The organism is Bacillus sp. UNC322MFChir4.1 (assembly GCF_000746135.1).
GTDB lineage: Bacteria > Bacillota > Bacilli > Bacillales > Bacillaceae_G > Bacillus_A.
The window spans coordinates 82,417-140,087 of sequence record NZ_KN050813.1 but is presented as its reverse complement, the minus strand read 5'-3'; the positions used below and the strand labels follow the sequence as shown (position 1 = coordinate 140,087).

The 57,671-nt window shown below is 37.6% G+C and carries 48 protein-coding genes, 2 pseudogenes and 1 riboswitch (1 of these 51 running past the window's edge); of the genes and pseudogenes, 31 read left to right on the top strand and 19 right to left on the bottom strand.

The window, feature by feature from the left end; all coding sequences use genetic code 11:
- From purF to BR72_RS23645, 6 genes and pseudogenes are all read left to right on the top strand, one after another.
- Nucleotides 1–1,184, top strand: the 3' portion of a protein-coding gene (gene purF / locus BR72_RS23670) for an amidophosphoribosyltransferase (RefSeq protein WP_035437776.1). Its footprint begins 232 nt before the window's first position; 1,184 of the gene's 1,416 nt are visible here — the last part of the coding sequence; its start codon lies off the left edge, out of view; it ends in the stop codon at nt 1,182–1,184.
- 116 nt (nt 1,185–1,300) lie between these two features.
- Nucleotides 1,301–2,341, top strand: a complete 1,041-nt coding sequence (purM, locus tag BR72_RS23665; RefSeq protein ID WP_035437775.1) for a phosphoribosylformylglycinamidine cyclo-ligase — start codon at nt 1,301–1,303, stop codon at nt 2,339–2,341.
- Complete coding sequence (purN, locus tag BR72_RS23660; RefSeq protein ID WP_035437774.1) at nt 2,338–2,916, top strand: phosphoribosylglycinamide formyltransferase; 579 nt, start codon at nt 2,338–2,340, stop codon at nt 2,914–2,916. Before purM ends, purN begins: the two co-directional genes overlap by 4 nt.
- Nucleotides 2,917–2,952: 36 nt before the next feature.
- Entirely contained in the window at nt 2,953–4,488 is a 1,536-nt protein-coding gene (gene purH / locus BR72_RS23655) for a bifunctional phosphoribosylaminoimidazolecarboxamide formyltransferase/IMP cyclohydrolase (RefSeq protein WP_035437773.1), read from the top strand.
- Between the two features lie 198 nt (nt 4,489–4,686).
- Nucleotides 4,687–5,952 carry a phosphoribosylamine--glycine ligase gene (gene purD, locus BR72_RS23650; protein ID WP_035437772.1) on the top strand — a complete coding sequence of 422 codons (1,266 nt, stop codon included), beginning with the start codon at nt 4,687–4,689 and terminating at the stop codon, nt 5,950–5,952.
- Nucleotides 5,953–6,142: 190 nt separating this feature from the next.
- Nucleotides 6,143–6,472 (top strand): annotated as a pseudogene (locus BR72_RS23645) (amino acid permease); the annotation flags it as partial.
- 41 nt (nt 6,473–6,513) lie between these two features.
- Here the strand turns inward: BR72_RS23645 and BR72_RS26080 are convergent.
- From BR72_RS26080 to BR72_RS23630, 3 genes are all read right to left on the bottom strand, one after another.
- A complete protein-coding gene (locus BR72_RS26080; RefSeq protein ID WP_035437770.1) occupies nt 6,514–6,678 on the bottom strand; it encodes a type II toxin-antitoxin system antitoxin in 165 nt (54 codons plus the stop codon).
- Nucleotides 6,679–6,692: 14 nt separating this feature from the next.
- Nucleotides 6,693–7,538, bottom strand: coding sequence for an SPFH domain-containing protein (locus BR72_RS23635; RefSeq protein WP_035437769.1), 846 nt, complete (start codon nt 7,536–7,538; stop codon nt 6,693–6,695).
- 199 nt (nt 7,539–7,737) lie between these two features.
- Nucleotides 7,738–8,121: a YgaP family membrane protein gene (locus BR72_RS23630; protein WP_035437768.1), complete on the bottom strand. Its 384-nt coding sequence runs from the start codon at nt 8,119–8,121 to the stop codon at nt 7,738–7,740.
- A 193-nt stretch (nt 8,122–8,314) separates the two neighbouring features.
- On the opposite strand from BR72_RS23630, the gene BR72_RS23625 reads away from it, so the two are divergent.
- The 6 genes from BR72_RS23625 (at nt 8,315) to pruA (ending at nt 17,200) form a co-directional block, all read left to right on the top strand.
- Complete coding sequence (locus BR72_RS23625; RefSeq protein WP_035437767.1) at nt 8,315–9,004, top strand: heptaprenylglyceryl phosphate synthase; 690 nt, start codon at nt 8,315–8,317, stop codon at nt 9,002–9,004.
- Between the two features lie 12 nt (nt 9,005–9,016).
- Complete coding sequence (gene pcrA, locus BR72_RS23620; protein ID WP_035437766.1) at nt 9,017–11,245, top strand: DNA helicase PcrA; 2,229 nt, start codon at nt 9,017–9,019, stop codon at nt 11,243–11,245.
- A gap of 15 nt (nt 11,246–11,260) precedes the next feature.
- A complete protein-coding gene (ligA, locus tag BR72_RS23615; RefSeq protein WP_035437765.1) occupies nt 11,261–13,270 on the top strand; it encodes an NAD-dependent DNA ligase LigA in 2,010 nt (669 codons plus the stop codon).
- A gap of 16 nt (nt 13,271–13,286) precedes the next feature.
- Nucleotides 13,287–14,462 carry a CamS family sex pheromone protein gene (locus BR72_RS23610; protein ID WP_035437764.1) on the top strand — a complete coding sequence of 392 codons (1,176 nt, stop codon included), beginning with the start codon at nt 13,287–13,289 and terminating at the stop codon, nt 14,460–14,462.
- Between the two features lie 259 nt (nt 14,463–14,721).
- Nucleotides 14,722–15,492 carry a TSUP family transporter gene (locus BR72_RS23605; RefSeq protein WP_035437763.1) on the top strand — a complete coding sequence of 257 codons (771 nt, stop codon included), beginning with the start codon at nt 14,722–14,724 and terminating at the stop codon, nt 15,490–15,492.
- Nucleotides 15,493–15,652: 160 nt separating this feature from the next.
- A complete protein-coding gene (gene pruA / locus BR72_RS23600; RefSeq protein ID WP_035437762.1) occupies nt 15,653–17,200 on the top strand; it encodes an L-glutamate gamma-semialdehyde dehydrogenase in 1,548 nt (515 codons plus the stop codon).
- Nucleotides 17,201–17,834: 634 nt separating this feature from the next.
- Here pruA and BR72_RS23595 read toward each other — a convergent pair.
- The 6 genes from BR72_RS23595 to BR72_RS23570 form a co-directional block, all read right to left on the bottom strand.
- Nucleotides 17,835–18,251 carry a PH domain-containing protein gene (locus BR72_RS23595; protein ID WP_035437761.1) on the bottom strand — a complete coding sequence of 139 codons (417 nt, stop codon included), beginning with the start codon at nt 18,249–18,251 and terminating at the stop codon, nt 17,835–17,837.
- A gap of 235 nt (nt 18,252–18,486) precedes the next feature.
- Nucleotides 18,487–19,050: a cysteine hydrolase family protein gene (locus tag BR72_RS23590; RefSeq protein WP_035437760.1), complete on the bottom strand. Its 564-nt coding sequence runs from the start codon at nt 19,048–19,050 to the stop codon at nt 18,487–18,489.
- Between the two features lie 120 nt (nt 19,051–19,170).
- Nucleotides 19,171–19,656: an HXXEE domain-containing protein gene (locus BR72_RS23585; protein ID WP_035437759.1), complete on the bottom strand. Its 486-nt coding sequence runs from the start codon at nt 19,654–19,656 to the stop codon at nt 19,171–19,173.
- A 177-nt stretch (nt 19,657–19,833) separates the two neighbouring features.
- Nucleotides 19,834–20,028, bottom strand: a complete 195-nt coding sequence (locus BR72_RS23580) for a DUF3926 domain-containing protein (protein WP_035437758.1) — start codon at nt 20,026–20,028, stop codon at nt 19,834–19,836.
- Nucleotides 20,021–21,202, bottom strand: a complete 1,182-nt coding sequence (locus tag BR72_RS23575; protein WP_090998615.1) for an ArsA family ATPase — start codon at nt 21,200–21,202, stop codon at nt 20,021–20,023. Before BR72_RS23575 ends, BR72_RS23580 begins: the two co-directional genes overlap by 8 nt.
- A 76-nt stretch (nt 21,203–21,278) precedes the next feature.
- Entirely contained in the window at nt 21,279–21,761 is a 483-nt protein-coding gene (locus BR72_RS23570) for a MarR family winged helix-turn-helix transcriptional regulator (RefSeq protein WP_035437756.1), read from the bottom strand.
- 232 nt (nt 21,762–21,993) lie between these two features.
- Between BR72_RS23570 and BR72_RS23565 the strand changes: the two genes are divergently transcribed.
- The 11 genes and pseudogenes from BR72_RS23565 (at nt 21,994) to BR72_RS23515 (ending at nt 35,573) form a co-directional block, all read left to right on the top strand.
- Nucleotides 21,994–22,227 (top strand): YiaA/YiaB family inner membrane protein, encoded by a 234-nt coding sequence (locus BR72_RS23565; protein WP_035437755.1) that lies wholly within the window; start codon nt 21,994–21,996, stop codon nt 22,225–22,227.
- A gap of 144 nt (nt 22,228–22,371) precedes the next feature.
- Entirely contained in the window at nt 22,372–22,662 is a 291-nt protein-coding gene (gene gatC / locus BR72_RS23560) for an Asp-tRNA(Asn)/Glu-tRNA(Gln) amidotransferase subunit GatC (protein ID WP_035437754.1), read from the top strand.
- A gap of 15 nt (nt 22,663–22,677) precedes the next feature.
- Nucleotides 22,678–24,135 (top strand): Asp-tRNA(Asn)/Glu-tRNA(Gln) amidotransferase subunit GatA, encoded by a 1,458-nt coding sequence (gene gatA / locus BR72_RS23555; protein WP_035437753.1) that lies wholly within the window; start codon nt 22,678–22,680, stop codon nt 24,133–24,135.
- A 14-nt stretch (nt 24,136–24,149) separates the two neighbouring features.
- Nucleotides 24,150–25,580, top strand: coding sequence for an Asp-tRNA(Asn)/Glu-tRNA(Gln) amidotransferase subunit GatB (gatB, locus tag BR72_RS23550; protein ID WP_035437752.1), 1,431 nt, complete (start codon nt 24,150–24,152; stop codon nt 25,578–25,580).
- Between the two features lie 409 nt (nt 25,581–25,989).
- A complete protein-coding gene (locus tag BR72_RS23545) occupies nt 25,990–26,892 on the top strand; it encodes a diacylglycerol kinase (RefSeq protein WP_035437751.1) in 903 nt (300 codons plus the stop codon).
- A 490-nt stretch (nt 26,893–27,382) separates the two neighbouring features.
- Complete coding sequence (locus BR72_RS23540) at nt 27,383–28,663, top strand: L-cysteine desulfidase family protein (protein ID WP_035437750.1); 1,281 nt, start codon at nt 27,383–27,385, stop codon at nt 28,661–28,663.
- 339 nt (nt 28,664–29,002) lie between these two features.
- Nucleotides 29,003–29,092, top strand: a pseudogene (locus BR72_RS27700) (ArsR family transcriptional regulator); the annotation flags it as partial.
- Nucleotides 29,093–29,162: 70 nt separating this feature from the next.
- Nucleotides 29,163–30,437, top strand: a complete 1,275-nt coding sequence (locus BR72_RS23535) for an MFS transporter (protein WP_035437749.1) — start codon at nt 29,163–29,165, stop codon at nt 30,435–30,437.
- Between the two features lie 488 nt (nt 30,438–30,925).
- A complete protein-coding gene (gabT, locus tag BR72_RS23525) occupies nt 30,926–32,287 on the top strand; it encodes a 4-aminobutyrate--2-oxoglutarate transaminase (protein WP_035437747.1) in 1,362 nt (453 codons plus the stop codon).
- A gap of 327 nt (nt 32,288–32,614) precedes the next feature.
- Nucleotides 32,615–33,991 carry a sigma-54 interaction domain-containing protein gene (locus BR72_RS23520; protein WP_035437746.1) on the top strand — a complete coding sequence of 459 codons (1,377 nt, stop codon included), beginning with the start codon at nt 32,615–32,617 and terminating at the stop codon, nt 33,989–33,991.
- A gap of 172 nt (nt 33,992–34,163) precedes the next feature.
- On the top strand, nt 34,164–35,573 hold the full coding sequence (locus BR72_RS23515; RefSeq protein ID WP_371261888.1) for an NAD-dependent succinate-semialdehyde dehydrogenase: 1,410 nt from the start codon (nt 34,164–34,166) through the stop codon (nt 35,571–35,573).
- 45 nt (nt 35,574–35,618) lie between these two features.
- Here BR72_RS23515 and BR72_RS23510 read toward each other — a convergent pair whose 3' ends face one another.
- The 6 genes from BR72_RS23510 to BR72_RS23485 form a co-directional block, all read right to left on the bottom strand.
- Entirely contained in the window at nt 35,619–36,848 is a 1,230-nt protein-coding gene (locus BR72_RS23510; RefSeq protein WP_035437744.1) for an aminopeptidase, read from the bottom strand.
- Nucleotides 36,849–36,943: 95 nt separating this feature from the next.
- Complete coding sequence (locus BR72_RS23505; RefSeq protein WP_035437743.1) at nt 36,944–38,035, bottom strand: polysaccharide deacetylase family protein; 1,092 nt, start codon at nt 38,033–38,035, stop codon at nt 36,944–36,946.
- A 129-nt stretch (nt 38,036–38,164) separates the two neighbouring features.
- Nucleotides 38,165–39,283 carry a polysaccharide deacetylase family protein gene (locus BR72_RS23500; RefSeq protein WP_035437795.1) on the bottom strand — a complete coding sequence of 373 codons (1,119 nt, stop codon included), beginning with the start codon at nt 39,281–39,283 and terminating at the stop codon, nt 38,165–38,167.
- Nucleotides 39,284–39,705: 422 nt separating this feature from the next.
- Entirely contained in the window at nt 39,706–40,605 is a 900-nt protein-coding gene (locus BR72_RS23495) for a sigma factor regulator N-terminal domain-containing protein (protein ID WP_035437741.1), read from the bottom strand.
- A complete protein-coding gene (locus BR72_RS23490; protein ID WP_035437739.1) occupies nt 40,605–41,096 on the bottom strand; it encodes an RNA polymerase sigma factor in 492 nt (163 codons plus the stop codon). Before BR72_RS23490 ends, BR72_RS23495 begins: the two co-directional genes overlap by 1 nt.
- 126 nt (nt 41,097–41,222) lie before the next feature.
- Nucleotides 41,223–42,419, bottom strand: a complete 1,197-nt coding sequence (locus tag BR72_RS23485; RefSeq protein WP_035437737.1) for a NupC/NupG family nucleoside CNT transporter — start codon at nt 42,417–42,419, stop codon at nt 41,223–41,225.
- A gap of 175 nt (nt 42,420–42,594) precedes the next feature.
- A riboswitch (purine riboswitch) is annotated at nt 42,595–42,696 on the bottom strand.
- A 122-nt stretch (nt 42,697–42,818) separates the two neighbouring features.
- On the opposite strand from BR72_RS23485, the gene rlmD reads away from it, so the two are divergent.
- From rlmD to BR72_RS23460, 5 genes are all read left to right on the top strand, one after another.
- Nucleotides 42,819–44,195 (top strand): 23S rRNA (uracil(1939)-C(5))-methyltransferase RlmD, encoded by a 1,377-nt coding sequence (gene rlmD, locus BR72_RS23480; protein ID WP_035437735.1) that lies wholly within the window; start codon nt 42,819–42,821, stop codon nt 44,193–44,195.
- Nucleotides 44,196–44,442: 247 nt separating this feature from the next.
- The gene (locus tag BR72_RS23475) at nt 44,443–45,432 is read left to right on the top strand and encodes a tRNA dihydrouridine synthase (RefSeq protein WP_035437733.1); all 990 of its coding nucleotides are present in this window, start codon (nt 44,443–44,445) and stop codon (nt 45,430–45,432) included.
- Nucleotides 45,433–45,935: 503 nt separating this feature from the next.
- Complete coding sequence (locus BR72_RS23470) at nt 45,936–46,466, top strand: YehS family protein (RefSeq protein WP_035437731.1); 531 nt, start codon at nt 45,936–45,938, stop codon at nt 46,464–46,466.
- A gap of 121 nt (nt 46,467–46,587) precedes the next feature.
- Nucleotides 46,588–47,295: a M48 family metallopeptidase gene (locus BR72_RS23465; protein ID WP_035437730.1), complete on the top strand. Its 708-nt coding sequence runs from the start codon at nt 46,588–46,590 to the stop codon at nt 47,293–47,295.
- Between the two features lie 401 nt (nt 47,296–47,696).
- Entirely contained in the window at nt 47,697–49,241 is a 1,545-nt protein-coding gene (locus tag BR72_RS23460) for a DHA2 family efflux MFS transporter permease subunit (protein ID WP_035437729.1), read from the top strand.
- A 76-nt stretch (nt 49,242–49,317) separates the two neighbouring features.
- Here BR72_RS23460 and BR72_RS23455 read toward each other — a convergent pair whose 3' ends face one another.
- Both BR72_RS23455 and BR72_RS23450 read right to left on the bottom strand, forming a co-directional pair.
- Nucleotides 49,318–51,063: a sensor histidine kinase gene (locus BR72_RS23455; RefSeq protein WP_035437728.1), complete on the bottom strand. Its 1,746-nt coding sequence runs from the start codon at nt 51,061–51,063 to the stop codon at nt 49,318–49,320.
- Nucleotide 51,064: 1 nt separating this feature from the next.
- Nucleotides 51,065–51,772 (bottom strand): response regulator transcription factor, encoded by a 708-nt coding sequence (locus BR72_RS23450; protein WP_035437726.1) that lies wholly within the window; start codon nt 51,770–51,772, stop codon nt 51,065–51,067.
- A 153-nt stretch (nt 51,773–51,925) separates the two neighbouring features.
- Between BR72_RS23450 and BR72_RS23445 the strand changes: the two genes are divergently transcribed.
- Together BR72_RS23445 and BR72_RS23440 are read left to right on the top strand one after the other, a co-directional pair.
- Nucleotides 51,926–53,128 carry a DUF418 domain-containing protein gene (locus BR72_RS23445; protein ID WP_035437724.1) on the top strand — a complete coding sequence of 401 codons (1,203 nt, stop codon included), beginning with the start codon at nt 51,926–51,928 and terminating at the stop codon, nt 53,126–53,128.
- A gap of 146 nt (nt 53,129–53,274) precedes the next feature.
- Entirely contained in the window at nt 53,275–53,496 is a 222-nt protein-coding gene (locus BR72_RS23440; protein WP_035437722.1) for a hypothetical protein, read from the top strand.
- 446 nt (nt 53,497–53,942) lie between these two features.
- Here the strand turns inward: BR72_RS23440 and BR72_RS23435 are convergent, their stop codons facing one another.
- Nucleotides 53,943–54,698, bottom strand: a complete 756-nt coding sequence (locus tag BR72_RS23435; protein ID WP_231559760.1) for an N-acetyltransferase — start codon at nt 54,696–54,698, stop codon at nt 53,943–53,945.
- 12 nt (nt 54,699–54,710) lie between these two features.
- Complete coding sequence (locus BR72_RS23430; protein ID WP_035437720.1) at nt 54,711–55,820, bottom strand: mandelate racemase/muconate lactonizing enzyme family protein; 1,110 nt, start codon at nt 55,818–55,820, stop codon at nt 54,711–54,713.
- 256 nt (nt 55,821–56,076) lie between these two features.
- On the opposite strand from BR72_RS23430, the gene BR72_RS23425 reads away from it, so the two are divergent.
- Nucleotides 56,077–57,183, top strand: coding sequence for a M20 peptidase aminoacylase family protein (locus BR72_RS23425; protein WP_035437719.1), 1,107 nt, complete (start codon nt 56,077–56,079; stop codon nt 57,181–57,183).
- The last annotated feature ends 488 nt before the right edge of the window (nt 57,184–57,671 follow it).

Sequence of the window (57,671 nt, the reverse complement as noted above, 5' to 3'; positions counted from 1 at the left end):
CGATTGGACACGTTCGTTATGCGACAGCAGGCGGAGCTGAAGTTGCGAATGTTCAACCATTGTTGTTCCGCTTTTCGGATCATAGTATGGCATTAGCGCATAATGGTAATTTAATTAATGCGAAAATGCTTCGCCGTGAATTAGAGGCAGAGGGAAGTATTTTTCAAACAAGTTCGGATACAGAAGTATTACTTCATTTAATTAAACGCAATACAAAAGGTACATTAATTGAAAGTGTAAAAGATGCATTAAATAAAGTAAAAGGTGCGTTTGCCTATTTATTATTAACAGGAAACGAAATGATTGTTGCATTGGATCCAAATGGATTCCGTCCGCTTTCGATTGGAAAGATGGGAGATGCATACGTTGTCGCATCTGAAACATGTGCCTTTGATGTTGTTGGAGCAACATACATCCGTGATGTAGAGCCGGGAGAATTACTTATCATTAATGATGAAGGAATTCAGGTAGATCGTTTTACAAATGATGTAGAACATGCCATTTGCAGCATGGAGTACATTTACTTTGCTCGCCCTGATTCAAACATTGCTGGCGTTAACGTCCATGCAGCACGTAAAAATATGGGGAAATTGTTAGCAAAGGAAGCACCGGTTGAAGCAGATGTCGTAACAGGTGTACCTGATTCTAGTATTTCAGCGGCTATCGGTTATGCAGAAGCAACTGGAATTCCTTATGAGTTAGGGTTAATTAAAAATCGTTACGTTGGACGTACGTTTATTCAACCTTCTCAAGAACTGCGTGAACAAGGGGTAAAAATGAAACTTTCAGCAGTACGCGGTGTTGTTGAAGGAAAACGTGTTGTTATGATTGACGACTCGATTGTGCGTGGTACAACAAGCAAGCGAATTGTTCGTATGCTGCGCGAGGCTGGGGCAACAGAAGTGCACGTAAGAATTGCTTCGCCGCCTCTTAAGTATCCGTGCTTCTATGGAATTGACATTCAAACAAGAAAAGAATTAATCGCAGCAAATCATTCAATAGAAGAAATCCGTGAAATCATTGGAGCAGATTCTTTAACATTTTTAAGTGAAGAGAGCTTAATTGATGCAATTGGCCGCCCGTATGAAGGGAAATATGGCGGTTTATGTATGGCTTATTTTAATGGGGATTATCCGACGGCGCTTTATGATTATGAGCAAGAGCTTTTAGCAAGTATGAAATAAAGAAAAATATAGCAGCTTCTACTATAGGCTGTGTAGGAGCTCGCTTTTTCTTACAGTCACTGCCCTGTAGACGGGAGAAATTCTTTCAGTATAAAAAGACGAGGTGTATAGAAACGATGGCGAATGCATATAAGCAAGCAGGAGTAGATATTGAAGCTGGATATGAAGCGGTATCTCGCATGAAAAAACACGTGCAAACAACGATGAGAAAAGAAGTGTTAGGCGGGTTAGGCGGTTTTGGAGGGATGTTTGATCTTTCAAAATTTGCATTAGAAGAGCCGGTATTAGTATCTGGAACAGATGGTGTAGGGACAAAATTAATGCTCGCTTTCATGATGGATAAGCATCACACAATTGGTATCGATGCAGTGGCAATGTGTGTAAATGACATTGTTGTGCAAGGGGCAGAGCCGCTCTTTTTCCTTGATTATATTGCTTGTGGTAAAGCGGAACCTAGTAAAATTGAAAACATCGTCAAAGGAATTGCAGAAGGATGCCGTCAGGCTGGTTGTTCTTTAATCGGCGGGGAAACAGCTGAAATGCCAGGGATGTATTCTGAGGAAGAATACGATTTAGCTGGTTTTACAGTTGGTATTGTTGATAAAAAGAAGATTGTTACGGGACAATCTATCGAAGAGAATCAAGTATTAATCGGGCTTGCTTCTAGCGGAATTCATAGTAATGGTTATTCTCTTGTTCGTAAAGTGCTATTAGAAGATGGGAAGCTTTCACTTGATCGTATTTATGGTCGTTTAGAACTACCACTTGGTGAAGAGTTATTAAAACCAACAAAAATTTACGTCAAACCTATTTTAGAACTATTGAAGAAATATAACGTAACTGGTATGGCTCACGTTACTGGCGGCGGGTTTATTGAAAATATTCCGCGTATGTTGCCAGAAGGTATCGGAGCACAAATTGAACTTGGTTCTTGGTCAGTTCACCCAATTTTTGATTTACTGCAAGAAGTTGGTCAATTAAAGAAAGAAGAAATGTTCAATATTTTTAACATGGGTATTGGTATGGTAGTAGCGGTCAAAGAAGAAGATGCAGAAGGTGCTATGAAGCTTTTAGAAGAACAAGGGGAGACAGCTCGTATCATCGGACGCACTGTGAAAGGTTTAGGTGTTACTTTTGCTGGAGGAGCAGCATTATGAGCCGATTAGCAATTTTTGCTTCAGGAAGCGGTTCTAATTTCCAGGCGCTTGCGGATGCAGTAGAAGCTGGAAGATTAGATGCACAGCTTAGTTTGCTTGTATGTGATCAGCCGGGTGCACGTGTTATCGAGCGCGCAAATAATCATCATGTTCCGTGCTTTTCCTTTTCAGCGAAAGCGTATGAATCAAAGGAAGCATTCGAACAAGAAATAGTAAAGAAACTGCAAGAATACGAGATTGATTGGATTATTTTAGCGGGGTATATGCGTTTAATTGGTCCGACATTACTAACTGCTTATGAAGGGAGAATTGTTAATATTCATCCGTCATTATTGCCAAGCTTTCCTGGGAAAGATGCAGTTGGACAAGTAATTGAGGCTGGTGTGAAAGTAACCGGTGTAACGATCCATTACGTTGATGCAGGAATGGACACTGGGCCAATTATTGCACAAGAGGCAGTAGCAGTTTCGGAAGATGATACGCGAGAAAGTTTACAAAAGAAAATTCAACTTGTCGAACATAGATTGTACGTGGATACGGTGAAATCTTTATTACATTCTAAAGTAAAGTCATAAGAGCAGCAATTCAATACAACTAGGGGTGGAGAATAAATGAAAAAGCGTGCATTAGTAAGTGTTTCAAATAAAGCTGGAGTTGTAGAGTTCGTAAAAGGATTACTTGAGCAAGGTATTGAGGTTATTTCAACAGGCGGAACAAAAAAATTACTAGAAGAAAACGGCTTACAAGTAATTGGTATTTCTGAAGTAACAGGTTTTCCGGAAATTATGGACGGTCGTGTGAAAACATTACATCCAAACATTCACGGTGGACTTCTTGCTGTACGTGATAACGCAGTGCATATGTCCCAAATGAATGAACTTGGCATTCAGCCGATTGATTTTGTTGTTGTAAACTTATATCCATTTAAAGAAACAATTGCAAAGCCAGATGTGACATTTATTGATGCAATTGAAAATATTGATATCGGCGGCCCGACAATGATTCGATCTGCTGCGAAAAACCATGAGTTCGTAACAGTTATTGTGGATCCAACAGATTACAATGTTGTATTAGGAGAGTTAAAGGAAAGCGGAGAAGTTTTAAAAGAAACAAAACGTAAATTAGCAGCGAAAGTATTCCGCCATACAGCGGCATATGATGCATTAATCTCAAACTATTTAACAGAGCAAACAGGAGAAGAGAGCCCTGAAACGTTAACGGTTACGTTTGAGAAAAAACAAGACTTACGTTACGGCGAAAATCCGCATCAAAAAGCAACATTTTATAAAGCGCCATTTGCAGCAGTTTCTTCTGTTGCTTATGCAAAACAACTACATGGAAAAGAATTATCTTATAACAATATCAATGACGCAGATGCAGCTCTTAGCATCGTGAAAGAATTTACAGAACCAGCAGTTGTAGCGATAAAACATATGAACCCGTGCGGCGTTGGTGTTGGTACGGATATTCATGAAGCATACACACGTGCTTACGAAGCGGATCCAGTATCAATTTTTGGCGGCATTATTGCGGCAAATCGTGAAATTGATAAAGCTACTGCAGAAAAACTGCATGAAATTTTCTTAGAGATCATTATTGCACCTTCTTTCTCAGAAGAAGCTTTAGAAGTGCTGCAAAGTAAGAAAAATTTACGTCTGTTAACTGTTGATATCGCGAAAGCAGAATCAGCAAGTAAAAAACTAACATCAGTACAAGGTGGTTTACTTGTACAAGAAGAAGATACATTATCATTAGATGAAGATGCAGTAACAATTCCGACAAAACGTGAACCAACAGAGCAAGAATGGAACGATTTAAAACTAGCTTGGAAAGTTGTAAAACACGTAAAATCAAATGCAATTGTTCTAGCAAAAGATAATATGACAATCGGTGTTGGTGCAGGGCAAATGAACCGCGTTGGCTCAGCGAAAATTGCCATTACACAAGCGGACGAGAAAGCACAAGGTAGCGCACTTGCATCTGATGCATTCTTCCCAATGCCAGATACAGTAGAAGAAGCGGCTAAAGCTGGCATTACAGCAATCATTCAACCAGGCGGATCCATTCGTGATGAAGAATCCATTCAAAAAGCAGACGAGTATGGCATTACGATGGTGTTCACTGGTGTACGTCATTTCAAACATTAATTGAGAAAGAAAGGAGATGACCAAAAGTCCACTTTTGGGTCATCTTCTTCTACTTTTGAATAGGGTCCAGCTCGTGTCGAAGCGCCGGTATATGTTAAAAAACGGTCGATATATTGTGAAAGCCGCCGATAAATGCACTATTTCCGCCGATATATCGCGAGGGGACAGGATATTAACTTGAATAATGGAGGATGAAATATGAATGTTTTAGTAATCGGCCGCGGTGGACGTGAGCACGCGTTAGCATGGAAATTCGCAGGGTCAAAGCAAGTAGAAACTGTATATGTAGCGCCGGGAAATGAAGGGATGAAAGATGTCGCAACACCTGTAGCAATCGATGAAAATGATTTTGACGCGCTTATTGCTTTTGCGAAAGAAAATAACGTTGGTTTAACGTTTGTTGGTCCAGAAATTCCGCTTATGAACGGAATTGTTGATCGTTTTGAAGAAGAAGGTCTTCGCGTTTTTGGTCCGAATAAAGCGGCAGCTGTGATTGAGGGAAGTAAAGCTTTTACGAAAGAGCTTATGAAAAAATATGATATTCCAACAGCGGCATATGAGACATTTACAAATTATGAAGAAGCGGTAGCATACATTGAAAAAGTCGGCGCCCCAATCGTTATTAAAGCGGACGGTTTAGCCGCTGGTAAAGGTGTAACAGTTGCTATGACGCTAGAAGAAGCATTGCAAGCTGTAAAAGAGATGCTGCAAGACGTGAAGTTTGGAGAAGCGAGCAAAAAAGTGGTTATTGAAGAGTTTTTAGATGGACAAGAGTTTTCGCTTATGGCATTTGTTAACGGAACAACTGTATACCCAATGGTTATTGCGCAAGATCATAAACGTGCTTTTGATGGGGATAAAGGACCAAATACAGGAGGAATGGGTGCTTATTCTCCAGTACCGCAAATTCCAGAATCAGCAGTAGAACAAGCAATTGAGACGATTTTACATCCAACTGCGGAGGCAATGATACAAGAAGGACGTTCATTCACAGGTATTTTATATGCTGGGCTCATTTTAACAAACGAGGGACCAAAAGTAATTGAATTCAATGCGCGCTTTGGTGACCCAGAAACAGAAGTAATCTTACCTCGTTTAGAGAGTGATTTAGTGGATGTATGTAACCACGTATTAGATGGAAAAGAGCTTGTTTTAGAGTGGTCTGAAGAAGCAGTAATTGGTGTTGTACTAGCTTCAGAAGGATATCCAGAAAGCTACAAAAAAGGCGCAGTCATTAAAGGCTTAGAAACGTTAGAAGATGTAATTGTATTTCATGCCGGAACAGATGTGTTGGATGGAGAATTTGTAACAAATGGCGGTCGTGTGTTGTTTGTTGCTTGTAAGGCGAAAGATTTACAAGAGGCGCAAGATAAGGTGTATAAAGAAATCACGAAAATTGAGAGTGATGGTTTATTTTATCGAAGTGATATAGGGTACCGCGCAATTGCGAAAGTAGATTGCTAGAAGAGGCTGTCACAAAAAGTTTCACTTTTCGGTATGATTCAGCTCAGCGGATCGACTGATTGTATGTCGAATATCGTCGAGGGGTCTTTATATCGTGTCGAAGCGCCGATATATTGTGAAAAGCGCTGATATATTTTAAAAAGTGGTCGATATATCGGGAAAAGCGCCGATATATTGCAAAGAACGGTCGATAACGGGATTTTTAACATGGATTGGAATCGCGATTTGTCATTATAGATTTCGTAAAGCATATGTGGCACAAGGGAGAGACTTAAATGAACTGAAATTTAAGGCGAAATGGTATCCGTTTGGCCCGCTGTTTACATTAGTATTATGCGTCATCGTTATTATTGGACAAGGAAGTGAATTAGTTTCTGGGGGTACGATTAACTGGTATGGACTGCTCGTATCTTACATTAGTGTGCCAGTGTTTATTATTCTTTGGTTAGGTTATAAATTTATTAAAAAGACGAAGGTTGTTCCGCTACAAGAGTGTGACTTTAGTCGAGATGATTTGTGAGATAAAGCTTAGAAAGGAAAAAGAGTCCTACTCATAAAAAGTTAGGACTCTTTCTCTTTTTTTATTTTCCCTTTTTGCTTTGCCATCTCGCGAAGTAAATACTCAATATGAGCATTTACACTTCGAAATTCGTCGTTTGCCCATTTTTCAATAACTGCGTACAATTCGGGATCGATTCGTAGTGGAAAGCTTTTCTTTTTAGCCATGATTACCTACAACCTTAGTAGAGACTTCCTGTATTAATAACTGGTTGCGCCCCTTTATCGGAAACAATTGCAACTAGTAAGTTATTGACCATATTTGCTTTTCTTTCGTCATCTAACTCAAGTACACCTTCTTCATCTAGCTTTTGAATCGAGTCTTTCGCCATTTGTACGGCACCTTCGACAATTTCTTTTCTTGCAGCTAATACTGCTTTTGCTTGTTGACGTTGAAGCATTGCATGAGCAATTTCAGTTGCGTAAGCTAAGTGCGTTAAACGAGTTTCGATTACTTCTACGCCTGCAATTTCTAAGCGTGCTTCTAATTCTCGTTTTAACTCTTCGGAAATTTCTTCTGAGTTTCCGCGCAATGTAACGATGTTGTCACCTTGGAAATTATCATACGGATATTTCGTTGCTACGTGGCGAATTGCTGTTTCGCTTTGAATTTCTACGAAGGCATCATAATGTTCGACACCAAAGATTGCTTTTGCGGAATCAACGACTTTGTATACAACAACAGCTGCAATTTCAATTGGATTCCCATCGACATCATTTACTTTTAATTTTTGACTATTAAAGTTTTCCACGCGTAGTGAAACCGTTTGGCGAAATGAAAATGGAACCGTTAAAAACAGGCCGCTTTCACGAATGGTTCCTAAATAGTTACCGAAAAATGTAATTACTTTCGCTTGGTTTGGCTGAACAGTGCCAATGCTACTTGCGAGGATTGATGCTAATAAAAAAGAGGGAATACCAATAACAAATAGTTCATTAATAAGACTTAATAAACCAACCCCAACTAAAACTAGAACTGCAAGTAGTCCTAAAAATCCATTGACATGAAATACTTGTTTTTCTTTCATGATCTCGCCTCCTCTTGATATAAAAATGATATCACTTTTATATCAAAGATGGCAATGGGGTTTTGTTATAATTTTCGAAAAAAATAAAAATTACATAAATAGAACATTAGTTCTTATTTGTGGTAAAATAAAAGAAAACTTAGCCGCCCACTGCAGCAGCTAAGTTTCTTTGAGAGCATCTTGCATGTTGACAAATGATTCAAAGCGGTTTGGACAGAAGAGCTTTTTCAAGCTCAGCCTCGATTTCCTTATCAGAAGCATCATAACTTCCATGGCTTGTCGCCTCACCTTTGTGAGAAGTATGAGGTGCTTCTTGTTTATTAGACTGTCCATTCTTCATAAAATCCATGCCTGGCATTTTTAAATTAGAGATGTTCATATATTTACTGAGCTTGCATGCTTCTACAATAGGACAGAAACGAATGATGCCTTCTGCGATTCTCATTGCCCCAACCCAAAGCATAATTTTTGACCAAATACACCGTGGTTTTCTTACAAGCTTTGCAGTGCTGCAGCTAAGCAGAACAAAACCAATTGTAATGCGAATAAGAGCATTTATTATGCCGATGTTTTGCTTGACCAAGACATTCACTCCTTTTCATCAGCTTTGAAATAGATTATCCATTTCAAGAGTTATTTTTCCTTGGTTGCTTTTTCTATATACAATCCAACATTTGACGTAAAAAAGATGTTGCATGGAACGTGTGTCAGCACCTTATTTTTTGTTATAATGAAAGAATGTGCAAAGACGATTAGAGAAAAGAAAGGGTGTTTTCATGTACGATATTTCACAGTGGAAACATGTATTTAAACTTGATCCGAATAAGGAGTTAAGTGATGAACATTTAGAGCTTATTTGTGAATCAGGAACGGACGCTGTTATTGTTGGCGGAAGTGACGGAATTACAATTGATAATGTATTACAAATGCTAGTAAGCATTCGTAGATATGCAGTTCCTTGTGTATTAGAAGTTTCAACGCTGGATTCGATTACACCAGGATTCGATTTTTATTACATCCCAAGTGTGTTAAATAGTCAAAAGGTAGAATGGGTAACAGGCCTTCACCATGCGGCATTGAAAGAATTTGGGGATATTATGAACTGGGATGAAATTTTCATGCAAGGATATTGTGTGTTAAACCAAGAAGCGAAAGTAGCAAAGTTAACGGAAGCAAATTGTGAACTATCAGAAGACGATGTGATTGCATATGCGCGTATGGCGGATAAACTTCTTCATTTACCAATCTTCTATTTAGAATACAGCGGTACGTATGGAGATGCGCAGCTTGTAAGAAAAGTGAAAGCTGAGCTGCAAAGTGCAACATTATATTATGGCGGCGGAATTGCAAATGCAGACCAAGCGGAGGAAATGGCACAATATGCGGATACAGTTGTCGTTGGAAATTTAGTTTATGAAGATATAAAGAAAGCTTTAGCAACAGTAAAAGCTGTAAAAGGAGAGTAGGTGACCGAATACATGAGTAAAACAGAAAAATTATTAACAGGATTAAATCCGCAGCAACAAAAAGCTGTACAAGCAACGTCTGGTCCATTGTTACTTATGGCGGGAGCAGGTAGTGGTAAGACGCGTGTGTTAACGCACCGCATTGCTTATTTACTTGGCGAAAAAGGTGTTGCACCGTGGAATATACTTGCGATTACGTTTACAAATAAAGCGGCGCGTGAAATGCGTGAGCGTATTGATAAACTTGTTGGTCCTGAAGCAGAGGATATTTGGATTTCAACCTTCCACTCTATGTGTGTGCGTATTTTACGACGAGATATTGATCGCATTGGTATTAATCGTAACTTTACGATTTTAGATGCAAGTGATCAATTAACAGTTGTGAAAAAAATTATGAAAGAGCGCAACATTGATCCGAAGAAATTTGAACCGCGTTCTATTCTTGCGGGAATTAGCAATGCGAAAAATGAATTGTTATCTCCAGAAAAATATGCGAAAAAAATTACAATTGCAGATCCATATGAAAAGCTGACGAGCGATGTATATACAGAATACCAAAAGCGTCTTCTTAAAAATAATGCACTTGATTTTGATGATTTAATTATGACGACTATTCAATTATTTGAACGTGTGCCAGAAGTGCTTGAGTTTTATCAGCGTAAATTCCAATATATTCATGTTGATGAGTATCAAGATACGAACCGTGCTCAGTACATTCTTGTTAATCAATTAGCAGCACGTTTTAAAAATCTTTGTGTAGTTGGTGACTCGGATCAATCGATTTATCGTTGGCGCGGAGCGGATATTTCAAATATCTTGTCATTTGAAAAGGATTATGACAATGCACAGGTTATTTTATTAGAACAAAACTACCGTTCATCAAAAAATATTTTACATGCGGCGAATGCGGTTATTGAAAATAATGCAAATCGTAAACCGAAGAAGTTATGGACGGATAATCAAGTGGGAAGTAAAATTTCTTATTACCGCGCTGCAACTGAAAAAGATGAAGCATTTTTTATTGCGAAAAAGATTCGTGATGAAATTCAAATGGGAAATCGAAAGTATACAGATTTTGCAGTACTATATCGTACGAATGCCCAGTCCCGTATGGTCGAGGAGATTTTCTTGAAATCAAATATTCCATACAAAATCGTTGGCGGTATTAAGTTCTATGACCGCAAAGAGATTAAAGATATGTTGGCGTATTTGCGTTTAATTGCAAACCCGGACGATGAAATTAGCTTTGCACGTATTATTAATGTGCCAAAACGTGGTGTCGGAGCAACATCTATTGATAAAATTATTAATTATGGTGTGCAAAATGGTCTTTCATTAACAGCTGTATTAGATGAAATTGAGCATGTCGGTGTAAGTGCAAAAATTGCAAAGACAGTAGCAGAATTTGCAAAGCAGCTTCATAATTGGGTAAACATGCAAGAATATTTATCGGTAACAGAACTTGTAGAAGAAGTGTTAGAAAAAACAGGTTACCGTGATGCGCTGAAAAATGAACGTACGTTAGAATCAGAGGGGCGTTTAGAAAACTTAGATGAATTTTTATCTGTTACACAAACGTTTGAATCACAAAGTGAAGACAAGAGTCTTGTTGCGTTCTTAACCGATTTAGCACTTGTTGCTGACATTGATCGTGTGGATGAAGATCCAACTGCTGGTGAAGAAGTCATTTTAATGACGATGCACTCTGCAAAAGGATTAGAATTCCCTGTTGTTTTCATTTTAGGATTAGAAGAAGGGATTTTCCCGCATACTCGTTCTTTAATGGAAGAGGATGAAATGCAAGAAGAACGTCGTTTAGCCTATGTAGGGATCACTCGTGCCGAAGAAGAGCTGTACGTAACGAATGCTCAAATGCGAACGATATTTGGTAGAACGAGCATGAATAAAGAATCACGCTTCATCTCGGAAATTCCTGAGGAGCTTATTGAAATACTTCATGAAGTAAAACCAAAGCGCGAAACTTTTAGTGCAAAATCTAAGCCTACAACGCCAACAACAGTTCGTGCCCGTTCAGCGGTTATTCGTCCAGCTACGAAAACAACAGGCGGTGAGCAAATTGGCTGGTCAGTTGGCGATAAAGCATCCCATCAAAAATGGGGGATTGGCACTGTTGTGAGTGTGAAAGGTGAAGGCGATGGGAAAGAATTAGACATCGCGTTCCCAAGTCCAATTGGCATTAAACGATTAATGGCTAAATTTGCGCCAGTGACGAAAGTGTAAGAAAGGAATGAGGTCATGTCGAAAGAAGCAGCACAAAAGCGTATTGAAGAGCTTCGTGACATTTTAAATAAACTTAATTATGAGTATCACGTGCTAGATCAGCCATCTGTATCAGATGCAGAGTATGATCGTCATATGCAAGAGTTAATTAAATTAGAAACAGAACATCCGGAATTTTTTACAGAAGACTCGCCAACCGTTCGTGTTGGCGGAGAGATTCTTGATATTTTTGAGAAAGTAACACATAAATCCCCGATGTTAAGTTTAGGGAATGCTTTTAATGAAGGTGATTTACGTGATTTTGATCGCAAGGTACGTCAAGGAATTGACGATCAAAATGTAAGATATGTGTGTGAATTAAAAATTGACGGACTGGCGGTTTCCCTTCATTATGAAAAAGGACGCTTCATTCAAGGAGCAACTCGTGGTGATGGTGCAACGGGTGAGGATATTACGCAAAATTTAAAAACGATTAAAGCGATTCCTCTGCGTTTAACAGAAGAAATGACGCTAGAAGCGCGCGGAGAAGCGTACATGCCGAAACGTTCATTTGTGAAATTAAATGAAGAAAAAGAGCAGAACGGAGAAGCAGTCTTTGCGAATCCACGAAATGCAGCTGCGGGTTCATTGCGTCAATTAGATCCAAAAATTGCAGCGAAGCGTAATTTATCTTTATTTGTATATGGGCTTACTGATTTAGAAGGAAAGACGATCGCATCGCATAGTGAATCGTTAAACCTTTTAGGAGAGCTTGGATTTAAAACAAACCCGAATCGCCGAGTTTGCGAAACAATTGATGAAGTCATTGATTACGTGCAAGAGTGGCAAGAAAAACGTCCGCATCTTGATTACGAAATTGATGGTATTGTTATTAAAGTAGACGATGTATCAATTCAAGAAAGCTTAGGAACAACAGCAAAAAGTCCAAGATGGGCCATTGCATATAAATTCCCAGCTGAAGAAGTTGTTACAAAACTGACGGGTATTGAACTAAGCGTTGGACGTACAGGTGTTGTAACCCCAACTGCTGAGTTAGAACCAGTACGCGTGGCAGGAACGATTGTCCGCCGTGCTTCCTTACACAACGAAGATTTAATTCGTGAAAAGGATATTCGCATCGGTGATTATGTTGTTGTAAAGAAAGCGGGAGACATCATTCCTGAAGTTGTAAATGTGATTGTAGACCGCCGTACAGGTGAAGAAGAAGAATTTTATATGCCAACGCATTGCCCAGCATGTGAGAGTGAACTTGTACGTTTAGAAGAAGAGGTTGCGCTTCGTTGTATTAATCCAGCATGTCCTGCACAAATTCGAGAAGGATTAATTCACTTTGTATCACGTAATGCGATGAATATTGACGGATTAGGCGAACGGGTAATTACGCAGTTGTTTGATGCAGATTATATTCGTACATTTGCAGATCTTTATACATTAACGAAAGAACAGTTATTACAACTAGAACGTTTTGGAGAAAAATCTGCTTCAAATTTAGTACAAGCGATTGAAGCTTCCAAAGATAATTCATTAGAGCGTTTATTGTTCGGTCTTGGTATTCGTCACGTTGGAGCAAAGGCCGCTCGTACGTTAGCGGAACATTATGAAACGATGGATCACATCGTGAACGCTACAGAAGAAGAGCTGACAACTATTAATGAGATTGGCGAAAAAATGACGCAATCGATCGTTACGTATTTTGATAATGAAGATGTACAAGAACTATTACAACAATTTAAGTCATATGGTGTAAACATGACTTATAAAGGGATAAAACGAGCAGATTTAGAAAACATCGAGTCTTATTTTGCAGGAAAAACGGTTGTGTTAACAGGAAAGCTAGAAGTGATGGGCCGAAGTGAAGCGAAAAAGAAAATTGAGGCGCTTGGCGGGAAAGTCACAGGCAGTGTAAGTAAAAGTACAGACTTAGTCGTTGCAGGAGAAGCTGCTGGTTCTAAGTTAGCGCAAGCACAAAAACATAACGTTGAGATTTGGGATGAAGCGAGGTTCTTACAAGAGCTCAATAATTAAGAGGTGCAAAGTTACCATGAAAAAAGTGATATTAGCAGCGTTAAGCCTTGGATTACTTCTTAGTGGATGTAGTATAGGGCCAAAAAAAGAACAAAAAATTGTAGAAAAAGGGAATTCGAAAGATAAATCAATTATTTCGAAATACTCGATTTCTGATGATTATTATAAAACGGCAGTTCCATTTGAAAAAGGATCGGCACGAGGGTTAGCTGTGAAAGGACTAAATAGCCGTTTAGATGTTGATGAATTTGAAACAGGATTAATGCGCATTGCGCAAGAATCATATAGTACGAAAGATTATATATTTCAAGGTGGAAAGTATTTAGATAAAGATACGATACAAGCATTGATTGAGAGAAAACGTACACCTGAGCAGCAAAATAATTTAGAAAAAGTGTTGAAGAAGAGGTTACCGAATGGTTTAAATCCAGAACTACCACCAGGAGAACCGGAAACACTAGAAGCAAGAAATCAAAAGAGTCCAATGTATTTATCGCAAATTTTAGAACAAGATTACTTGAAAATAAAAGATGAGAATCAAGCAGAATTAGGCGGAATTGTTATTGGTCTTGCGATGAATTCCGTTCATTATTTTACAGAACAACACGGCTATCCGCGTGAACAAAAAATTGATGATAAAACATTGCTAGAAGAAGGGAAAAAAATGGCGCAAGAAATCCTGCCACTTCTACGCAAGAAAGATGAATTGAAAAATGTTCCAATTACTTTTGCAATCTACAAGCAGGAATCGAAATCTTCACTTGTACCAGGTTCTTTCTTATCGTATTCAAAAGTTGATAAAGGCAGCGATAAAGTAGAAGATTGGAAAGCGTTAGACGAAAAGTATTATTTATTCCCTTCTAATGACGCAGAAACGAATTATCGTGACGATGCAACAAATGTAAAGAACTTCAATGCGAAAATAGCGGAGTATTTTACAGGTGATTATACTGCAGTTGTAGGCAGAGGATTTTATAAAGACGGTCAATTAAAAGAATTGAAGCTTGAAATTCCAGTTCAGTTTAGTGGAAAGGCAGAGGTCATTGGATTTACACAATACGTAACCGGGGCTGTTATGGATTTCCCTAATTATATTAAAGTACAAGTTACAATTAAATCTGTAGACCGTCCAGAAGCAATTATTATTCGCGACGTGAAACAAGATAAGCCATTTGTTCAAGTGTTAGATTAAGAAAAGTCGTTCCTTTTATGAGGAACGGCTTTTTGTCTATAAATCCATTGTATATAAGGCACTGCTATGTAAAACATAACGTGATTTGCGCTCGCTTTTTAAACATGGCATGTGGCAGAAAATAGGCCCTAACCGCTTCTATACATGGCCAGTCGCTCTCGCCCACCTAAAAGAAAGGTGTTTTTATTATTTGTATAGTGAAAATTTTGTTATAATTTTTAATGTTGTTATATAAAAAGGGGATCGAGGGAAAGTACAGATGGAAGATTTAAGTTTGCAGGTCATTATACTACTTATTGCTTTTGGTTTTTTAGCATCATTTATTGATTCTATTGTTGGAGGAGGCGGCTTAATTTCGCTTCCGGCACTTATGTTTATAGGTTTACCGCCAGCTTCAGCAATCGCAACAAATAAGTTGGCGGCAACAATGGGTTCATTTACGAGTACAATGTATTTTATTCGTTCTAAAAAAGTAGATTTTCGCATTGTAGGGAAACTCATTCCATTCACAATCGTTGGGGCAGTTGCAGGTGCATTTGTTGTAAAGTTCATTCCACCGGATGTGATGCGTCCTCTTGTATTAGTTTTACTCGTATTAATTGCTATTTATATTATTGTAAAAAAAGATTGGGGTAGTGTATCTACTTATAAAAAAATGACGAAGGGAAAAACATTTTTATTTTATCTAGTCATTTTGATTATTGGATTTTATGATGGTTTTTTTGGACCAGGCACAGGTTCATTTTTAATTTTTGCATTTTTATTAATTGGTTTGGATTTTATCCGCGCGGCTGCCGCAGGTCGAATTTTAAATTTTGTTAGCAATATTGTATCGTTGATTACATTTTTATTTTTAGGTGCAATTCAATTTAAATATGGCTTAATTATGGGTGTATCTATGGTTGCAGGTGCATATTTCGGTTCGAGATTTGCTGTTGAAAAGGGTGTAGGATATGTGCGTATTTTATTTTTGGCAGTAACAATTTTATTAATTGGAAAGAATTTTTGGGAATATATCCATATTTCATAACATGATGCATATGCATCATGTTGTTTTTTTATTTATTATATTTAAAAAATTTTTTAATTTTAAAAATATAAGTCTAAGAATATTTGAACAAATCGAAATTATCGTGTAGAATAATATTGTATTTAATGTAAACGTTTTTTTCTAAGGGGAGGCTAAAATAATGGTAGTAGCATACAAACATGAGCCATTTACAGATTTTACAGTAGAGGCAAATAAAGTTGCATTTGAAGAAGGTTTAAAGAAAGTAGAATCTTATCTTGGACAAGACTATCCATTAATTATTGGGGGAGAAAAGATCACTACAGACGATAAAATCGTTTCTGTAAATCCTGCAAATAAAGAAGAAGTCGTTGGCCGCGTTTCAAAAGCAAGTCGTGAATTAGCAGAGAAAGCAATGCAAGTAGCGGATGAAACATTCCAAACTTGGAGAAAAACGAAACCAGAAATGCGCGCAGACATTTTATTCCGCGCAGCTGCAATCGTTCGCCGCAGAAAACATGAGTTTTCCGCAATTCTTGTAAAAGAAGCAGGTAAGCCATGGAATGAGGCAGATGCTGATACAGCAGAAGCAATTGACTTCATGGAGTACTATGGTCGTCAAATGTTGAAATTAAAAGATGGCATTCCGGTAGAAAGCCGTCCAATTGAATATAATCGTTTTTCTTACATTCCATTAGGAGTAGGTGTTATTATTTCTCCTTGGAACTTCCCATTCGCTATTATGGCTGGTATGACAACAGCTGCATTAGTGTCTGGTAACACTGTATTATTAAAACCAGCTAGTACAACACCTGTAGTAGCGGCGAAGTTTATGGAAGTATTAGAAGAAGCTGGCTTACCAGCAGGCGTAGTAAACTTCATTCCTGGTAACGGTTCTGAAGTTGGTGACTACTTAGTAGATCATCCTCGTACACGCTTCATCAGCTTCACTGGATCACGCGATGTTGGTATTCGTATTTACGAACGCGCAGCAAAAGTAAATCCAGGACAAATTTGGTTAAAACGCGTTATCGCTGAAATGGGCGGTAAAGATACAATTGTTGTTGATAAAGAAGCAGATCTTGAATTAGCAGCAAAATCTATCGTTGCATCTGCATTTGGATTCTCAGGACAAAAATGTTCTGCATGTTCTCGCGCAGTAATCCATGAAGATGTATACGATCACGTATTAAACCGTGCAATTGAATTAACAAATGAATTAACAGTAGGAAACCCAGCTGAAAAAGGCATAAACATGGGACCTGTTAACGACCAAGCTGCATTTGATAAAGTAATGAGCTACGTTGCGATTGGTAAAGAAGAAGGTAAACTTGTAGCGGGCGGTGAAGGTGATGATTCTCAAGGTTGGTTCATTAAACCAACAATCATTGCTGACGTTGCAGAAGATGCTCGTCTTATGAAAGAAGAAATCTTCGGACCAGTTGTAGCATTCTGCAAAGCAAAAGACTTTGATCATGCACTTGCAATTGCAAACAATACAGAATACGGTTTAACAGGAGCAGTTGTTACGAATAACCGTGAACATATTGAAAAAGCACGTGAAGACTTCCACGTTGGTAACTTATACTTTAACCGTGGATGTACTGGTGCAATCGTAGGTTACCAACCATTCGGTGGCTTTAACATGTCTGGTACAGACTCTAAAGCTGGTGGCCCTGACTACTTAGCACTTCACATGCAAGCAAAAACTACTTCTGAAACCCTATAAGAAGTATAGGAAAGACCTTCTCGCTAGCGAGAAGGTCTTTAATTATTTTATATACAAAAGGATATAAAAAACCCTTTTCTTTTTATGGGAGGGAGAGAGCGTCTGGCCGCGCATAGTAGCGGTCAGTGCCTGTTTCTGCCACGCCAAGCGTTTTCAAATAAAGAAGGGCAACAATCTGCATTGCCATTTTGATCTGCATGGCATCAATTTATATGCTGGAAAAAGAAAAATGAAATGTATGGCTGAGTAGTTACCTTTTTTATGGGAGGGAGAAAGCGTCTGGCCATCATGCATAGTAGCGGTCAATGCCTTTTCCTGCCACATGCTAAGTTTTAAACAAAAGGAGCAGGCCAGTAGCGAGCGCATTGTATTCTGCATAGCAGCGATTTATGTGTTGAAAGATCAGAATCGGTCAGAGAGTGAGTGTAGGTCTTTTTTTGCTCGGCGCGTTAGAATTGACTGTATTCAACTGGAATTCGTATAGGTAAATGAACTGATATCAGCGCTTTTTCAAATATATCGGCGAAAATGCCTCGTTTATCGGCGCTTTTTCGGATATATCAGCGCTTCGACACAAGATAAAGACCGTTCGGCAGTATTCGACATGCGCGCAGAAAGGAACTAACCTCCTAGGTTAGTTCCTATTTTTATTTAGAAGTGGACATTTCTCTTGCATTGTTTTCATAAATAAATCGGGGTCTTTTGGCAGCGATATAAGAGCTATATCATAGTTGCTATAAGTAATTTCTACGCGCTTAAACGTCCAGGCAGGTGCAGAAAGTAAGTTGTAAGTGTATCTGATGCTCGTTATTTCATGGAGCGGAATCATAATTTTAAAGAAACCAAATACAGCAATGAAATGTGTATGTGTAATCTCGTGATAAGAATGAAATAGTGCCCATAGAAGCATAAGTATAATGAGCAGCATAATGATTCCACCTATAATGGAGCCTGTATCAGCTTCTTTTGCAAAAAAGAGAATAAAAGGTATGGGACATAATGCAATAATGAGTAGAGACAGCAGTGGATTGCGTTGAATTGAAAATTTCATGAGTTACACATCCTTATTTTGGATTGTTACGCTTAATTTTAAATAAAAACAAACAAAATAACTAGAAAGTTTTACCCGTTCGTCATATTTCTCTGTATAAATTTTATAAGTTTCCTGTATAATACAATTTGAAGGAAAATCTATGATTAGACAAGAAGACACCGCTTTCAGTTTGCTCGCTGAAAGCGGTGTTTTTTTATATATACTTTAAGAAAAATAGAAACAATTTCTTTGATTAAGTCTGAAGGGATTGTTCGCGTTGTAAAAATTCTGCCTCGCTGATTACCTCAGCATATACGCCGTTTAAAGCAGCTAGAATGGTATTGTGAATGTATACAGCCGGAATTGAAACGTTTTTAAAGATTAAATCTTTCGTTGCACACGCATCATGCACCACTGTGCATGTAAAACCAAAATCAAAGGCAGCTCGTACTGTAGCGTCGATGCACATATGGGTCATCATGCCGCATACAACGACGTGTTCAATTTGAAAATTTTGTAATTTTTCTAATAGCGGTGTTTCTCGAAAACTATTAGGAAAATGCTTCAATATGACCGTTTCCTGTTGAAAAGGACGAACTCTTTCATGGATATGTACGCCTTCTGTATTCGGAAGAAGAAACGTTGCATTTTCCTGCATGGAAACATGTTGAATATGAAAAATAGGCTGGTTTGTATCACGGAAATGTTGTAGTATGCGCTGTGCATATTCGCTTGCTTCATCGGCGTTGCGTAGTTCCATCTTTCCATCTGGAAAATAATCATTTTGGATATCTACGAGTAAAAGAGCAGTTTTCATTTCTGTTACAGCCCCCCGTTTTCAATTTTGTATTCGTTTAATTATTCCATTACTTTAGAGAGTTTTCCTTTTATAGGGTGAAGAAATTTACATAAATTTAAAACTGAATTGTTTTCGTTTTTAATTAAACGGTTTAGAAATGGATTTTCCTATTTTGAATAGAATGGGGATTAAACTTATTAATACTCCTGCTACTATAAGTGTGGATAAAAATAACTCTCTAAAAGTTAATTCGTTGTTTTTAAAAAATTGATAAAGAATGAAACTATTAATAGGAATATTCAATAACATGCCAGTTAAAAGGCCTGGTGCATATCTTTTTAACACGATACTTGCGAGTAAATGGGGAAAAATGACGTTGATAATCATTGAACTAATGAAGCCAATAAGAATATATTTAGCCAGACTTGAATTTGGAGAAAATAAATAATAAAAAGTTGAAAGGTAAGCTAAAGAAGTAATAACGATAACTGCAAAATAAAATTCGTTTTTCCCTACAGGTTTGTGGAATTTTGAGGCGTGATTTGACCACTCTGGTAACCATACTGCTTCTTCTAAATTATGTAATGTAATAGCAAATAAAAATAAAATAACCAATTCTCCCAATGGAAAAACCTCCTCTGTCCAATTTGGTTCTATTAAATAATTATTGTGTATTGCGACGTTAATGCAGTATTTTTTCAAAAATCTACCCTACAATGGAAGTCTTAATTTTGCATGAGATTAAAACTAAGAAATTTAAGTGGAGGAGACCAGGATTTTCCCTGGTCTTTTCCTATATCATTATTCAATTGTCACACGTTTTAAAGAAGTTTCCGCAGGTTGCTTCTGTTCCTTTATATAAGAAGTGAGTTCTTCCTGAAATATGTTTAATAACCCTTTTGCTCGCTGCTGAAGCGGGGCAGGTAATTCGTTTATCATATACGACCCAACCTCAATTTTCGTCCGAATCATTTTTCGTAGTAAGTCTTCACGCATGAACGACACCTCCAAATCGAATGTTGAGGACATCACCTTCAAATTTTGCACCTTGAATGGATAAATGCGTTAATGTTTTTGGTAATGTAATGTTTCGCTTTACGGAACCAGCACGGATAATCAATTCGTCACCTTTTTGATTTAAAGAGAGTTCACTTTTATCAGAGAATGGGATGGATAGCACAAAGATATATTCATCGCCGTTTTTTGTGACATACTGCGTTCGGCCGTTAAACTTTACCGCAGTTGGATCAGGATCGTGTTTAAATAAAGCATCACCGACACGTTCTAACATAGATAAGCCAACTACTTCTTGTTCAAACATAGGTGCCTCGTAAATAGGAAGCGGCTGAAAACTATCTTGAATTAATGCTTTATATTTCTTTTGCGCATCTTTCCATGCTTGAAAATATGAATCTGTTACAGTATCAGGAATGATGCGATTAATCATGATGGCATCAACGTTGTAGTCATATAAATTTAAATATGTGAAGCTGCGCTGTGCTTCTTTAATCACCATTTTTTCCGGATTGACAACAACGCGAACGCTTGTTACCTCTCGGTTGGATAAAATATCTCTCATTTCACCGAGTTGTTCGAGCGTATTTGTTAATTCTTCCATAGTATCGTCGGTAGGAAGGGGGAATCCGATAAGTGGCTGTGCAACAGGACGGACAACTTTTAATACTTTACGTTTAATTGGAAATAGTTTTTCCATCCACCAGCCGAGCATATCAGGAAAGCTTAACATTGCTAATGTTTCGCCAGTTGGAGCACAATCAATAATGATGACATCATATGTTTTTTGTTTATAGTAATCTAATACACGCAATAAACTAATTAAATCTTCCATACCTGGGAACATCGTAAGTTCCTCTGTCGTAATATCGTCAGCTGCTTTTGATGTAAATAGCAATGTAATATATTTTTGCAGTTTACCCCAGCCCTTTTCCATTTCATAGATTGTATTAATCTCTTGCGCCCATAGGTTTTCACAAATTTCTTGAGGTTCTGATGAAAGTTTCATACCAAAGGAATCTCCTAAGCTATGTGCAGGATCGGTGCTCATGACTAACGTTTTTAATCCTTGTTTTGCACTTTGCATTGCTGTTGCTGCTGAAATACTTGTTTTTCCTACGCCGCCTTTACCTGTGTACAAAATAATTCTCATCATTCATATCCCCTTTGTTTCGATAGTCGAATATTACGAGAGTCGAAATATATTTTTGAATAAAAACCCGCAGAGGGGTCTATTCAATCGGAATGTTTTTAATCTTAGCTGAAGTAAGCTTTTCTTCTGGTTTTTGTGGTGATGTAGCAATATGATTCATGATCTTTTGGAAGATCTGTAGTAAAAATGCCTTTTCTTCTTCTGATAGCGCTTCTGTTACAAGGCTAAAGTAATAAGCAGCATTTTGTTTTACTTCTCCTACAAGCTCTAGACCAGCTTCCGTTAAACGAATCAATACAATGCGACGATCACTTTCACTTCGATAGCGCTCAATATATCCTTTTTTTACGAGACGGTTGACTACACCTGTTGTCGTACTCATTGGAATATCGAGAAGCTCCGCAATTTTACTCATTGTAATGTCTGTATTTCGCTCCATCCAAAGCAAGCAAAATACTTCTGTTTTTGAAAGTGATAAATCAAGGCTTACCCATTCTTCAGGATAGAAAAGCTTCTTGGCGTTATCAAGCAGTAAGTCTAAAAAATGTTCGTATTGCAGCAATTATTTCCACTCCCGTATATTTCGAGGTTCGTAATATATTTTTCATTCTATGCTCAATTGTAATAAATGTCAATTGTTTTTAAATTTTCAGACTAAATCTATTTTATTCTTTATAAAGAACTATATATATGCTAGAGTAATACAAAAGATAGGCTATTTTACATATTCCTTCATAATATGGATAATAATGCACTATCTAATAGTGAGTTGAGCAATGATAAGGGGGATAATAATGAGAAGGAGAAATACTCAAGCGTTCACATTTTTAGCATGGACTTCTTTCGTTTGTGCGCTTTCTGGTATGCTAATTGGTATTTATACGTTAGATGAAACACTTAGTGTAAAAGGCTATTATTTAATTGGTACATTATTTTTAACAATGTCTAGTTTTGTGCTGCAAAAAACAATTCGTGATAATGAGGAAGATAATGAACACCTTCCGAAGAAAGAACCAATTGAAAAGTAATAAAATGACAGGGAAGGCGAAAGCCTTTCTTTTTTTGTCCAAAAATGAGTGAAGTACGCTGTGTTGACTTGCTTGAACTACTGAAAATTTGGTATCATCAATAGTATTGTAGATTGTACGATATATTATGGAGGTGGCCTAGCCGTGTCAAGAATTTCCGTTGAGAATGTAAAGCACGTTGCCCATTTAGCGCGTCTTGCAATTACTGATCAAGAAGCAGAAAAATTTCAAAAACAACTCGATGCAATTGTTACATTTGCAGAGCAGTTAAATGAATTAGATACAACAAAAGTAAAACCAACAACTCACGTATTAGATATGAAGAATATTATGCGTGAAGACGTACCTGAAAAAGGTTTACCAGTTGAAGAAGTATTAAAAAATGCACCGGATCACAAAGAGAATCAAATCCGTGTTCCAGCAGTTTTAGAATAGAGGAGGGGAATTTCGATGTCATTATTTGATCATTCTGTATCAGAGTTACATAAGAAGTTAAACAGCAAAGAAATTTCCGTTACGGATTTAGTAGAGGAATCTTACAAACGTATTGCGGATGTTGAAGATAACGTAAAAGCTTTTCTTACATTAGATGAAGAAAATGCACGTGCGAAAGCGAAGGAATTAGATGCGAAGTTAGGCGCTGAAGATAACGGTTTACTATTTGGTATGCCAATTGGCGTGAAAGATAACATCGTAACAAAAGGTCTTCGTACAACATGTGCGAGCAAAATATTAGCAAACTTTGACCCAATTTATGATGCAACAGTTGTGCAAAAGCTAAACGCTGCTGACACAATTACAATTGGTAAATTAAACATGGATGAGTTTGCGATGGGTTCTTCTAACGAAAACTCTGGTTTTTATGCAACAAAGAATCCATGGAATTTAGATTATGTTCCAGGTGGATCTAGTGGTGGTTCTGCAGCAGCAGTAGCAGCAGGAGAAGTATTATTCTCTTTAGGTTCTGATACAGGTGGTTCCATCCGTCAACCAGCAGCATATTGCGGTGTTGTTGGTTTAAAACCAACATATGGTCGTGTATCTCGCTATGGTTTAGTTGCGTTTGCATCTTCTCTTGACCAAATCGGACCGATTACGCGTACAGTAGAAGACAATGCATACTTACTACAAGCGATTTCTGGTGTGGACCGTATGGATACAACTTCTGCAAACATTGAAGTTGGAAATTACTTAGCTGGTTTAACTGGTGACGTAAAAGGCTTACGCATCGCTGTGCCAAAAGAATATTTAGGTGAAGGTGTTGGCGAAGAAGCTCGTGAATCTGTACTAGCTGCGTTAAAAGTGTTAGAAGGCATGGGCGCAACTTGGGAAGAAGTATCGCTTCCACACTCTAAATACGCATTAGCAGCATACTACTTAATCTCTTCTTCTGAAGCGTCTGCAAACCTTTCACGCTTTGATGGCGTACGTTACGGCGTTCGTTCTGATAATGTGAATAACTTAATGGACCTTTACAAGAATACGCGTAGCGAAGGCTTCGGTGACGAAGTAAAACGTCGTATTATGCTTGGTACATTTGCACTTAGCTCTGGTTACTATGATGCATATTACAAAAAAGCACAACAAGTACGTACATTAATTAAAAATGATTTTGAAAATGTATTTGCAAACTATGATGTTATTATTGGACCAACAACGCCAACTCCAGCGTTTAAAGTGGGCGAAAAAGTCGATGATCCAATGACAATGTATGCAAATGATATTTTAACAATTCCAGTAAACTTAGCAGGTGTTCCGGCAATTTCTGTTCCGTGTGGATTCGGTGCAAACAACATGCCACTTGGACTACAAATTATCGGTAAACACTTCGATGAAGCAACAATTTATCGCGTTGCACATGCGTTCGAGCAAGCAACAGATTATCATACAAAAAAAGCAAGTCTGTAAGGAGGCGAGCATAGATGAATTTTGAAACAATTATCGGTTTAGAGGTTCACGTTGAGTTAAAAACGAATTCGAAAATTTTCTCTGCGAGTCCAACAGAATTTGGAGCGGATCCAAATACACAAACAAGTGTAATTGACTTAGGATATCCTGGGGTGCTTCCAACTCTAAATAAAGAGGCAGTTAACTTTGCAATGAAAGCTGCAATGGCATTAAACTGTGAAATCGCAACAGAAACAAAATTTGACCGTAAAAACTATTTCTATCCAGATAACCCGAAAGCATACCAAATTTCTCAATATGATAAACCAATTGGGGAAAATGGTTGGATTGAAATTGAAGTAGACGGTAAAAAGAAACGTATCGGTATTACACGTCTTCATTTAGAAGAAGATGCAGGTAAATCAACGCATACAAGCGAAGGCTACTCATTAGTAGACTATAACCGTCAAGGTATGCCGTTAATCGAAATCGTATCTGAGCCAGATATGCGTACGCCAGAAGAAGCATATGCATACTTAGAAAAATTAAAGTCTATCATTCAATATACAGGCGTATCTGATTGTAAGATGGAAGAGGGTTCCCTTCGTTGTGATGCGAACATTTCCCTTCGTCCAGTTGGACAAGAGAAATTCGGTACAAAAGCGGAATTGAAAAACTTAAACTCTTTCACTTACGTACAAAAAGGTCTTGAATTTGAACAAGTGCGTCAAGAAAAAGAGCTATTATCAGGTGGTATCATCCAACAAGAAACACGCCGCTATGATGAAGCGACAAAGAAAACAATCTTAATGCGTGTGAAAGAAGGATCTGACGATTACCGTTACTTCCCAGAGCCAGACTTAGTAGAGCTTTACATCGACGATGAGTGGAAAGAGCGCGTTCGCGCTTCTATTCCTGAGCTTCCAGATGCTCGTAAAGTACGTTATGTAGAAGAGCTTGGCTTACCAGCTTATGATGCACACGTATTAACATTAACGAAAGAGATGTCTGATTTCTTCGAAGCAACAGTTGTAGACGGTGCAGACGCGAAATTAACATCAAACTGGTTAATGGGTGAAGTATTAGCATACTTAAACAAACAACAAAAAGAATTACAAGACGTAGCACTAACACCAGCTGGTTTATCTAAAATGATTCAATTAATTGAAAAAGGTACAATTTCGTCTAAAATTGCGAAAAAAGTATTTAACGAATTAATTGAAAACGGTGGAGACCCAGAAGAAATTGTAAAAGCAAAAGGTCTTGTTCAAATTTCTGACGAAGGAGCACTTCGCAAAATCGTAACAGAAATTCTTGATAATAATGAACAATCTATTGAAGATTTCAAAAACGGTAAAGACCGTGCAATTGGCTTCTTAGTTGGTCAAATTATGAAAGCTACAAAAGGACAAGCAAATCCGCCACTTGTTAATAAAATCTTACTTGAAGAGATTAACAAGCGATAATAAAGAAAAGCGGAGGTGGATGGTTCTAGCCACCAAAGTTAGACAGTAGCAGCAAAGATTAATCAGAAAAAACACCCATAAATGGGTGTTTTTCTGGGTTAATCAAACGTTTGTTTAAATGGTATTTCGTTTAAACAAACGTTTGATTAACTGACAAAGATAAGGGAAATGCTGTCATGTTAAGTTTGGTAAGATAGTTGCAAAAAGCTTCTAATAATGATAAATCTAAATTTAGAGAGAATTTTTTCATCATATGAAATAAATAGCACCTTAATGTGAAAAATGAAGTTATATAGCTTCGTGAGAGTGAAAAATGGAAGGAGGGTATGCATAGGAATGCTAAGTAAATACTTAGCGGCTATTCCTTTCCCTTTTTTGATGAATGAGGGTTTTCCTGTGCTAATATTATATGAAACGAGCAAGAATTATTTATAATCCAACTTCTGGTCGTGAGTTGTTTAAGAAAAACTTACCGGAAGTACTGCAAAAATTAGAACAAGCAGGATATGAAACATCATGTCATGCGACAACAGGTCCTGGAGATGCAACTGTGGCAGCGAGACAAGCGGCAGAGCGTAAGTTTGATGTTGTTATCGCAGCAGGCGGCGACGGTACATTAAATGAAGTTGTAAATGGGTTAGTTGGAAATGACCATCGTCCAAAATTCGGAATTATTCCAGTTGGAACAACAAATGACTTTGCTAGGGCGATTGGTGTACCTCGTACAATTGAAGAAGCCGTTGATATCATTTGTGCTGGTCAAACGGTACCTCTTGATCTTGGAAGAGCAAATGATACATACTTTATTAATATTGCAGGCGGTGGCCGCATAACTGAATTAACATACGAAGTACCAAGTAAATTAAAAACAGTACTTGGACAACTTGCTTATTATTTAAAAGGTATTGAAATGTTACCATCTTTACATCCAACATATGTAGAAATTGAGTATGATGGAAAAATATTACGAGAAGAAATTACAATGTTTTTAATTACAAATACACGATCAGTCGGTGGCTTTGAAAAAGTAGCGCCGTATGCTTCTATTAATGATGGTTTATTTGATTTGTTAATATTAAAAAAAGGATCGATTGCAGACTTAATTAAAGCAGCGACACAAGCGCAGCGCGGCGAGCATATCAATAATCCGAAAGTGCTATATACACAAGCAAATCGAATTAAAGTACATTCAACAGAAAAATTAATGATTAATTTAGATGGTGAATATGGCGGAGATGCACCGATGGAGTTTGAAAATATGTATCACTGTTTGGAATTATTTGTTCCAGAACAGCAGGAAACTACCTTGTAAGAGGTAGTTTTTTTTGTGAAGAATGGGAAACCGCCTTTTTTAGATGGGTGAGAGCGTTTGGCCGCACGTGGAAGCGGTCAGTGCCCTTTTCTACTTAAAACAAAAGGAGGAAACAAATAGCGTCCATGATGTATTTGCATAGTAAGTATATTGAAAAATTAAAAGGACTCGAAAACGCTTTGTAATCGTTTACATATCATGGTACTATTAAATTGTAATAATAATAAATTATTACGATAATTTATTATTATTACAATTTAATACAGGTGGTATTGGAGAATGAAACATTATTACAGCAATACTATCCGTTCGTTACATTTCTTTCGAAGGTAGTGGAAGAAAATTGTAAAGTGGCGAAAAATGTTATAAATATCTGAACCAACTATATACCGTTATTTATAGAAGATTAAAGATGAAAACAATTAATTGTTTGCGAAAACTTGTTCATTATTTTACATAATGAGTAGTTGAAAGACAGGAGGGGTAATTTGTGAACAAGAATAGTATGTTACGTGTGTTAGAGAAAGAATTAGTCGTTGCTTTAGGGTGTACAGAACCAGTGTCGATTGCGTTAGCCGCAGCTACTGCAAGAGATTATATGAAGGGTGACATACAGTCCATCGAAGTATTTGCAAGTACAAATGTTATTAAAAATGCAATGGCGGTTGGTATACCAGGAATGAAGGCTACGGGAATTGACTTTGTTGCTGCTTTAGGTGTGTTAGCCGGAGATAGTAAAAAAGGTTTAGAAGTGTTAGCCGGAGTTTCAGAAGAAGATGAAGAACAAGCAATCTCTTTAGTAGAAGCGGGGCAGGTGTCTGTAGAATTAGCAGATACGTCTAAAAAGCTATACATTGAAGTGAAGCTTACGACTGACGCGGGATATACAAGAGTTATTATTTATGATAATCACACATTTATCGCATTAGTAGAAGCGAATGGAGAGCTTGTTTATAAGAATGGATGTGGAAATACAAACTTTTCCACTTCTGAAGAAGAACGTGATGAACTAACGATTCCGGAAATATATGAATTTGTTACGACTGTAGATGTAATGGAATTGGCACTTGTAAAAAAGAGTATTGAACTGAATCGTAATGTGGCATTAGATGGTCTGTCGAATGAATATGGCTTACAAGTTGGAAAAACATTAAAGACAAATGTATTAAAAGGAATTCTATCAGATGATTTAACAACTCATGCGATGGCGTTAGCAGCTGCTGGTTCAGATGCGCGTATGGCGGGTTCGACAATGCCAGTAATGGCTAACTCAGGAAGCGGTAATCAAGGGATTGCCGTAACGATGCCTGTAGTAGCTGCAGGTGAGAAATTGAATGCTTCTGAAGAAGAGTTAATTCGTGCTGTTACGTTAAGCCATTTATTAGCGATTTACATTAAAAATCAATTTGGGCGTTTGTCTGCACTTTGCGGTGTAACAGTTGCTGGTGCAAGTGCATCGGCTGCTATTACGTATTTATTAGGCGGAGATATTGAAAAGATAAAGTATGCCATCCAAAATACACTTGGAAATGTAACAGGGATGCTTTGTGACGGAGCAAAAGCAGGATGTGCGATGAAAGTAGCAACTTGTTCAAGCGCAGCTGTACAATCTGCACTGTTAGCCTCACAAGGAATGTGTATCTCTGCTACAGATGGATTTATCGAAACAGATGTTGATAAAACAATCGAGAACTTTTGCCGATTAGGAAATGAAGGTTCACCGAATATGGATAAGATCATGCTAGAGATGATGATTAATAAAAGAAAATAGTAGTGATGTATCACCGTGGATGTTATTCATAATCAAATGAAGAAAAACGCCATTCTTTCTATAGAATTATAGGAAAGGATGGCGTTTTTGTATGTAATTGCTCAAGTTTTTCCATAACCATCTAAAATTATTTTTCGGTTCATACATTTCACTTCCAGTTTTCTTTATTCCCAGCGTTAATGAATATTTGCGGAGGTGAACTTAAAAATTGAAATATCAAATCATTAAAATCTGGAGGTAGCTGAGTAGTTATGAAAACGGATGAATTGACAAAGATTTATATGTAGGATTACACTCAAACTATTCAATTAATTAATTGAATAGTTCGGGGGATTTTACATGCTTAATGAACGAAGTTTAAAAGATTTATAATATCAAGAGTTTGCAAGAGTAGGAAAAAGTTTATCTAGCCCAAAGCGGTTGGAAATTACGTTATTTACGAACTAGCTGATAAAGCTGTTACGTTTTAATCAGCAAGATGTAAAGAAGGTGTTCATAAATGTTCGATAAAGCACAAGATTCAATCGAGAGTTACATAACTTCTCCAGAAAAGCTAAAAAAATTATATAGAAGAGTGTTATTCGTTGTGAGCCTATCACAGATTTTCGGCGGGGCTGGTTTAGCGGCGGGAATTACTGTAGGTGCCCTGTTAGCACAACAAATGCTTGGAACTGATGCCTATGCAGGAGTTCCAGCAGCTTTATATACTTTAGGTTCAGCATGCGCAGCTTTAATTGTAGGAAGACTTTCTCAACGTTATGGACGTCGGACAGGTCTCGCAACCGGTTTTATTGTCGGCGGACTCGGTGCAATTGGAGTTGTGATTGCAGCCATGATGAATAATATAATTCTATTATTTGCTTCTCTATTGATTTATGGTTCAGGTACAGCAACAAATTTACAAGCTCGTTATGCTGGGACTGACTTAGCGAATAAAAAACAACGAGCAACTGCTATTAGTGTTACGATGGTTATGACAACATTTGGGGCTGTTGCAGGGCCAAATTTAGTGAATATTATGGGAGATTTTGCTCTTTTTATTGGAGTTCCAGCACTTGCAGGTCCATTCATTTTATCAGCTACAGCATTTATCTTAGCAGGTATTGTACTGTTTATTATGCTTCGCCCAGATCCATTAGATATTTCCAAAAAGATATTAGCTTATAAAAAGGAATTTGAGTATGAAAATGATTCAAATCCCGTTGATAAAGCAGTAAATAAAAGAGGTCTTGCGGTCGGTGCCACAATTATGGTTCTTACGCAAATTGTAATGGTTGCAATTATGACTATGACACCGGTTCATATGAAACATCATGGTCATGGTTTAACTGAAATCGGAATTGTGATTGCGTTTCATGTAGGTTCTATGTATTTCCCCTCACTTGTCACAGGTGTTCTTGTAGATAAAATAGGTCGAACAGTCATGAGCATAGCTGCTGGTACTACATTGTTATTTGCTGGTTTATTAGCAGCATTCGCGCCGATGGATTCAATGGTTCTATTAGTACTTGCTCTTTCTTTACTTGGATTGGGCTGGAATTTTGGTTTAATCAGTGGTACAGCTCTAATCGTTGATTCTACGGATCCTTCAACACGTGCAAAAACGCAAGGAACACTCGATGTTTTTATTGCACTAGCAGGGGCTTCTGGCGGTGCTCTTTCAGGAATAATAGTAGCGAATACAAGTTATGCTACATTAGCTTTGAGCGGAGGGTTTTTATCTTTAATTCTCATACCTGTTGTGATTTGGTCCCATAAAGGAAGAGAACAATAGGGTTTTAGGATAAAGTGAAACTTTAATCAGTAGGGGGGGTTCTTCATCCCCTACTGATTATTAGTTGAACCAATCGGCTTTTACGGGCAGTTATTCCCCAGCTATCTTCCTTAGAAAAGCGGAAGCGGCTCGCTCAGAATCGCAGGACGTTGGAGCCCAAGACGGAGAGGCGCTTTTTGCCTCGTCCGAGGGGGCGAAACGACCGGAGATTCTAGCCGCTAGAGCTGGACAACGATTCTCTCTCAATCTTGAGGTGGGGGTAGTTCAATCTTAAAATATTAGTAGTTTAAAAACTTAGCCTGATGGGCGTGTAACGGTACCACATATAGATAGAAATCTTTTTGGTAAGTCATTAAAGACTTGAAATAAGTCTTTAATGACTTATTTTTGTGTCAAAACGTACGAAAACATAAGAGAATCGTACATTTATAAGTTGGCACACATCTTGCATTATAAAAAGCAAATGACTAAAAGAGGTGGAAGATATTATGAAAACAAATTTTGCGAAAGTAAATCAAAATATTCCGGGTTCAAAAGCAGCTTCATTATTTGAACGCCGTCAAAATATTGTCCCAAGAGGAGTAAGTAATGGCATTCAAACATTTGTTCAATCGGCTCAAGGGGCACTTGTGACAGATGTAGATGGAAATCAATTTATCGACTTTGCGGGGGCAATCGGTACAATTAACGTCGGACATTGTCACCCGGCCGTTACAGAAGCTCTTCATAAGCAAATCGATCAATATATCCATACAGGTTTTAACGTAATGATGTATGAGTCGTATATTGAATTGGCAGAAAAGCTAGCTACGCTCGCACCGGGTAACTTTGATAAGCAAGTTTTGTTTTTAAATAGCGGGGCTGAAGCGGTTGAAAATGCAGTGAAAATTGCTCGTAAGTATACGAAACGAACAGGGATTATTGCCTTTACAAAAGGATTTCACGGCCGCACATTAATGACGATGACAATGACAAGTAAAGTAAAGCCATATAAAAATGGATTTGGTCCATTTGCACCAGAAGTTTATAAAGCGCCATTCCCTTACGAATATCGCCGTCCAGCTGGATTAACAGAAGAACAATATGAAGATTTCATTATTGAAGAATTTAAAAACTTCTTAATCACAGAAGTTGCACCAGAAAGTATTGCTGCTGTTGTGATGGAGCCTGTACAAGGAGAAGGCGGTTTTATCGTTCCTGGTAAAAAGTTTGTAAAAGAAGTACACCGTTTATGTGCTGAAAATGGTATTTTGTTCGTTGCTGATGAAATTCAAACAGGATTTGGCCGTACGGGTAAATATTTTGCGATTGACCATTACGATGTCGTACCGGATTTAATTACGGTATCGAAATCGCTAGGGGCGGGTGTACCAATTAGCGGTGTAATTGGCCGAAAAGAAGTAATGAATGAGGCTGCGCCAGGTGAACTAGGCGGAACGTATGCTGGAAGTCCATTAGGATGCAGTGCTGCATTAGCGGTTCTTGAAGTAATGGAGAAAGAAAATTTAAATGAAAGAGCTGTGCATATTGGAAAAGTAGTGATGGATCGTTTTCAGCAAATGGCTGAAAAATATGAATGCATTGGTGATGTTCGCGGACTAGGGGCGATGTGTGCCTTTGAATTAGTGAAAGACAAAATGACGAAAGAACCGAATAAAGAACTAGCTACTAATCTTATTGCAGAAACAAATAAGAGAGGTTTGCTGCTATTGACGGCAGGTGCGTATGGAAATGTCGTGCGCGTTTTAATGCCGCTTGTGATTACGGATGAGCAGCTTGAAGAAGGGCTTATGATTTTAGAGGAGTCGCTTCAGTCTTGTTATGGGAAAGTAGATAAAGCACACGTGTAAAAACCTCTTTCTTTTAGGTGGGCGAGAGGGTCTGGCCGCGCGTAGTAGCGGTCATGGCTTGTTTCTGCCGCATGCCATGTTTAAAACATAAGGATGAAGCGAGTGAGGGTTATGTAGTGTTCTGCGAGGCCACACTTGAAGCTGTTTAAATTGCGATTTAAAAACTTGTTTGCCACTGTTCCTATGCTCCCTGTTATATAATGATAAGAAAGCATTATATAAATTGGACGTGTTTGCATATTATGCCTATTAAAAGGTAAACCCTGCGGTGTTTTGAGACAGGGTTATGAAACTTTTAAAATATTTAAACCTCAGGGAGTGACTGGGATGGTGGCGGAAAAGGAACGAGCGTTTATGGATTTGAAAGATGTATTTGAATACGCTTTTGATGAAATTTTTGTAACTGATGAGAAAGGGATTGTCGTTCGTGTAAACAGCATGTGTGAAAGACATTACCAGTTACCGGCGGAACAATTAATTGGTAAGAGTGTAAAAGAGCTGCAAAAGGACGGGATTTTTTATCCGTCAGCAACTCTTGAAGTGATTGAAAAACAGAAGCCGGTGGAAATTGTGCAAACGACAAAATCGGGAGAGTATTTACATGTTCGAACGCGACCAGTTTTTGATGATCAGGGCAATTTACGAAGGGTCATTAGCTACTCACGTGATTTAACAGAGCTTTATCAATTGCGTCAACAGGTAGAGGCGATGACTGATCAATTAAAAACGTATAAAAAAGAATTACGAGAAACATATGAACATGAAGGACTTATTTTTAAAAGTGCGGCTATGGAGAGAATAGTTGGAACAATAAAAAAGGTATCTGTAGTCGATAGTACAGTTCTTGTTTTAGGAGAGACCGGAGTTGGAAAAAGTCGATTGGTACGCCATTTACATGAACTGAGCCATCGGAAAAATGAAATGTTTTATGAAACCAATTGTGCAGCATTGCCAACGAATTTAATTGAGTCCGAATTATTCGGATATGCAGGCGGTTCTTTTACAGGCGCGCATCGTGAAGGGAAAAAAGGGATTTTAGAACTGGCCGATAAAGGAACGCTCTTTTTAGATGAAATTGGTGAAATGCCTCTTGAAATTCAAGCAAAGCTTTTACAAGTATTACAGGAAAAAACGTTTCGCTCAGTAGGCGGCAGAGAATTAAAGAAAGTAGATGTTCGCATTGTAGCTGCAACGAATAGAAATTTGCAAGAGATGGTGAAGCAGGGGACGTTTCGAAAGGATTTGTATTATCGCCTAAACGTTATTCCTATTTACATTCCTCCTTTACGTGAGAGGCAGGAAGACATTTTACCGCTTGTTTCTTATTATTTGCAGCATTTTAATGAGAAGTATGGACGCAGCGTGACATTATCTCCGCATGTGTTGCATGCATTTTTAGAATACCCGTGGGAAGGAAACAACCGCGAAATAGAAAATGTAATGGAACGTGTTGTCATTACTGCAGATGAGCTTGTGACAATGGAGGATTTACCATTATCTATGCAAAAGTCGACGATTGAGCAATCGGGGAAAAGTTTGTATGAAATGTTAGAAGATGTAGAGCGCAGTATTATTTTAAAGGCGTATAAAGTGCATGGATCAAGTTATAGAGTAGCAGAGGCGCTAAAGATTAGTCAGTCTGCGGCGACGAGGAAAATTAAGAGGTTTATTGAAGAGGAAGAAGGGTCGATGAAGCCGATTTGAGAAGACCAACATAAAAAACCTTTCTTTTTTGGGGTGGTCGAGAGCGGGTTTATGTAGTGTTTTGCGAGGCTGCGAGCATCTTGTTTTTTAGGTTACATAAAAAGGTATATCATAGTAACTATAAAGGAGGAAGAACGAAGTGGATAAAAAGGCAATGTTAGATAAGAAAGCGATGTACGTAAATGGAGAGTGGATTCATTTGCATGAGCAAATTGAAATTAACAATCCTGCTACGCAAGAGGTGTTTGCGACTGTTCCGAAGGGCGGAGTAACGGAGGCGAAGCAAGCAGTGGATGCGGCGCATGAGGCGTTTAAGACTTGGTCGAAGTTAACGGCAGCAGAGCGCGCGAACAAGTTGAAAAAGTGGTTTACGTTAATTGATGAGCATAAAGAAGAAATCGCTGCTATTATGACAAAAGAACAAGGAAAACCGTTTCCAGAAGCGCTTGGTGAAGTAAATTATGCAAATAGTTTTGTAGAATGGTATGCGGAAGAAGGAAAGCGTGTATATGGCGAAATGATTCCGGCTTCTCACCCGAATAAGCGAATCCTTGTAACAAAACAACCTGTTGGTGTCATAGCAGCAATTACGCCGTGGAACTTCCCGGCAGCGATGATTACAAGAAAAGTAGCACCTGCATTAGCGGCTGGTTGTACGGCAGTTGTGAAACCAGCAAGTCAAACGCCATTAACAGCGTTAAAATTAGCTGAACTTGCGCATGAAGCGGATATTCCTAAAGGTGTTTTAAATATTGTAACAGGAAGCGCGAAAGCAATTGCTGATACATGGATGAATGATGGACGTGTGAGAAAGGTATCCTTTACGGGATCAACGGAAATTGGCAAAGAATTAATGCGCGGTGCTGCAGAAACAGTGAAAAAAGTTTCTCTAGAATTAGGTGGTCATGCACCATTTATTGTAATGAATGATGCGGATTTAGATAAAGCTGTTGAAGCGGTAATTGGTTCGAAATTCCGTAATGCTGGCCAAACGTGTATTTGTACAAATCGCGTGTTTGTTCAAGAAGATGTATATGAAAACTTCGTAGAGAAGTTCCAAAAAGCTGTCGGAGAGTTACAGGTAGGTGACGGTTTTGCAGAAGGCACAACTGTTGGGCCACTTATTGATCAATCAGCTGTTGAAAAAGTACAAGAACATATTGAAGATGCCATTCAAAAGGGCGGAAAGGTACTGAACGGAGGCCAAAAGGTTGCGGAATTAAACGGTCACTTTGTTCAGCCAACTGTAATCGGCGAAGCGAATGATGATATGTTATGTATGACAGAAGAAACATTTGGGCCGCTTGCACCTGTTGCAAAATTTAAAACAGCTGAAGAAGTAATTGAGCGCGCGAATAACACGCCGTACGGCCTAGCAGCGTATGTCTTTACAACAAATATTAGTCAAGCATTCCAAATTAGCGAAGCGCTGGAATACGGAATTATCGGTTTAAATGACGGTCTTCCATCGGTTGCCCAAGCGCCATTTGGTGGATTTAAAGAAAGTGGTATCGGCCGTGAAGGTGGTCACTTTGGAATTGAAGAGTATGTAGAAATTAAATATATTTCATTAGGGCTATAAAAAAAATCGCATCAACGAAACCGTTGATGCGATTCTTTATGGGTATTAAAACGCCCAATTCCCTTTACGGAAGATTGGTTCATGTGTATCGTCTGCTGTAATACCATCAATATCTAGTTCGCCAGAGCCAATCATAAAGTCTACGTGTGTAATACTAGAGTTTGCACCGTTTGCTTCAAGCTCTTCTTTTGACATTGTTTTACCACCGTCTAAGTTGAAGGCATAAGCGTTACCGATTGCTAAATGGCAAGATGCATTTTCATCAAACAATGTGTTATAGAACAAAATATTTGTATTCGAAATAGGTGAATTGTGCGGTACTAATGCAATCTCTCCTAAGAATCGAGCACCTTCATCTGATTCAATTAAATGTTTCAATGTTTCTTCTCCAACTTCAGCTTTACAGTCTACAATGCGTCCATTTTCAAATGTAAGCGTAAAGTTATCAATTACATTTCCAGCGTACACTAATGGCTTTGTACTTGCTACATATCCATTTACGCCTGTTTTTAATGGCATTGTAAATACTTCTTCAGTTGGAATGTTTGCCATGAATGGGACATTTTTTTCGTTAATGCTGCCAGCACCTACCCATAAATGTTTTTCAGGAAGTTCGATTGTTAAATCTGTTCCTGGTCCTTTGTAGGATAGTGCTTTATAGTGTTTATCGTTTAAATAGTGTACTTTCGTATGTAAGTTATCGTCATGTTCTTTCCACGCTTCAACTGGATTTTCTAAGTTCGCACGAGTAGCTTGGAAAATTGCATCCCATAATTTTGCCACTTGTTCTTCTTCTGGTACATCTGGGAATACCTTCGCTGCCCATTCCACTGTTGGAACAGAAATTACACACCAGCTTACTTTGTCAGCTTGCATATATTCGCGAACTGTTTTCATCGCTTCTCCAGCTGCCCGGTTTGCGCTCGCAATGCGCTTTGGATCCACACCTTTTAATAAATCTGGATTTTCTGCGTAAATAGACATAAATGCTGCGCCTTCTTTTGCTAGTTCTTCACGTGCACGTGCTTTCCAAGCAGGGAATTCAGAAAAGGCTTCTTCTGGTGCTAAATCAAATTTTAAGCGTGATAATTGCTCATCTACAAAGTCAACGTATACATGTTTTGCTCCAGATTCATAAGCTTTTTTTGTAACAAGACGAACGAACGGAGCAGCTTCAATTGGTGCGCCAATACTTAACGTTTGTCCAGGTTGAATATTTACTCCGATATTTACCGCGAGTGAAGCATATTTTTCTAACGTTTGCTCAAATGACATATGCATTCTCCTTTATTCAAATATTTCTTATATACATAATACAGGAAAATTCTGAAATTATAAATAGAACCCGATTGCAATCGGGTTCTATTTTCTTATTTAATTGCTAACGCAAACTGTTCTACAGTCGTATTGTTATGAATACGGACACGCTTCATGCGTAATAACTCATCTGATTCACCTTTTGTAATGAATTGTCCAGGCTTTGTTGTTGTCGCAAATTGATAATATTTTTTCGTTTCTGCCACAACTTGATCATTTACATGGCCAAATGGATAAGCAATCGCAATAACAGGTTTTCCGGTAACTTTTTCGAGTTTCTCCTTCGAACCTTTTAGCTCTGCTTCATAGTTTGTGATTTTCGGTAAATCTGCATGTGTCGCGGTATGAGATTGAACAGAAAAAATTCCGGAGTTTACCATTTCTTTTATGTCAGCTGTCGATAGAGAACCTTCTGTATCGATGGAATCGGTAATCATATACTCTGTTGCAGTTGGTTTGAATTTATTATCTTTTAGTTTTTGTAAAATATGAAAAGCGTTTAAATTATTTTTCATCCCATCATCAAATGTAACGAAAATCGGCTTGTTCACTTTGTTAATATCGTCCCAGCGTTCAAATGTTAAAAGTGTATAGCCATTATCTTTTAAGTGCTTCATTTGCGCTTCAAAGTTGGCAGGGGAAACAAATAGGTCTTTAATACCGCTTCCTTCTTTATAATCATCAATCGCATGATACATTAAAATAGGTGCGTGTTGTTGAAAGACAATTGCTGATTTTGTAAGGGGAATAGTTTTTCCATCTTCTTTTACACCATTTGCCTCAATTTGATATTCTCCGCGTTTTCCTTCAAATTCTTTTAAATCGAACGGTAAAGAAAAATGATTTTCTTTTTCTTTAGAAGAAAATGTTTTGCCACTTTCCTTCCCGTCAGCGGTGCGCCAAATTTTGTATTGCACTTCTGTCAGAGGATCTTTTACATCTTTTGTATTGATAACGGTGTTTGTTGATTCATGTGTAATTGGATTCCACGAAATGGATCCTTGCGGTTGTATTTTCTCTTCTGTTTTCTTAGCTGGTTGCTGCTTTGAAATAGCTGATTCTTTTTTCGGTTCTGTTTGAGTCGTATTACTACAGCCAGTGATGAACAGAGTAGAGAGTAGTATCGTAGAAATATATTTTTTCATAGTATAAGCGTCCTTTAATTAAATTGTATAAGAAGAGGCTGCCTTGTTCATAAAACAGCCTCACGATATATAAATTCATTTTTCCACATATAAGTCGCTGTTATGCAGTAGGAATGTGTATGTAGATCATTAATTGCGCTCTCTTACCAATGCTGTAAATTCACCGATTGTTGTTTTAGGTCCGACAAAATGGCGTTTAATTAAATATTGCTCGTTTGGTGTACCTTTTGTAAGGTGATTGCCATGATCTGTTGTTACGGCAAATTCGTAATGTTTTTTCGTTTCTGCAACAGCTTGGTCGTTATAAGAACCTACTGGATATGCAAGGGCGATGATTTTCTTACCAGTGACACCTTCGATTTTTTCTTTTGAAACGCGTAGTTCTTCATCATAATTGTTAGAAAAAGCCATCATCGCATGAGTAGATGTGTGCGATTGGATAGAGAAAATACCGGAACCTGCCATCTCTTTAATCTCATCTTTTGAAAGACGGTTTGGTGCATCCATATCATTGGCAACAATAAACTCTGTTGCTGCTGGTTGGAATTTATCATCTTTTAAACCTTGTAAAATTCTAAGGGCATTCATATTATTTTTTCGTCCATCATCTAACGTGATAAAGACAGGTTTATTGACACGATTTATATCATTCCAGCGTTCAAAAGTCAGTAGTGTATACCCATTATCTTTTAAATATTTCATATGTAACTCGAATTGTTCTGGCGGTACATACAAACCTAACTCACCGTCACCTGGTCCAGAGTATTTTTCAATTGCATGATACATGAGAATTGGTACAGACTGTTGGAATGTAATTGTAGATTTCGCAAGAGGTACTTGTGTGCCATCTTCTTTTAATCCTGTTGTTTCAATTTGATATTCTCCGCGTTTCAAATTGAAAGCTTTTAAGTGGAATGGGAAAGCAAAGTTACGTTCTTTTTCATGTGATGAAAATGTTTGTTTGCTTTCAGGGCCATCAGCAGTGCGCCAAACGTGGTATTGTACTTCCTTAAACGCATCTTTTAAATTGTTCATATAGAGCACAGTGTTTTTCGCATCAGGTGCAAAAGGTTCCCATGTTATATTCCCTTGTGTTAAGGGAACGTCGACTGTTTTCGCTTCAACTTTCTTCGTTTCCTGTTGCTTCTCGGCAGCTGCATCTTTTTTCTGTTTATCACTAGTCGCACTAGTATTGCAGCCTACGAGAATAGTAGAAGAAAGTAAAGCTAGTAGTGCATATTTCTTCATCATATCCATCCTTCTATTGTGTATTATACCCTTGTTAATCATATCACTCTCAAATGAAGAGGGGAATATACTTTTTTGGATAATTACGACAAAGATACTGAATTTTTGCAAATAATTATGAAGATGTATGTTTATTAGAAAAAGGTGATGTAAAAAAACTTTTTTTAAGGGGGACGAGAGGATCTGGCAGCGCATAGAAACGTTCAGGGCTTTTTTCTGTTCTTTAATAATAAGTAAGAGACCAAATATTCATCCCGCTATTCGTGGGCAGTAAGACCCCCACCTCAAGATTGAGAGAGAATCGAAGAAGATAGGTGGAGGATAACTGCCCGTAAAAGCCCGATTGGTGAGGGCTGATAATCAGTGGGGGATGAAGAAAGCCCCCACTGATTAAAGTTTCACTTTATCTGGTCTCTTGCTTATTATTTCTTTGGTTTAATATAAGGGACAATTTGCGCAGTAGCCCCTACAGAAGCGCCGCGAATAAAGTCTTGATTTTCTAAGGCTTTAAAGTTTTGGGTTTGACCAGTCAACATTACTCCTAAAATTTTTACTTCATCAAACTGTTTATTTTTATTTGATTTTAAAAACTTTTGGATTGTTTCTTCATCACCATCCGCATCATACTTTTTAAGCGCATCAATAAAGCTATTGTATGCTTTTTTCGGTGAATCAGATGGATCGAATCCATAAACAGGCATACCAGCAGGTCCCTTACTTTCATCTGCAATTGGTGATGTCATATACAACCATACGACGTTTAAATTATCAGGAATCTTTGCTTGGACTTCTTGTAATGTATAAGGTCGATCAAAAGAAATCGCAACTTCCGCAACGTGATTTTCCATTTGTGAAATTGCCCCTAGTTCATTTTGCACACCATCGTAGTACTTTTGAATAGATGGGTGATAAAATTTTGCCACTTTCTTCTTAGTTTGTTTATCATACTCATAGGACCAATTGGATCCTGGTATTAACTCATTGTGATCAATATTAACACGAAGCCAACCATACGAACTTGTCAGTGTGCTCCATTGTACTAAATAACCATTAATATTTTTAGAACGATTCGTTACAATATTACCCCCAAACATAGAGGAATTACTCGTAACTTGAGAATTGGTTTGAATATTAGGTTCGGCAATTTCATTATGTAAAAAGAGTCGCTCGTGAAGTTTTGTAGAACTTTTCGCCGCAAAGTAATTGCCAACTTTATAAAAAATTAGTAATAGAATAGGTACAACGATAATTGAAGTAATGACGATTTTTAGTAGTTGTTTTCGTTTAGCTTTTTTTAAAGCCCCTTTTAATGAAGTGTCCATTAATGTTTTCCCTCCATTTTTGAGTGAACAAATTTACGTGCACGATATAATTTTTGCTTTACGCTACTTACTTTAATATCCAAAATAGTCGCAATTTCTTCATATGAAAAATCATAGTAATACTTTAGAAAGAAGACTTCTTTGTATTCATTTTTGATGTCTTTTAATAAATAGAAAATCTCATCTTTATTTAAAATGGCGTCAAATTCGCGGTCTGTATATTGTAGCTTTGAATAAATTCCCTCGGTTAAGTAGATGTTTTGCTGCTCTTTTTTTCTTTTTAAATCAATATATTCATTGAGTGCGACTCTAAAAAACCACGGACGTATATTGCTCTCAGTTAGATCATCCAACAGCGTGTACACTTTGTAAAAAGTGTTTTGAATGATATCTTCAGCATCTTCTTTTTTTGCTCCTTTCGCTAGTAATAGATTGAGCACTTCCTCTCCTAAATTGATAAGATAGGAGGCGAGTGTATCTTCCTTTTTCATCAGTTATCCTCCCTATACTTATACAACGAATAAATAACAATAAATGTATACACTTATAATGAATCAATTTTATAAAGAAAATAAAAAAATAGCTTCCTATTTTAAAAATAGGAAGCTATCTGCTAGTTAAATAAATAATCCTGCGATTGTCGCAGATAAAATAGAAGCTAATGTTGAAGCGCAAAGGAGTTTCCAACCAAAATGTGATACAATGCGCCCTTGTTTTTCAGATAGAGCACGAATTGTACCAACGATTGCGCCGATTTGGCTAATGCTTGCGAAGCTAATTAAGAATACCGTAACAATCCCAACTGTGCGCGGAGATAATGTTGTCATGATTTTCTTTAAATCTAAAATTGCAACGAATTCGTTTAATGCAATCTTCGTTCCCATAATACCACCAGCAGAAATAACATCATGTGCTGGAATTCCCATTAAGAAAGCAAATGGTGAAAGAATGTAACCGAAAATTTGTTGTAGTGTAAATTTATAACCAATTGCACCTGAAGCAGAAGAAATTACGAAGTTTACAACTTCCATTACACCGATAAAAGCAATCATTAATGCCGCAACAATTCCAGCTACTTTTAAACCGTCTAATGCACCGTTAATCATTGCATCAATTAAGCTGTTACCAAACATATTTTTATCGAACTTTTGGAGCTTTTCATCCTCTTGTGCTGTATCAACTGGTGTTAATAATGAACAAACGATAAGACTAGAGAATAAGTTTAGCGGCAAGGCTACTAATACGTATTTTGTATCTAACATCATCACATAAGATGCTGTGACAGAAGCTGATACAGAGCTCATTGCCGAACAGCAAATGATAAACATACGGTTTGCATTAAAATGCTGCAGGTCATTTTTAATAACAAGTAATGCTTCACTTGATCCAAAGAAGACCGAGTTTACAGCGTGGAACGATTCCACACGCGGCAGACCTGTAATTTTTGAAATCGCACCGCCAGCAACGCGAACGATAAAAGGTAAAATGCCAAGATAACTAAAAATAGAAAGTAGTGCAGAGAAAAAGACGATAATTAATAATACATTAAAGAAAAAGACAAAATCTTTATGAATGCCGTTAAATAAAAAGTCTACACCTGTCGTACCAAGTTTAATTAATTTATTGAAGACTTGACCGATAAAAACGATGATTTGCTGACCAACCTTTGTTCCGAATACAAACCAACCAATTAAGATTTGGAAAACAAGCATAATAATAATAGCGCGGAAATTTACTTTTGCTCTGTTGGTAGAGAAAGCAAAACAAATTCCTAATACGGCAAGAATGCCGATAATACTCATTACATAGTGCACAAAATTTTCTCCTTTCAGATGTTTAATTAAATAGAAGAGTAAACCTCAAAGGTTTCAAATCATACGTATGATGTCTGACCTTTAAAATAGAAATAAAAAAAGACCCATACAGATCGGCTTCCTTCTATGCGAGAAAGCTAATCAATATGAGTCTTTATATACGAAAAAAAAGCTAATATTCATTAGTTTTCCCCATAGTCCAGCAATTTCCGGTTGCCAGGTAGAGACTCTCGATCCATATCATCAAGTATATATGAGGTAACATCATCCGTATGCAATTAAGTAGTAGCGTAACATTAATAAAGAATTGTCGTCAATAGAATTTTTCTTCCAATGGCTAAAGAGCGAGCGAATATGGTAAAATGTAACGCAGTGTTATGAAAAAAGAGAGGTCGGAAAATGAGTAATAAAATGACGCCACCAGTTGAAAAAAACGAGTTTATAGATGTAGTGTTTGAAGATTTAACACATGACGGTGCCGGTGTTGCGAAAGTAGAAGGCTATCCTATTTTCGTCAAAAACGGATTACCAGGTGAAGAAGCGCAAATTAAAATTATTAAAGTGAAAAAGAACTTTGCTTTTGGTCGTTTAATGAAGCTTCATAAAGAAAGCCCATATCGTAAAGATGCGGAATGTCCAGTATACAATCAGTGCGGCGGTTGCCAGCTGCAGCATCTAACATACGAAGGACAACTACAAGCAAAAGAAAAACAAGTACGTGACGTAATAGAGCGCATCGGTGGACTACACGATGTACCCGTTCACCCTGTCCTTGGCATGGAAAATCCATGGGTATATCGAAACAAAGCACAAGTACCAATTGGCGAACGTGAAGGCGGACTTGTCGCTGGCTTTTACCGCCAAGGAACGCATGACATCATTAATATGGAAACATGCTTAATCCAAGCAGAAGAAAACGATACATTAATTCAAGAAGTAAAACGCATTTGTGAAAAGCACGGCATAACAGCGTATAACGAAGAACGCCATAAAGGCACACTTCGTCACGTTATGGCTCGCTACGGACAAGTTACAGGAGAAATTATGCTTGTCTTTATCACGCGTACGGCAGAACTTCCAAACAAACAGGCAATCATCGAAGACATCACAGCGAAGTTCCCAAGCGTAAAATCGATCGTTCAAAACGTAAACAACAAACGCACAAACGTCATTTTCGGTGACAAAACAGCAGTCCTATACGGATCAGAATATATTTATGATTTTATCGGAGATATTAAATTTGCGATTTCAGCACGTTCTTTCTATCAAGTAAACCCAGAACAAACGAAAGTACTTTACGATAAAGCACTAGAGTACGCAAAACTAGATGGAAATGAAACGGTCATCGACGCATACTGCGGAATCGGATCAATCTCGTTATTCCTAGCGCAAAAGGCGAAAAAAGTATACGGCGTTGAAATCGTCCCAGAAGCAATCGAAGACGCAAACCGAAACGCAGAACTAAACAACATGACAAACGTCGAATTTGGCGTAGGTGAAGCAGAAGTAGTCATCCCAAACTGGTACAAACAAGGCATCATCGCCGACACAATCGTCGTCGACCCGCCTCGTAAAGGGTGCGATGAAGCACTACTAAACACAATCATCGACATGAAGCCAAAGCGTGTTGTGTATGTATCATGTAATCCAGCGACACTTGCTCGTGATTTGAAGGTGCTTGAGGAAGGTGGATATAAGACGCAGGAGGTTCAGCCTGTGGATATGTTCCCGCATACTACGCATGTGGAGTGTGTGGCTTGGTTGGAGTTGATATAATAGAAAAGCAGTTGATATAGAAAAATCTATACCATCTGCTTTTTTGTTTCTAAAAATACCATTCAGGATCGATTTTAGTTAAAATAAATATTGTCGATTTTAACAAATTATAAATGCCCAAATGTACTTGTATTTGATAATAATTTATTAAGCATGATATAAGTGTAAAAGAAGTGGAACACTTGGCTTTATATTTTTTGACCGAGAGTTTGAAGTTGTATCCATAGTGAGAGGATTTGAGTTAGAAATGATAGATAATTTTTGGCGTGATTTACCACGACCATTTTTTGTACTTGCACCAATGGAAGATGTGACAGATGTTGTTTTTCGTCACGTAGTAAGTGAAGCCGGTCGACCGGATGTATTTTTCACAGAGTTTACAAACTCGGATAGCTATTGTCATCCAGAGGGTATGAAAAGTGTGCGTGGCCGTTTGATTTTTACAGAAGATGAACAGCCAATGGTGGCACATATTTGGGGGGATAATCCCGAATATTTCCGTCAAATGAGTATTGGCATGGCAGAGCTAGGATTTAAAGGCATCGATATTAATATGGGTTGCCCTGTCCCGAATGTGGCATCGAGAGGGAAAGGTAGTGGCCTTATTCTGCGTCCAGACGTTGCGGCAGAACTTATTCAAGCAGCAAAAGCGGGCGGACTGCCTGTCAGCGTGAAAACACGACTTGGCTTTAAGGAGCTAAATGAGTGGGAGGAGTGGTTAACGCATATTTTCAAACAGGATATTGCGAACCTTTCTATTCATTTACGTACAAGAAAGGAAATGAGCGAAGTAGATGCGCATTGGGAGCTAATTCCGGAAATCAAAAAATTACGTGACCGTATCGCACCAAATACGCTGCTAACAATCAATGGAGACATTCCTAACCGTCAGATTGGGCTGCAGCTTGCCCAGCAATATGGTATTGATGGCGTTATGATCGGACGAGGTATTTTTAAAAATCCTTTTGCTTTTGAAAAAGAACCAAAAGAGCATAGCAGTAAAGAACATCTTGATCTTTTAAGACTTCAGCTTGATCTTCAAGATCAATATGCGGAAGTACTGCCACGTTCAATCACAGGGCTTCATCGCTTTTTCAAAATTTATGTAAAAGGATTCCATGGAGCTGCTGAATTAAGAAATCGATTAATGAGCACGAAATCAACAGATGAAGTGCGTGCATTGCTTGATAAATTTGAAAAGAGTGTTGATGAGGCAGGGGACAGTGAAATGATGTAACTCCCAAAAGTTAGAGGGAAATGGATTACATCAACTTACGTGTATTTATTTTGTTTAGTTTCGAGTTCCTTTGCAGACGGCAACTTTTGTTTTGATAAAGTCTGTTTTCTGAAAGAAAAGGTCTTAAGAATGTAATCAACTTACCAGCACCCTTGTGTTGCCGCATACACTCAGTACATGTGGAGTGTTTGGCTTGGCTGAGTTTAAAATAAGCGTAGAGCTGGAAAAGAACAGTGTATTTGAGAAATCAAAGCACTGTTTTTTCTTTTAGTTAATGTTATGAGGGGAATCTTTTTATAAGCAGACAACAAACACGTAAGAGATCTATAGATACAATGATGGAGAAAAGTTCGGGTAAGACTATAAAACCTATCTTTAAAATGTTAAAGTATTAATTTAGCGGATAGTAGCTTAAAAGTTATACTTAACATAATAATTTAAAGCATGTTAGAGGATACACTGTGACTGCTGAATAAATAATCAACACTTTAGGAGGACTAACAATGGCAATGAGCAATAATGATATATTAAAAAGAGTAAGATATGCTATGGATATAAAAGACATAGATATGGTAGAGATATTTAAACTTGGTGGTATTGAAGTAACGAAAGAAGAAGTAGTTGATATGCTTACAAAAGTAAAGAAAAGTCCCCAACATGAAGCTGAAAATGCTGATGTAGTCGAAGATGATTACGTATTAACATGCGATATGATGATGTTAGAGTCATTTTTAAATGGATTTATTACTTTAAAAAGAGGAAAGCAAGATCCGAAACCAGGGCAACCGGCTGGACAAGCGATGCCTTTACAGAGTAATGAGAGTGCCAATAACCTTCTTCTAAAGAAAATGAAAATAGCACTTTCATTAACGAGTGAAGATGTGCTTGATATATTAGACAGCGTAGGAGTTAAGGTGACAAAAGGAGAGTTAGGCGCTCTATTAAGAAAGAAAGGTCATAAGAATTACAAAGAGTGCGGCGATAGATACGCAAGGAATTTCGTAAAGGGATTAGCTGTAAAGTATAGAGGATAAGGAATAAGCGTTGTGACATTTATGTTGAAACAGTAAATGATATAATAGATAGAGTAGGACGTTTGTAGCCTACTCTTTTTTATTTGTAAAAATAACATGAACGAATACTTTAGGTGATGAAATGATACATACATATTTAGGTGAGACAATTAATTTTCATATAAATTATAAGAAGAAAAAATCTGTACGTCTTTATGTAGATTCTTACGGGAATGTGGAAGTGCAAGCTCCGAAAGGTACACCTGCTGAATATATAATCCAGTTGTTAGAGGAGAAATGGGATTGGATTCAGAAAACACGTAAGGAAATGCAGGAGAGAGCGCGTGGTCCACAGGAAAAGGCTTATGACCAAGGAGAGGGCTTTCTGTATTTAGGAAACACGTATCCGATACAGGTTTCTCAAGATGCAACTATTGAGCAAGACAATGCAGTGTTTGAAGGAAATAAGCTACACATCTATGTGAAAGAGCTTAAGAATGAGAAAATTCAACAAGCTTTAAAGCGGTTTTACTATAAGCAGTGTAAGACGTTAGTGGAGAAGAGTATTAAAGCGCATCAAAGTAACTTTAAAACAAAACCAAGGTCCATTCGTATTACAGACAGTAGTCGTACGTGGGGAACTTGTGATTCAAATTTGCAGTTAACATTTAATTGGAAGCTGGCAATGGCACCGCCGAGGGTAATCGACTATGTAGTCGTTCACGAAATGTGCCATATGGTCCATCTAAATCATGATCGATCCTTTTGGCGCCTTGTTGGGAAGATAATGCCTGATTATAAGGAAATGGAAGACTGGTTAGCATTATCAAGCTGGAAAATGACGGTTTAGTAGTGACATTGTTGGAGAGATTGCTGTTGCACTACAGTTTTCGTTTATAATTGCTTTTTTTCTTATAACTGAACTCACAAATACCTCATGTGTTGCCACATACACTCTGCACATGTGGAGTGCGTAGCAACATTAGTACTAAGCCTACTTTCTTCCAAGAAGTGGGCTTCTCTTCATATCTACAGAAATATAAACCCATTCCACTTAAAATAACTCCAAAGACAATTCACCAACATAAAGTAAATTTCAAAACATACTTATAGTAAGTACCTGCATGCCACTACAAACGAAGTAGATTTTTGTCAGAAAAACACTTCCAAATTTTGTTGTTATTCAATGTGAAAATGTTATTCTATTTGAGTGGATAGGATTGAAAAAATGGGGAATGAAGGGAGAGCATAATGGAAAAGAACAAAAGAATGCCCTTTGTAATATTAGCCATGGCATTAGGACTTTTTATGTCATCTCTGGATAACACCATTGTTTCAGCGAGCATTAGTCAAGTTATTAAGGATATTGGCGGGTTCGATAAAATGAGCTGGGTTTTTACGGCTTATATGCTTGCGGCAACAAGTACGATGCTTGTGTTTGGGAAAATGAGCGATTTATTTGGAAGAAAACTGTTTTATTTACTCGGGATCAGTTTATTTCTAATTGGCTCGGCATTATGCGGAACTGCTCAAAATATAGACCAGTTGATCGCGTATCGTGTTATTCAGGGGATAGGTTCAGGGGCTATTTTTCCGATTTCATTCACAATCATTTATTCAATTTCTACAGATCCTAAGCAAGCTGCGAAAATGTCTGGTGTGTTTGCGGGGATATTTGGTATATCCTCAGTTCTTGGACCGCAGATCGGCACTTGGATTTCCGAAGCCTCTTGGTTAGGGTGGAGATGGTGCTTTTATGTAAATGTACCTTTTGGCATTTTATCGGTTATTACTTTATTGTTTTCTTTAAAAGAATCTAAGTCAGAACATAAACCAAAAGTGGATTATCTTGGAACGATTTTATTAATTGCTTCAACTGTGTTGCTTCTTCTCGGTTTAGAATGGGGCGGGAAGGATTATGCCTGGGACTCCGTTCAAATCATTGGAATGTTTAGTGCAGCTGCTATATCGATTGTGTTGTTTATATTAGTGGAAAGAAAGGCCAGTGAACCGATTTTACCTCTTTCCATTTTTAAAAATAAAATGGTGCTTGGCACAAGTATTATTGTATTTTGTCAGGGAGCAATCATGTTCTCTGCGATTACGTATCTTCCCATTCTCTCAGTAGCTATTATTGGGAATGAAAATTCAAATAGTGTGTTAACGCCAATGATGTTTCCGATTATGATTGGTGCGATTTTAGGTGGTTTCCTTTGTACGAAAGTTCCTTTCCGTACCATTATGGTCATTTCCATGGCATTTGGAATATTTGAGGCTTACATGCTTAGTACCATCACACATGATACATCAAAATTAACAGTAACACTTGTCATGATCACAATGGGGCTGATTGTTCTTGGGCCACTTATGAGTGTTGCGCAAAATGCCGTCGCTCAATCCGTCGATATGAAATATATGGGGATTGCGTCATCGGTTGTGGGATTTTGGAGAAGTATTGGTGGTGTGATGGGAGCTGCAATTACAGCAACCATTGTGAACAATGATTTAAAAGAAAAGATGGTGGATTTTGCAGTGTCTTCTAGAATGCCGGCTGATCAAATTGAAAAATTAGCAAAACCAGAAATCTTGATGCAAAATCACACACAGATTCCTCCTCAGCTAGTAGAATTCATGAGGACGGCATTAGAAACAGCGTTGCACCGCGGTTTTATATTGGCGATAGTAGCTGGTATTATTGGATTGCTTGTTTCCTTATTTGTAGGTGGAGATCGTTATAAGGTTGAGCCAAAGGACAAGAAGGAAAAATCTGGAACAGAGGGGTTTGTTAGAGGTTAATAAGTAAATCAAAGGTGCCCCTTACGAAGAGGGCACTTTTGATTTTGGTGAACACTTCATTTGATAATAAAAAACTTTATAATATGCTCGTGCCATAAGCCGTTATATATACTTTTGTTCCCTTTCCAATTTCAGAATGTACTTCTAAGGTCGCTCCATGGAGAGTAGCAATTTGCTTAGCGATACTCATACCAAGGCCGACTCCTTCTATTTGTTCATCGGTGTTTGTTCCGCGGTAATAGCGTTCAAATAACTGTCCCATCGTTTCTTCATCCATGCCGACGCCGTTATCTTCAATACAGATTTGTAGTCCTTTTGGAGATTCAGAGACTCCAATGGTGATAGTTGTTCCGCTAGGATTATGTTTAATGGCATTAAAGATTAAGTTATCCATCATTCGCTCAAACCATTTTCTATCTGCTTCAATTTCTACTTGTTTATGAATAGGCTTAAAGTGAAAACAATAGTCTTGCAATGTTCGATCATCGGAAAATTTATTAATAATTGTTTCAAGGAGATCATTCAATTGATATGTTTCTTTAGAAAGAAGGAGATTATTATTTTTAAGCTGGAAGGTGAGTGAAAAATCCTCAATTAGGTGAAGCATGTAATCTCCTTTTTCACGAATCGTTTTTCCTATTTCCTCCAGTTCTTCTGCTGACCAATCATAATGACCACTTTCTAATAAATGTCCATATCCTTGGATGGAAGACAGAGGAGTACGAAGGTCATGAGAGATACCGGTCATCCATTCTTCCCGTGTTTTTTCTAGCTTTGCTCGTTCTTTTACCGATACATCTAATTTTTCTGCCATTTTGTAGAAAGCATTGATGACCTCTTTATATAAGCGGTAGCGCATTCTTACTTTTCCGTTTTTTCGGTAGATTTTTTTTCTTTCTTTTTCGGTTAACACTTCATCATAACTGCCTTGTTCCATTCTTTCCAACCAACTTGTAAAAAGAAATAGCGGCCTGCCATAACGGAAACCGTTCCAAGAAGAAAGGGTAATCGTTATTAACAACACGATGGCACCTACGATACCAAAACCTATAAGATATTCTTCCATGATAGACAGTGTTTGATTTTTATCTTTCTTTTTTGGTGTATGTAAAATCCAAATCTTATCGGAAGAAGGATCCTTATAAACAGACATCTTTGTTGAATGAATGCCGGGTGCTGTTTCTCTTGAAACAATATCTAAAGGATCGTATTTTTTTAGATTCATTGGCTTTCCGATATTCTCGATAATATCCCCTTGTTTGTTAATAATATGAAGTGTGCCGTTTATTTTTTCGAGCTGTTCTTCAAGTTCAGCTTTATTTGTTTCAGAAATCTGACTATTTAAGTTGTAGGTTTTAGCAAACTCTTTCAAAATATCCTGTTGTTTATCTTTATATCCAACCATAAAAATATGGTCTTTTTTATATGTATTATCAACTTTAGTTAAAACGGTAAATTCACTAAAATGTTTCGTTTCTTTTATTTCTAAAATGTCGCCTACAGAATAGTGTTTAGGCAGGGAGGAAGGTGCATTACTCGATGTAATCACATGTCCTTGATCATTGACAATTTGTGCCCACATTTGTCTTTCACGAAGCAATTTTTCCCATTTCTTATCAATCTTTGCCTCGCCATTTTCGATTATCGTATCGGTCGTAATACAATCTAGTATCCCGGCTTGAAAGTTCCGTCTTAATTCTTGGCTACTAATTTGTTGAATCAATAAAAAAAACAGAGCAAAAACTAATAAAATCATCCCAATTGATAAGGTAATAAATTGAAGAGAGAAGTGAAAAATTAACCTTCTTCGTAATGGTTTCATATTATTTCTCCTGAACCAGCTTGTATCCGAGGCCACGGACCGTTAATAAAAATTGCGGTTGACTTGGATCTTCTTCAATTCGTTCTCGAATTCGTCTTACATGGACAGATACGGTATTATCATCTACGTAATGGGTAAATCCCCAAACGGCTTCTAGAAGTTCGGATTTTGAGAATACTTTGTTTGGGTGTTTGCACAAATACAATAAAAGTAAATATACTTGGGTCGGGCAAGAAACTGGCTGACCGTTCACAAATAATTCTCCTTTGTCTTCATCTATTAAAAACCTTCCGAAGTTATATTGCTTCTTCTTGTTAAGGATTCGTGAAGTTTCTACGGATGAAGTTCTACGAAAATGTGCTTTAATTCTCGCTGCAATCTCGAGTGGGTTAAATGGCTTTGTGACGTAATCATCTCCACCAATCGCAAATCCAGTTAAGACGTCAAGATCCGATACTTTAGCTGTTAAAAATAAAATATAGGCATTTGAAATTGCACGGATTTTGGGGCATAATTCAAATCCACTATAATCAGGAAGCATAACATCTAGCACAATCATATCAATTGAATTTTTTTCTAGAATTGCTAAAGCATCTGTAGCTGTATGTGCAGTATAAATATGGTTGAATCCTTCTTTTCTTAACACCATTTCAATCATTTTTACAATAGCTTTTTCGTCGTCTACAAGCAAAATACTTTTGTTTTCCATTCTTATCCACCTCGGTAACTATATTAGCATACGAACATTACGAGAACTTGAACGGAAGTAAAAAAGGTTTATGAAATGGTAATCTCTTGTTTCGCTAATGGAAAGGTTAAAATTGTAAATTAAAAGTAGCAAAAACATGTAAGGGGATAAAAAATGGATAAATATCGAGTTTCTACAGTTGATGGTATAAGGGGATTTAGTTTATTAGGTATACTGTTGGCTAATATGTTGATTTTTCAGTACGGAATATTTGGTAAGGATGAAATTAATTTTTATTCATTATCTGCGACAGATTTAGGAGCTTATAAAGCTGTAAAGGTTCTAATAGAAGGTAGTTTCATGCCTGTTTTTACATTTTTATTTGGTTATTCAATGATCAAAATGAAGGAGAGTCTTGAACGAAAAGGGGTAAAAGTAAAACGATATTTTGTAAGACGCTTTTTCTTTCTTTTTGCTCTTGGATTGTTACACGCTCATTTTTTATGGGAAGGAGACATTCTTTCCTTTTACGGATTGATGGGTTTTTTCCTATTGTTATTTTTAAATCGCAAGAAAAAAACATTGATAGTTTGGGGAATTATTTTATTAGTGCTTACTTCACTTATGGGATATGGACATATGGAAGAGACGGCCAAGGAAAAAGAAAAGATGTCCCATTATATTGAAAAAACGAAGAAAGTTTATGGAAGTGGAAGTTATGCAGAAATTAAAGACCATCGACTCAATGAAGATCCGTTAGATTTGCCGGATGTGTTTTACTTATTTGCTTTATTGTTTTTACCATTTATGTCTGCACCATTGTTTTTATTCGGGATGTATGCGGCAAAGGTAAATTGGTTCGCGAATCCGATAAAGGAGCGATCGTTGTATAGGAAAGGGATTTTTATATTTCTCCCAATCGGTCTTGTTTTAAAACTGATGCCTTATCTTGCGCCTGAAAATGATTGGATAGGTGTAGGTGATATGCTCGGAAAGAATTTGTTGTCACTTGGGTATATTTTTCTGTTTGCCTATTTTTATACAAAATTACCTAAACGGATGCTTCGAGGAGCCTTTGAAAATATCGGAAAACTGTCGCTGACGAACTATTTAATGCAAACAGTTATTTGTACATCTATTTTTTATGGATATGGTCTGGGGCAATTTGGTAAGATGGGTATGATTTTGAGCGTTATTTTAGCAATTGCTATTTATGCTACTCAAGCAGTTGCTAGTCATTATTACTTGAGAAGATTTAATAGAGGGCCAGTAGAAACATTGTTAAGAATGTGGACGAATTTTTCGTGGAATGGTCATGCTCAGGGGAAAGAAGTGTTAACTGTAAAAGAAGGCTCTCGTAAAGTTGAAGGGATATAATAATCCGTATATGTTCCACGTTAGAGTTTAGGATATATTCACTAGGATGTTATAATTTAGTAAAAATAGCGTGATGTTATTAATGTAAATGTTTCTATACACTAATTAAAAGTAGTATTGAATATTTTTCAGCAAAAGAGAGTAGTATGCTACATAAGATTAAGTTTTATGTAATTGGATGTCTAGCGAGTGTAATTATTGGAGCGATTATGACTGGATTCAATATATTGTTTGGGACTATTTACCGAATAATAAAGGGGAAAGAGTTACATGTTAACATGACATCTGCTCTTATCATTTTTAGTATCGTTTCTATTATTGGTTTTGTAAGTATTTTAAAAAAAGGTCCTAGCATTCTCGAAAAATAGGATATTAAATTTTTTACTCGTCAGAGCGTGCCGCAAAACGTATCCTTTATACAAACAATGTGCATAAAAAAGCTTGCTTTCTTACGTTTGATAATAGACATAATTCAATCCTAGGAAGGAAGACAAACTATCATTATGATTTCTTATATTACGTATGCACTACAAGCAGTTTTTAGATCATGACTATATTTCTTTATCTGATAATGCTAGCCCTGAATTTAATGAAGAGGTAGTTTATCCTCTAATCGGCTCAATAACGACTTCTTCGATACAAGCAAATGAGTTAGTCTTGAGCCGATTATATAGGTAATAATCTCTCCGTTAAATAAATCTAACATTGGAGATACATGCCCCATCACGAGTAAGGTTTGGTTTAAATTCTTCAAAATCAAAAAGTTTTTCTTTGCTAATATTGGAGTGAGTTGTTTTCACTTTTAACCACTTTGTTACAAATTCAAATTCACCTTTTTATTAAAAATACTATTAGAAAATGGGCTATTGTTATTGTACTTCCCAAACCAAACCCAATACTCCGCATCACAAAACTCCATCTCATACCCACGATACTCTTCCGCCAGCAACCGTTTCTGCCTAGCAATATCCCTCATAAGAAGCCTTTCTACATTCACCCATTTCTTTTGCCCTTCACCCTGCAACTCTTTCACGAATACATACCGCAATCGATCGCTATACTTTTCCTTCAGCGCAGCAATCTCCATCCCTTGCGTAAACTTATCTTTTAAACTAGGAATATTAAACGGTGCAACGGTGCAGCAAACATACTCATAGTTGTGATCAGCTTGCTTTAATTGCTCCATAATCACTTTCGCTAATATTTTTTGCAGTCCGTTTCCCTGGTAAAGCGGATGAACATTTGATACCTCTTGATAGATGACACGTTCTAATTCCTCACCTGTTAGGCCAATATCCAATCCTAAATGTTCTTCATCAATGGGCGGAACTAAGAGCGCACGGAAGGCAATGAGTCGTTCATCTACGAATGCACCGATCATGAGTCCATTTCCGCTTAATATATTTTGAAACTCTTCTAATGTAAGAGGCTGTAAGTTTTCTTTGTTTTCTAGTGCTTCAATGACATCATCTTGTACGGATAAGAGTTGCTCGGTGTGCTCTGAAGATAATGATGTAACTTTGAATGGTTGCCCGATTTGTTTCAATGTTCCTTCATAAAGAATGTTCATGCTGGGTCTCCTTTAGTGGATGACGTCTTGAAAAACAGTTAATTCATTGAGTACCTCTTCATCAATATCAACACCTAGTCCAGGTTTTTCTGCTAGGCGAATAAACGGTACGTCGTAAGATAGATTTCCAATGTCTTTTGTGAATTTTAATGGTCCTGTTAGTTCGACGCTTGTAATGATCTTTTTAGAAAAAGCGACATGGAATCCTGCGGAAGAGGCAACAGAGGATTCGACCATAGAACCAATTTGACACTCTATTTCAGCTAGTTCTGCTTGATGGGCTAGTTTGACAGCTGGGTAGATGCCGCCGCATTTCATTAGTTTAATGTTTACTTTATCAGCTGCTTGTTTTTGAATAATTTGGCGCATTTCCCGTGGTCCTTTTAATCCTTCGTCGATCATAAGCGAAAGATCTGTTTTTGAGCGAATGTAAGCCATCGCGTCAATATCGTCAGCGATAACAGGCTGTTCAATCCAGTCGATGTCTAAATGTTTCAGAGAACGTAATGCAGTTAGCGTTGTAGCACTGTTTTTCCAGCCTTGGTTTACGTCGATGCGAATGGCGATATCATTTCCGACTCGTTCACGTACAGCTTCAATTCTTTCCACATCTTCTTTCACATCTGTGCCGACTTTCATTTTAAAAGAGCGGTATCCTTTGTTCAGCATAGAATTTGCTTCTTCTGCCATATGTTCCGGCGTATCAATGCTTAATACATGCGTAATGGGGAATTCTTCATGATAGCGACCGCTAATGAGTTGATAGACAGGTTGTCCAAGTTTTTTACCCATTATGTCAAAGCAAGCGATATCAAGTGCAGCTTTGGCAGTAGGTACACCGTAAATAGTTTGGTTCATGGTGTCATGTATTTTCTCGATATTCATTGGATTCTTACCCAATAAAGTAGGAGCTAATGTGTGTTTTACAATATGAAAGGTGCTTTCCCACGTTTCACCTGTAACATGCTCGTCAGCGACTCCTTCTCCGTAACCGACAATGCCTTCATCTGTTTCGAGTTTGACAATAATAGAAGGCATATCTGGATAGGTGCCATAGCTGACAATAAACGGATTTTGAAGTGGTAAACGAATGGCGTAAATATGAATGGCTGTTATTTTCATTGAAAAGACCCCTTTCTGTTTACAATGTTTTTATGAATTTAGGGTAGCTGATGTAATTTTCTTTTTCGGTGTCTTCTCATAATTATATTTTAAAATAAATATATGGACAATTACGAATTATCAGTGTTTCCCTCTTGACATTTACAAGAATATTGAATATGTTTTTGGGAAACATGATTGTTATGAATAATAAGGCCTTTTAGCATTTTATACATCTTAAGAGAGTGGCTGCGATGTGAGAAGGGAGAGCACAACAGTGAAAAAAGTAGATTTGCAGGATCGGTTAAGCGGAATTTTTCAACATTTACATGAGAATCCTGAAGTGAGCTGGAAAGAGTATAATACGACTGCCTACATTGCGAAATTCTTAGAGGGAGAAGGCATTTCCTATAAAACGTTTGATGATTGTCCTGGTGTAATTGCAGAAATGGGAAGCGGGAAACCGATTGTCGCGGTTCGAGGTGATATGGACGCGTTATGGCAAGAAGTAGATGGAGAGTTTAAAGCAAATCATTCATGCGGTCATGATGCGCATATGACGGTTGTGATGGGGCTCATTTTACAGTTAAAACAGGCAAATTGGCAGACAGGAACAGTTCGCTTTATTTTCCAGCCTGCAGAAGAAAAGGGAAGCGGAGCTCTGAAAATGGTGGAGAAAGGCGTTGTAGATGACGTTGATTTCTTATTTGGCATTCACTTACGACCAATAGAGGAATTATCATTGAAGCAGGCAGCCCCATCAATTCGGCACGGAGCAGCTGACTTTTTAGAAGCTCATATTGCTGGAACGGACGCTCACGGCGCACGGCCACATCAAGGTACGAACGCAATTGATGTCATTACGATGATTAATATAGGATTAAAAAATATATGGTTTTCGCCGCAATATTCTTATTCCGTTAAAATGACGCGATGCCAAGCAGGCGGTGAGAGTTTAAATATCATTCCTGGGAATGCCCATTTTGCCTTGGATGTAAGGGCAGAAAATAATGGATTGTTGGAAGATCTAAAGAAAAAGATAGAACAAGTAATTCAATCAGCCGAATCAATGGGTATAAAGATTTCTTACGATTGGGTCGATTATGTACCTGGAGCAGTAGTATCAGAAGAAGCGGAACAGTTTCTTCGTAAGGGAATTTTGCAGACATATGGAGTAGAGGGCTGCACCGCACCGCTTCGCACAGCGGGAAGTGATGATTTTCATTATTATACGGTGAAAAAGCCTCATTTAAAGGCAGTTATGCTAGGATTAGGTGCGAATTTAAAGCCGGGATTACACCATCCCCACATGACGTTTGACCGATCTTGTATATTAGATGGCGTAGAAATTTTGAAGCATACGGTATTGGAAGTTTTGAAATAGTATTGTTTTTATTTTTACCTTTATGGTTTTAAGTGTGATTGTGAATGAAAGCTGATTCTTCCTTAACTTGGGGAAAATCGGCTTTTTTCGGGCGAAGAGACTTAATTGTTAAGCATTTTGAGTGTAGCAGCTGATTTATATTTATCCAAAACGTAGATTTGTTTTTTATCCATACAAGTTCACCATTGTTCCTCTAGTTATAACAATACTAGTATTGGCCCTTAGCGTGTTTAAAAAAAATACTGATAATACCTCTCTATGACCAAATAAACAAGGAAGAGAATTTAAATACATTTTAATATGTATTATTGCATATTAAAATGTATTGATAAAAATGTAAGCGCTTACTATAATAAGAGTATAAAGATGAACAACATCTTAACAACAAAAAAGAGGAGGAAGTCAAATGGCAATCGCAATGGCAGTTTTAAAATTCTTAGGTGGAATCCTTCCATTCGTACAAGAGCTTCTAAAAGCAGTAATGTAAG

What these genes read in the sequence shown, in the direction of transcription:
- gatA (WP_035437753.1), top strand. Translation starts at nt 22,678, where the DNA reads ATGTCATTATTTGATCATTCTGTATCAGAGTTACATAAGAAGTTAAAC.
- ligA (WP_035437765.1), top strand. Translation starts at nt 11,261, where the DNA reads ATGTCGAAAGAAGCAGCACAAAAGCGTATTGAAGAGCTTCGTGACATT.
- BR72_RS23575 (WP_090998615.1), bottom strand. Translation starts at nt 21,202, where the DNA reads ATGATGAGAATTATTTTGTACACAGGTAAAGGCGGCGTAGGAAAAACA.
- pcrA (WP_035437766.1), top strand. Translation starts at nt 9,017, where the DNA reads ATGAGTAAAACAGAAAAATTATTAACAGGATTAAATCCGCAGCAACAA.
- purN (WP_035437774.1), top strand. Translation starts at nt 2,338, where the DNA reads ATGAGCCGATTAGCAATTTTTGCTTCAGGAAGCGGTTCTAATTTCCAG.
- pruA (WP_035437762.1), top strand. Translation starts at nt 15,653, where the DNA reads ATGGTAGTAGCATACAAACATGAGCCATTTACAGATTTTACAGTAGAG.
- purH (WP_035437773.1), top strand. Translation starts at nt 2,953, where the DNA reads ATGAAAAAGCGTGCATTAGTAAGTGTTTCAAATAAAGCTGGAGTTGTA.
- BR72_RS23595 (WP_035437761.1), bottom strand. Translation starts at nt 18,251, where the DNA reads ATGAAATTTTCAATTCAACGCAATCCACTGCTGTCTCTACTCATTATT.
- BR72_RS23625 (WP_035437767.1), top strand. Translation starts at nt 8,315, where the DNA reads ATGTACGATATTTCACAGTGGAAACATGTATTTAAACTTGATCCGAAT.
- BR72_RS23545 (WP_035437751.1), top strand. Translation starts at nt 25,990, where the DNA reads ATGAAACGAGCAAGAATTATTTATAATCCAACTTCTGGTCGTGAGTTG.
- BR72_RS23440 (WP_035437722.1), top strand. Translation starts at nt 53,275, where the DNA reads ATGCTACATAAGATTAAGTTTTATGTAATTGGATGTCTAGCGAGTGTA.
- gabT (WP_035437747.1), top strand. Translation starts at nt 30,926, where the DNA reads ATGAAAACAAATTTTGCGAAAGTAAATCAAAATATTCCGGGTTCAAAA.
- BR72_RS23500 (WP_035437795.1), bottom strand. Translation starts at nt 39,283, where the DNA reads ATGAAGAAATATGCACTACTAGCTTTACTTTCTTCTACTATTCTCGTA.
- BR72_RS23490 (WP_035437739.1), bottom strand. Translation starts at nt 41,096, where the DNA reads ATGAAAAAGGAAGATACACTCGCCTCCTATCTTATCAATTTAGGAGAG.
- BR72_RS23475 (WP_035437733.1), top strand. Translation starts at nt 44,443, where the DNA reads ATGATAGATAATTTTTGGCGTGATTTACCACGACCATTTTTTGTACTT.
- BR72_RS26080 (WP_035437770.1), bottom strand. Translation starts at nt 6,678, where the DNA reads ATGGCTAAAAAGAAAAGCTTTCCACTACGAATCGATCCCGAATTGTAC.
- BR72_RS23430 (WP_035437720.1), bottom strand. Translation starts at nt 55,820, where the DNA reads ATGAAAATAACAGCCATTCATATTTACGCCATTCGTTTACCACTTCAA.
- BR72_RS23505 (WP_035437743.1), bottom strand. Translation starts at nt 38,035, where the DNA reads ATGAAAAAATATATTTCTACGATACTACTCTCTACTCTGTTCATCACT.
- BR72_RS23565 (WP_035437755.1), top strand. Translation starts at nt 21,994, where the DNA reads ATGAGAAGGAGAAATACTCAAGCGTTCACATTTTTAGCATGGACTTCT.
- BR72_RS23605 (WP_035437763.1), top strand. Translation starts at nt 14,722, where the DNA reads ATGGAAGATTTAAGTTTGCAGGTCATTATACTACTTATTGCTTTTGGT.
- BR72_RS23460 (WP_035437729.1), top strand. Translation starts at nt 47,697, where the DNA reads ATGGAAAAGAACAAAAGAATGCCCTTTGTAATATTAGCCATGGCATTA.
- BR72_RS23580 (WP_035437758.1), bottom strand. Translation starts at nt 20,028, where the DNA reads ATGCGTGAAGACTTACTACGAAAAATGATTCGGACGAAAATTGAGGTT.
- BR72_RS23445 (WP_035437724.1), top strand. Translation starts at nt 51,926, where the DNA reads ATGGATAAATATCGAGTTTCTACAGTTGATGGTATAAGGGGATTTAGT.
- BR72_RS23450 (WP_035437726.1), bottom strand. Translation starts at nt 51,772, where the DNA reads ATGGAAAACAAAAGTATTTTGCTTGTAGACGACGAAAAAGCTATTGTA.
- purD (WP_035437772.1), top strand. Translation starts at nt 4,687, where the DNA reads ATGAATGTTTTAGTAATCGGCCGCGGTGGACGTGAGCACGCGTTAGCA.
- BR72_RS23590 (WP_035437760.1), bottom strand. Translation starts at nt 19,050, where the DNA reads ATGAAAACTGCTCTTTTACTCGTAGATATCCAAAATGATTATTTTCCA.
- BR72_RS23470 (WP_035437731.1), top strand. Translation starts at nt 45,936, where the DNA reads ATGGCAATGAGCAATAATGATATATTAAAAAGAGTAAGATATGCTATG.
- BR72_RS23435 (WP_231559760.1), bottom strand. Translation starts at nt 54,698, where the DNA reads ATGAACATTCTTTATGAAGGAACATTGAAACAAATCGGGCAACCATTC.
- BR72_RS23515 (WP_371261888.1), top strand. Translation starts at nt 34,164, where the DNA reads ATGTACGTAAATGGAGAGTGGATTCATTTGCATGAGCAAATTGAAATT.
- rlmD (WP_035437735.1), top strand. Translation starts at nt 42,819, where the DNA reads ATGAGTAATAAAATGACGCCACCAGTTGAAAAAAACGAGTTTATAGAT.
- gatB (WP_035437752.1), top strand. Translation starts at nt 24,150, where the DNA reads ATGAATTTTGAAACAATTATCGGTTTAGAGGTTCACGTTGAGTTAAAA.
- BR72_RS23535 (WP_035437749.1), top strand. Translation starts at nt 29,163, where the DNA reads ATGTTCGATAAAGCACAAGATTCAATCGAGAGTTACATAACTTCTCCA.
- BR72_RS23520 (WP_035437746.1), top strand. Translation starts at nt 32,615, where the DNA reads ATGGTGGCGGAAAAGGAACGAGCGTTTATGGATTTGAAAGATGTATTT.
- BR72_RS23610 (WP_035437764.1), top strand. Translation starts at nt 13,287, where the DNA reads ATGAAAAAAGTGATATTAGCAGCGTTAAGCCTTGGATTACTTCTTAGT.
- BR72_RS23510 (WP_035437744.1), bottom strand. Translation starts at nt 36,848, where the DNA reads ATGTCATTTGAGCAAACGTTAGAAAAATATGCTTCACTCGCGGTAAAT.
- BR72_RS23465 (WP_035437730.1), top strand. Translation starts at nt 46,588, where the DNA reads ATGATACATACATATTTAGGTGAGACAATTAATTTTCATATAAATTAT.
- BR72_RS23455 (WP_035437728.1), bottom strand. Translation starts at nt 51,063, where the DNA reads ATGAAACCATTACGAAGAAGGTTAATTTTTCACTTCTCTCTTCAATTT.
- purM (WP_035437775.1), top strand. Translation starts at nt 1,301, where the DNA reads ATGGCGAATGCATATAAGCAAGCAGGAGTAGATATTGAAGCTGGATAT.
- BR72_RS23635 (WP_035437769.1), bottom strand. Translation starts at nt 7,538, where the DNA reads ATGAAAGAAAAACAAGTATTTCATGTCAATGGATTTTTAGGACTACTT.
- BR72_RS23495 (WP_035437741.1), bottom strand. Translation starts at nt 40,605, where the DNA reads ATGGACACTTCATTAAAAGGGGCTTTAAAAAAAGCTAAACGAAAACAA.